This window comes from Blautia sp. HA9023 (genome assembly GCF_056504095.1).
The window spans coordinates 718,700-776,370 of sequence record NZ_JBWLUR010000008.1 but is presented as its reverse complement, the minus strand read 5'-3'; the positions used below and the strand labels follow the sequence as shown (position 1 = coordinate 776,370).

Annotated in this window: 51 protein-coding genes and 1 other annotated feature (1 of these 52 cut by a window edge); of the genes, 9 read left to right on the top strand and 42 right to left on the bottom strand. The window is 45.1% G+C overall.

All coding sequences use genetic code 11. The features are described from left to right. The first annotated feature begins 3 nt into the window (after positions 1 to 3). A complete protein-coding gene (locus AC04Q6_RS13545) occupies positions 4 to 870 on the top strand; it encodes a shikimate dehydrogenase (protein WP_021977624.1) in 867 nt (288 codons plus the stop codon). 10 nt (positions 871 to 880) lie between these two features. On the opposite strand, the gene AC04Q6_RS13540 is transcribed toward AC04Q6_RS13545, so the two are convergent. Further along, on the bottom strand, positions 881 to 1,849 hold the full coding sequence (locus tag AC04Q6_RS13540) for an ArsR/SmtB family transcription factor (RefSeq protein ID WP_118071188.1): 969 nt from the start codon (positions 1,847 to 1,849) through the stop codon (positions 881 to 883). Between the two features lie 380 nt (positions 1,850 to 2,229). Between AC04Q6_RS13540 and AC04Q6_RS13535 the strand changes: the two genes are divergently transcribed. Further along, complete coding sequence (locus tag AC04Q6_RS13535) at positions 2,230 to 3,003, top strand: sugar-binding domain-containing protein (RefSeq protein ID WP_119247844.1); 774 nt, start codon at positions 2,230 to 2,232, stop codon at positions 3,001 to 3,003. A gap of 109 nt (positions 3,004 to 3,112) precedes the next feature. Here AC04Q6_RS13535 and thrS read toward each other — a convergent pair whose 3' ends face one another. The 8 genes from thrS to AC04Q6_RS13495 form a co-directional block, all read right to left on the bottom strand. After that, positions 3,113 to 5,074, bottom strand: a complete 1,962-nt coding sequence (thrS, locus tag AC04Q6_RS13530) for a threonine--tRNA ligase (RefSeq protein ID WP_118071189.1) — start codon at positions 5,072 to 5,074, stop codon at positions 3,113 to 3,115. A gap of 136 nt (positions 5,075 to 5,210) precedes the next feature. Then, positions 5,211 to 5,434, bottom strand: a binding site (T-box leader). Between the two features lie 68 nt (positions 5,435 to 5,502). Next, positions 5,503 to 5,985, bottom strand: coding sequence for a YdcF family protein (locus tag AC04Q6_RS13525; RefSeq protein ID WP_118071190.1), 483 nt, complete (start codon positions 5,983 to 5,985; stop codon positions 5,503 to 5,505). After that, on the bottom strand, positions 5,985 to 6,494 hold the full coding sequence (locus AC04Q6_RS13520; protein WP_021977629.1) for an SEC-C metal-binding domain-containing protein: 510 nt from the start codon (positions 6,492 to 6,494) through the stop codon (positions 5,985 to 5,987). Before AC04Q6_RS13520 ends, AC04Q6_RS13525 begins: the two co-directional genes overlap by 1 nt. A gap of 267 nt (positions 6,495 to 6,761) precedes the next feature. Next, positions 6,762 to 9,275 carry a glycoside hydrolase family 3 protein gene (locus tag AC04Q6_RS13515; protein ID WP_118071191.1) on the bottom strand — a complete coding sequence of 838 codons (2,514 nt, stop codon included), beginning with the start codon at positions 9,273 to 9,275 and terminating at the stop codon, positions 6,762 to 6,764. A 2-nt stretch (positions 9,276 to 9,277) separates the two neighbouring features. Next, on the bottom strand, positions 9,278 to 9,511 hold the full coding sequence (locus tag AC04Q6_RS13510) for an HPr family phosphocarrier protein (protein WP_021977631.1): 234 nt from the start codon (positions 9,509 to 9,511) through the stop codon (positions 9,278 to 9,280). A 170-nt stretch (positions 9,512 to 9,681) separates the two neighbouring features. Beyond that, complete coding sequence (locus AC04Q6_RS13505; protein ID WP_476389725.1) at positions 9,682 to 10,206, bottom strand: alpha-L-rhamnosidase-related protein; 525 nt, start codon at positions 10,204 to 10,206, stop codon at positions 9,682 to 9,684. Continuing rightward, positions 10,139 to 11,251, bottom strand: coding sequence for an alpha-L-rhamnosidase-related protein (locus AC04Q6_RS13500; protein WP_476389724.1), 1,113 nt, complete (start codon positions 11,249 to 11,251; stop codon positions 10,139 to 10,141). Before AC04Q6_RS13500 ends, AC04Q6_RS13505 begins: the two co-directional genes overlap by 68 nt. Next, positions 11,251 to 12,606, bottom strand: a complete 1,356-nt coding sequence (locus AC04Q6_RS13495) for an MFS transporter (RefSeq protein WP_021977633.1) — start codon at positions 12,604 to 12,606, stop codon at positions 11,251 to 11,253. The genes AC04Q6_RS13500 and AC04Q6_RS13495 overlap by 1 nt, the downstream gene beginning before the upstream one ends. A gap of 193 nt (positions 12,607 to 12,799) precedes the next feature. Here AC04Q6_RS13495 and AC04Q6_RS13490 point away from each other — a divergent pair, with 193 nt between their 5' ends. Then, positions 12,800 to 13,027: a helix-turn-helix domain-containing protein gene (locus AC04Q6_RS13490; protein ID WP_118071194.1), complete on the top strand. Its 228-nt coding sequence runs from the start codon at positions 12,800 to 12,802 to the stop codon at positions 13,025 to 13,027. A gap of 284 nt (positions 13,028 to 13,311) precedes the next feature. Here the strand turns inward: AC04Q6_RS13490 and AC04Q6_RS13485 are convergent, their stop codons facing one another. From AC04Q6_RS13485 to AC04Q6_RS13455, 7 genes are all read right to left on the bottom strand, one after another. Further along, positions 13,312 to 14,133 (bottom strand): HAD family hydrolase, encoded by an 822-nt coding sequence (locus AC04Q6_RS13485; RefSeq protein WP_119247843.1) that lies wholly within the window; start codon positions 14,131 to 14,133, stop codon positions 13,312 to 13,314. Between the two features lie 121 nt (positions 14,134 to 14,254). Further along, positions 14,255 to 15,529, bottom strand: coding sequence for an adenylosuccinate synthase (locus AC04Q6_RS13480; protein WP_022426147.1), 1,275 nt, complete (start codon positions 15,527 to 15,529; stop codon positions 14,255 to 14,257). 120 nt (positions 15,530 to 15,649) lie between these two features. After that, on the bottom strand, positions 15,650 to 17,083 hold the full coding sequence (gene purB / locus AC04Q6_RS13475; protein WP_015527100.1) for an adenylosuccinate lyase: 1,434 nt from the start codon (positions 17,081 to 17,083) through the stop codon (positions 15,650 to 15,652). A 122-nt stretch (positions 17,084 to 17,205) separates the two neighbouring features. Beyond that, positions 17,206 to 17,898 carry an amino acid ABC transporter ATP-binding protein gene (locus AC04Q6_RS13470; RefSeq protein ID WP_021977637.1) on the bottom strand — a complete coding sequence of 231 codons (693 nt, stop codon included), beginning with the start codon at positions 17,896 to 17,898 and terminating at the stop codon, positions 17,206 to 17,208. A gap of 21 nt (positions 17,899 to 17,919) precedes the next feature. Further along, on the bottom strand, positions 17,920 to 18,570 hold the full coding sequence (locus AC04Q6_RS13465; protein WP_021977638.1) for an amino acid ABC transporter permease: 651 nt from the start codon (positions 18,568 to 18,570) through the stop codon (positions 17,920 to 17,922). A 227-nt stretch (positions 18,571 to 18,797) separates the two neighbouring features. After that, on the bottom strand, positions 18,798 to 19,685 hold the full coding sequence (locus AC04Q6_RS13460; RefSeq protein WP_021977639.1) for an amino acid ABC transporter substrate-binding protein: 888 nt from the start codon (positions 19,683 to 19,685) through the stop codon (positions 18,798 to 18,800). 92 nt (positions 19,686 to 19,777) lie between these two features. After that, complete coding sequence (locus tag AC04Q6_RS13455; protein ID WP_021977640.1) at positions 19,778 to 20,500, bottom strand: LytR/AlgR family response regulator transcription factor; 723 nt, start codon at positions 20,498 to 20,500, stop codon at positions 19,778 to 19,780. Positions 20,501 to 20,669: 169 nt separating this feature from the next. On the opposite strand from AC04Q6_RS13455, the gene AC04Q6_RS13450 reads away from it, so the two are divergent. Next, positions 20,670 to 22,109 carry a helix-turn-helix transcriptional regulator gene (locus AC04Q6_RS13450; RefSeq protein WP_118170417.1) on the top strand — a complete coding sequence of 480 codons (1,440 nt, stop codon included), beginning with the start codon at positions 20,670 to 20,672 and terminating at the stop codon, positions 22,107 to 22,109. Here the strand turns inward: AC04Q6_RS13450 and AC04Q6_RS13445 are convergent. Genes AC04Q6_RS13445 through AC04Q6_RS13435 form a run of 3 tightly spaced genes read right to left on the bottom strand, consistent with a single transcriptional unit; the run spans position 22,106 to position 27,692 of the window. Further along, positions 22,106 to 22,885 carry a hypothetical protein gene (locus AC04Q6_RS13445; RefSeq protein WP_118170419.1) on the bottom strand — a complete coding sequence of 260 codons (780 nt, stop codon included), beginning with the start codon at positions 22,883 to 22,885 and terminating at the stop codon, positions 22,106 to 22,108. The two genes, AC04Q6_RS13450 and AC04Q6_RS13445, sit on opposite strands and share 4 nt — an antisense overlap. Beyond that, the gene (locus AC04Q6_RS13440) at positions 22,882 to 24,156 is read right to left on the bottom strand and encodes a DUF5716 family protein (protein WP_021977643.1); all 1,275 of its coding nucleotides are present in this window, start codon (positions 24,154 to 24,156) and stop codon (positions 22,882 to 22,884) included. Before AC04Q6_RS13440 ends, AC04Q6_RS13445 begins: the two co-directional genes overlap by 4 nt. Continuing rightward, positions 24,153 to 27,692, bottom strand: coding sequence for a DUF5717 family protein (locus AC04Q6_RS13435; protein WP_242996943.1), 3,540 nt, complete (start codon positions 27,690 to 27,692; stop codon positions 24,153 to 24,155). The genes AC04Q6_RS13440 and AC04Q6_RS13435 overlap by 4 nt, the downstream gene beginning before the upstream one ends. A 172-nt stretch (positions 27,693 to 27,864) precedes the next feature. Between AC04Q6_RS13435 and sigK the strand changes: the two genes are divergently transcribed. Further along, positions 27,865 to 28,494 (top strand): RNA polymerase sporulation sigma factor SigK, encoded by a 630-nt coding sequence (gene sigK / locus AC04Q6_RS13430; protein ID WP_118071199.1) that lies wholly within the window; start codon positions 27,865 to 27,867, stop codon positions 28,492 to 28,494. Positions 28,495 to 28,534: 40 nt separating this feature from the next. On the opposite strand, the gene AC04Q6_RS13425 is transcribed toward sigK, so the two are convergent. The 9 genes from AC04Q6_RS13425 to mtaB form a co-directional block, all read right to left on the bottom strand. Next, positions 28,535 to 29,758, bottom strand: coding sequence for a peptidase U32 family protein (locus tag AC04Q6_RS13425; protein ID WP_021977647.1), 1,224 nt, complete (start codon positions 29,756 to 29,758; stop codon positions 28,535 to 28,537). Next, a complete protein-coding gene (locus AC04Q6_RS13420; RefSeq protein WP_021977648.1) occupies positions 29,718 to 30,410 on the bottom strand; it encodes an O-methyltransferase in 693 nt (230 codons plus the stop codon). Before AC04Q6_RS13420 ends, AC04Q6_RS13425 begins: the two co-directional genes overlap by 41 nt. Further along, positions 30,407 to 30,811, bottom strand: a complete 405-nt coding sequence (locus tag AC04Q6_RS13415; RefSeq protein WP_021977649.1) for an endolytic transglycosylase MltG — start codon at positions 30,809 to 30,811, stop codon at positions 30,407 to 30,409. Before AC04Q6_RS13415 ends, AC04Q6_RS13420 begins: the two co-directional genes overlap by 4 nt. Positions 30,812 to 30,825: 14 nt before the next feature. Beyond that, positions 30,826 to 31,164 (bottom strand): YlbF/YmcA family competence regulator, encoded by a 339-nt coding sequence (locus tag AC04Q6_RS13410; protein ID WP_021977650.1) that lies wholly within the window; start codon positions 31,162 to 31,164, stop codon positions 30,826 to 30,828. A 4-nt stretch (positions 31,165 to 31,168) separates the two neighbouring features. Continuing rightward, positions 31,169 to 32,803 (bottom strand): ribonuclease J, encoded by a 1,635-nt coding sequence (locus AC04Q6_RS13405; protein WP_118062827.1) that lies wholly within the window; start codon positions 32,801 to 32,803, stop codon positions 31,169 to 31,171. Positions 32,804 to 33,084: 281 nt separating this feature from the next. After that, positions 33,085 to 33,354: a DUF1292 domain-containing protein gene (locus tag AC04Q6_RS13400; RefSeq protein WP_118071202.1), complete on the bottom strand. Its 270-nt coding sequence runs from the start codon at positions 33,352 to 33,354 to the stop codon at positions 33,085 to 33,087. A 48-nt stretch (positions 33,355 to 33,402) separates the two neighbouring features. Then, positions 33,403 to 33,855, bottom strand: coding sequence for a Holliday junction resolvase RuvX (ruvX, locus tag AC04Q6_RS13395; RefSeq protein ID WP_021977653.1), 453 nt, complete (start codon positions 33,853 to 33,855; stop codon positions 33,403 to 33,405). Between the two features lies 1 nt (position 33,856). Next, a complete protein-coding gene (locus AC04Q6_RS13390; RefSeq protein ID WP_015527087.1) occupies positions 33,857 to 34,129 on the bottom strand; it encodes an IreB family regulatory phosphoprotein in 273 nt (90 codons plus the stop codon). A gap of 116 nt (positions 34,130 to 34,245) precedes the next feature. After that, positions 34,246 to 35,574, bottom strand: coding sequence for a tRNA (N(6)-L-threonylcarbamoyladenosine(37)-C(2))-methylthiotransferase MtaB (mtaB, locus tag AC04Q6_RS13385; protein ID WP_118170430.1), 1,329 nt, complete (start codon positions 35,572 to 35,574; stop codon positions 34,246 to 34,248). Positions 35,575 to 35,707: 133 nt separating this feature from the next. Here mtaB and AC04Q6_RS13380 point away from each other — a divergent pair, with 133 nt between their 5' ends. Then, positions 35,708 to 35,944: an HPr family phosphocarrier protein gene (locus AC04Q6_RS13380; protein ID WP_015527084.1), complete on the top strand. Its 237-nt coding sequence runs from the start codon at positions 35,708 to 35,710 to the stop codon at positions 35,942 to 35,944. Positions 35,945 to 36,110: 166 nt separating this feature from the next. On the opposite strand, the gene thiI is transcribed toward AC04Q6_RS13380, so the two are convergent. The 13 genes from thiI to AC04Q6_RS13315 form a co-directional block, all read right to left on the bottom strand. Further along, on the bottom strand, positions 36,111 to 37,292 hold the full coding sequence (gene thiI, locus AC04Q6_RS13375; protein ID WP_118513087.1) for a tRNA uracil 4-sulfurtransferase ThiI: 1,182 nt from the start codon (positions 37,290 to 37,292) through the stop codon (positions 36,111 to 36,113). 24 nt (positions 37,293 to 37,316) lie between these two features. After that, the gene (locus tag AC04Q6_RS13370) at positions 37,317 to 38,471 is read right to left on the bottom strand and encodes a cysteine desulfurase family protein (RefSeq protein ID WP_119247842.1); all 1,155 of its coding nucleotides are present in this window, start codon (positions 38,469 to 38,471) and stop codon (positions 37,317 to 37,319) included. A gap of 3 nt (positions 38,472 to 38,474) precedes the next feature. Then, positions 38,475 to 39,218 carry a 16S rRNA (uracil(1498)-N(3))-methyltransferase gene (locus AC04Q6_RS13365; RefSeq protein WP_118062783.1) on the bottom strand — a complete coding sequence of 248 codons (744 nt, stop codon included), beginning with the start codon at positions 39,216 to 39,218 and terminating at the stop codon, positions 38,475 to 38,477. Positions 39,219 to 39,222: 4 nt separating this feature from the next. Next, on the bottom strand, positions 39,223 to 40,176 hold the full coding sequence (gene prmA / locus AC04Q6_RS13360; protein WP_118062782.1) for a 50S ribosomal protein L11 methyltransferase: 954 nt from the start codon (positions 40,174 to 40,176) through the stop codon (positions 39,223 to 39,225). Positions 40,177 to 40,335: 159 nt separating this feature from the next. Beyond that, complete coding sequence (gene dnaJ, locus AC04Q6_RS13355) at positions 40,336 to 41,535, bottom strand: molecular chaperone DnaJ (protein WP_021977659.1); 1,200 nt, start codon at positions 41,533 to 41,535, stop codon at positions 40,336 to 40,338. Positions 41,536 to 41,556: 21 nt separating this feature from the next. Beyond that, the gene (gene dnaK / locus AC04Q6_RS13350; RefSeq protein WP_015527076.1) at positions 41,557 to 43,449 is read right to left on the bottom strand and encodes a molecular chaperone DnaK; all 1,893 of its coding nucleotides are present in this window, start codon (positions 43,447 to 43,449) and stop codon (positions 41,557 to 41,559) included. Positions 43,450 to 43,502: 53 nt separating this feature from the next. Next, positions 43,503 to 44,138, bottom strand: coding sequence for a nucleotide exchange factor GrpE (grpE, locus tag AC04Q6_RS13345; protein WP_059085388.1), 636 nt, complete (start codon positions 44,136 to 44,138; stop codon positions 43,503 to 43,505). A gap of 18 nt (positions 44,139 to 44,156) precedes the next feature. Beyond that, a complete protein-coding gene (gene hrcA, locus AC04Q6_RS13340) occupies positions 44,157 to 45,200 on the bottom strand; it encodes a heat-inducible transcriptional repressor HrcA (RefSeq protein WP_015527075.1) in 1,044 nt (347 codons plus the stop codon). A 175-nt stretch (positions 45,201 to 45,375) separates the two neighbouring features. Then, positions 45,376 to 46,629: an ABC transporter substrate-binding protein gene (locus tag AC04Q6_RS13335; protein ID WP_243003860.1), complete on the bottom strand. Its 1,254-nt coding sequence runs from the start codon at positions 46,627 to 46,629 to the stop codon at positions 45,376 to 45,378. Positions 46,630 to 46,644: 15 nt separating this feature from the next. Further along, positions 46,645 to 47,754: a glycoside hydrolase family 172 protein gene (locus AC04Q6_RS13330; RefSeq protein WP_021976674.1), complete on the bottom strand. Its 1,110-nt coding sequence runs from the start codon at positions 47,752 to 47,754 to the stop codon at positions 46,645 to 46,647. 36 nt (positions 47,755 to 47,790) lie between these two features. Beyond that, entirely contained in the window at positions 47,791 to 48,645 is an 855-nt protein-coding gene (locus AC04Q6_RS13325) for a carbohydrate ABC transporter permease (protein ID WP_288787854.1), read from the bottom strand. Positions 48,646 to 48,657: 12 nt separating this feature from the next. Then, positions 48,658 to 49,536 (bottom strand): carbohydrate ABC transporter permease, encoded by an 879-nt coding sequence (locus tag AC04Q6_RS13320; protein WP_021976676.1) that lies wholly within the window; start codon positions 49,534 to 49,536, stop codon positions 48,658 to 48,660. A 78-nt stretch (positions 49,537 to 49,614) separates the two neighbouring features. Continuing rightward, the gene (locus AC04Q6_RS13315; protein WP_021976677.1) at positions 49,615 to 50,850 is read right to left on the bottom strand and encodes an ABC transporter substrate-binding protein; all 1,236 of its coding nucleotides are present in this window, start codon (positions 50,848 to 50,850) and stop codon (positions 49,615 to 49,617) included. Positions 50,851 to 51,095: 245 nt separating this feature from the next. On the opposite strand from AC04Q6_RS13315, the gene AC04Q6_RS13310 reads away from it, so the two are divergent. From AC04Q6_RS13310 to AC04Q6_RS13300, 3 genes are all read left to right on the top strand, one after another. Next, positions 51,096 to 52,922, top strand: a complete 1,827-nt coding sequence (locus AC04Q6_RS13310; RefSeq protein ID WP_476389723.1) for a histidine kinase — start codon at positions 51,096 to 51,098, stop codon at positions 52,920 to 52,922. Next, positions 52,897 to 54,492 (top strand): response regulator, encoded by a 1,596-nt coding sequence (locus AC04Q6_RS13305; RefSeq protein ID WP_242981952.1) that lies wholly within the window; start codon positions 52,897 to 52,899, stop codon positions 54,490 to 54,492. Before AC04Q6_RS13310 ends, AC04Q6_RS13305 begins: the two co-directional genes overlap by 26 nt. 117 nt (positions 54,493 to 54,609) lie before the next feature. Continuing rightward, positions 54,610 to 55,815: an Ig-like domain-containing protein gene (locus AC04Q6_RS13300; RefSeq protein ID WP_476389722.1), complete on the top strand. Its 1,206-nt coding sequence runs from the start codon at positions 54,610 to 54,612 to the stop codon at positions 55,813 to 55,815. 86 nt (positions 55,816 to 55,901) lie between these two features. Here AC04Q6_RS13300 and uvrB read toward each other — a convergent pair whose 3' ends face one another. Further along, positions 55,902 to 57,671, bottom strand: the 3' portion of a protein-coding gene (gene uvrB, locus AC04Q6_RS13295) for an excinuclease ABC subunit UvrB (RefSeq protein ID WP_021976681.1). Its footprint extends 219 nt past the window's final position; the window shows 1,770 of its 1,989 coding nt (coding positions 220-1,989); the start codon falls outside the window, past its right edge — the gene reads right to left on this strand; the stop codon is at positions 55,902 to 55,904.

Genomic DNA, 57,671 nt, shown 5'->3' with positions numbered 1-57,671 from the left:
ACAATGATCAATATTACCGGACATACCGGGCTTACCGGCCTTCTGGGAAGCCCAGTGGCACACAGCGTATCACCTTTAATGCACAATGAAGCATTTCGTTACCTCGGGCTTGATTATGTGTATCTCTGTTTTGATGTGACAGAGGAGACCCTTCCCCAGGCAGTGGAAGGACTGAAAGCCTGCGGGATCAAGGGCTTTAACCTGACCATGCCAAACAAGAATAAGATCGTGGAGCTCCTGGACGAACTTTCTCCTACCGCACAGCTGATTGGAGCGGTAAATACCGTCCGCAATGATAATGGAAAATTAAAGGGATTTAATACCGATGGTTATGGATTTACCCAGTCTGCCAGAGATGCAGGCTGTGATGTGAAGGGACGCACCATCACCGTTATGGGTGTGGGCGGTGCCGGAATGGCAATCTGCGGACAGTCCGCCCTGGAAGGTGCAAAAAAGATCCATGTTTTTGCACGTCCTACCAGCCGTTACTGGGAACGTGCCGCTGCCATGGCAGAAAAAATGTCTCATATGACAGAATGTCAGATGATCCTTCATGAGATGGATGATCACGCCGCTCTGAAAGACGCACTGGAAGAAAGCACTCTTCTGATCAACGCTACCTCTGTGGGAATGGTTCCGGATGTGACCGGCACAGTCATCCCGGACAAAACTCTGTTCCATCCGGAACTTACGGTAGCCGATGTTGTGTATGAACCAAGAGAAACAAGACTTCTTAGAGAAGCCCGGGAAGCCGGATGTCCAACCTTTAACGGAATGTACATGCTGCTTCACCAGGGCGTAAAAGCATTCCACATCTGGACCGGACTGGATATGCCGGTTGAGATTGTAAGAGAGAAATATTTTAAATAATCCATCCCTGTTAATACACGATCCGCATATTAATTCCCTGTGGGAAATCTCCGTATTTTTCTCCGAAGAGATTGATTCCACCCTGATTTATGGCATCCGGGCGCACTCCGATCCTCAGAGAAATATACGGTTTTCCTGACAGGCGCACGGTTTCCAGTATATTCTCATCGTTCACCTTAATCTCATTGATGTAACATCCATCTTTTCGCAGAGAAACTCCTGTCATAAATCCATACTGCGTCAGACCTATGGGCCATACATTTGGTGTCAGTCTTCCTCTTCTTGCTCCCAGATCTCCCGGACATGTATAAGTCCCAATCTCTGTTCCATTAACTGAAAAAGTAATATCCGACGGCCACTGGGCATTATATCCAGGTGCTTCCGAACAGAGTTCCATGGAAAAGTTCATCTCCTGGATGTTCCAGAGGGGATTTATTTTGTTGGGAAAACGATATTCTATATATCCCCGGCTGAACCAGATCAGCTGCGCCTGCTGCCTGTCCGTCGAATAAAAAGACCTTGGATCATCAAAAGTATCAATTACCCCGTTCATTCCCGCCAGGCCACAGGAAGGTTCCACCTGAAAATCTGTATAATTTCCAAGGGGCATCTGGTATACCAGCGTATTTTCCGCCGCGCTGATATCCGTATCATACGCTTCCAGATGAAACGAAATAAAATCGCACATGCAGACTCTCATGGAGCCATGAATTCCCGGCTGGCTTTCTGTAGATACCAGATGAGCATCCTCCAGACAGCTGATATGCAGCGCTGTTGAAGATAACGGGATTCCCAGTCTTCTGGAAATTTCCTGCAGCGACAGCGGATGCACCTTTATCAGATTCAAAATATCAATCCGCACCGCTGAAGACAGCGCCTTTCCGATTGCTGTGATCCATGGTTTGTGACTCTCTGTTGACAGGTTCAGTTCCAGTTCCTTTTCTGTTGTAATTCCCTGACTGATTCTTTCTTCCGCCATTCTTTTTCCTCCGTTTCAAGATTCATGTAATGAATATCTGCTTCTTTTCTTATTTATTTCATTATTTATGTAATAAATATCATTTTTTCAAAAATATATACAAATTGCATTATACATTCTTGTTACAATCGCAGATTTGCGTCATTTTGCATTAAAACCATTGATTTTTTCGAATTTTATGACTACAATTATGAGTATAAAAAAGAGAAAAAACTTTTTGAAGCTTCGTTTTTTCCTCTACTTCCAGTAATTATGTAATAAATTTATTAACCCTATTATATGGCAGCCAGCGTAACCTGACAACATTCTTTTTATATCCCGGGCAATACCCATTACGGATATTTCAATATTGATTTTACTCAAAGAAAGGATTTAACTCTATGAGAAATGAATATCCGCGCCCTGATTTCATCCGGGAGAAATGGATGCCTTTAAATGGTACCTGGAATTTTCAGGACGGAACCGACAAAACTCCCGTAAAAATCCAGGTTCCCTTCCCGCCCCAGAGCAGACTCAGCGGGTTTCAGAAAGAACTTACTTCTGACAGAATCACCTATCAGCGAAATTTTTTTATCCCGGCAGAGTGGATCGGTCAGAGAATTCTTCTTCACTTCGGAGCTGTTGACTACAAATGCAGCGTATTTATCAACGATCATTGTGTCGGCTTTCATGAAGGCGGTCAGTCCTCCTTCACCTTTGATATCACAGATTTTCTTTCCGGAGGTGAAGAAACACTCACCGTGGCAGTTACCGATTACCTGCATGATGAAACCGTTCCCAGAGGCAAACAGTTCTGGAAATCATCCGGCGAGTTTATCTGGTACACGCAGTCCAGCGGCATCTGGCAGTCCGTATGGCTGGAGCCGGTAAATGAAGCTCACCTGGAAAAACTGTGCGGTCTTTCCTCAGACTGTGACTTTGTCGCAATCCGCCCGGAAGCCGTCCTGATTTCTCCGGAAACGTTGAATGATGCCGTGCATTTCCAGGGAAAGATCACCGGTGTGATGCTGCGTGGAACTACCATTTCCTACACCATAGACTGCGATGGTATCGAATTACGGGCAGATACCCTGTTTGAAACCAACCGGCAGCGCAATATGGGCGAAATGCTTCAGCTCCAGATTTTGAAAGAAGATATTCTTCATCTTCATTAATAACTCCTGACTTTACGGAGGTATTCCCTGCAAAAAAACTCCCACCAACAGGCAGCTATAAACAGCTGTCTCTGTCAGCGGGAGTTTGGTTATGTTATTTTATATCTTCTTATTTCTTTTCTTCCTGAACTTCGATCTTACGGATAGTCTTGTTCTTGATCTCTTCTTTGATGAAGCTGATGAACTCGCCAAGATCTTTCATTCCTTCATCACCAAGGTAACGGCTTCTTACGGAAACCTTGCCCTCTTCTTCCTCTTTTGCACCAACGATAAGCATGTATGGTACTCTCTCAAGACGTGCCTCACGGATCTTGTATCCCATCTTCTCAGAACGTCCGTCTACGGAGCAGCGGATGCCTGCCTCTTTCATCTGGGCCTCTACCTTCTGCGCATAATCGTTGAACTTCTCGGAGATCGGGATCACACGAACCTGCTCCGGGCAGAGCCATGTCGGGAACATTCCTGCATACTTCTCAATGAGCCATGCAAGAGTTCTCTCATAGCATCCCATAGATGTACGGTGGATGATGTACGGACGCTGTTTGTCGCCGTTCTCATCAATATAGTACATATCAAACTGTTCTGCAAGAAGTGCATCCCACTGGATTGTGATCATGGTGTCTTCTTTTCCGTATACGTTCTTGGCATTGATATCAACCTTCGGTCCGTAGAAAGCAGCCTCTCCTACATCCTCTGTGAACGGAATGTTCAGCTCGTTCAGCATCTGGCGGATATGACCCTCTGTCTCCTCCCATACTTCCGGCTCACCGATATATTTCTCTTTGTTTGTCGGGTCCCATTTGGAAAGGTGATAGGTTACATCTTCCTCAACACCAAGTACCTGCAGGCAGTACTGTGCAAGTGCGATACAGTCTTTGAACTCTTTTACCATCTGGTCCGGTCTTACGATCAGATGTCCCTCGGAAATCGTAAACTGACGAACTCGTGTCAGGCCATGCATCTCACCGGAATCCTCGTTACGGAACAGTGTGGATGTCTCGCCCAGACGGATCGGCAGATCACGGTAGCTGTGCTGCTCTGCTTTGTATACATAGTACTGGAACGGGCATGTCATCGGACGAAGTGCGTAAACCTCTTTGTCCTTTTCCTCGTCCCCAAGTACGAACATGCCGTCTTTGTAATGATCCCAGTGTCCGGAGATCTTGTAGAGATCACTCTTTGCCATCAGAGGAGTTTTTGTTCTTACATAGCCACGTTTTGTCTCCTCATCCTCGATCCAGCGCTGAAGCTCCTGCATCATGATCACACCGTTTGGCATGATAAGCGGAAGTCCCTGTCCGATTACGTCTACTGTTGTGAAGATCTTCATCTCACGGCCAAGTTTGTTATGATCGCGTCTCTTAGCCTCTTCCATCTGCTCCAGATGCTCTTTCAGCTCATCCTTTGTTGCATATGCAGTTCCGTAGATACGTGTGAGCATTGCGTTTTTCTCGCTTCCTCTCCAGTATGCGCTGGAAGAAGAAAGAAGCTTGAATGCTTTGACTCCTTTTACGCTCATCAGGTGTGGTCCTGCACAGAGGTCTGTCCAGTCTCCCTGGGAATAGAAGGAAATCTCCTCTCCCTCCGGAAGATCCTCGATCAGCTCTACCTTATATGGCTCATTTTTCTCTTTGAAGTATGCGATGGCATCCTCACGGGATTTTGTGAAACGCTCAATCTTTGCGCCTTTTTTGATGATCTTCTTCATCTCTTTTTCGATGGCATCAAGATCCTCACGGGAAAATGGCTCGTGGTCGAAATCATAGTAGAATCCTGTATCAATGGATGGTCCGATGGCAACCTTTGCCTCCGGATACAGATTCTGTACAGCCTGTGCCATTACATGAGATGCTGTATGACGGAGAACTGCAAGGCCCTTCTCATCTCTTGCTGTAAGGATGTTAAGCTCACAGTCATCCTCAAGGACTGTACGAAGATCTACAACCTCTCCGTTTACTTCTCCTGCACATGCAGCACGTGCAAGGCCTTCGCTGATGTCATATGCGATATCGATCACTGATCTTGCTTCTGAGTATTCTTTTTTTGAGCCGTCTTTTAATGTAATAATCATGATTGTTTCTCCTTTCGTTTTCAACGAGTTTCTATGATACACAGTGCATTTTCCTGTACCGGAGATCTTTTCCCGGAAAATACTGTGGAGTAATTTTCTCCGGAATAAAAAAATCCCTTACAGTACATCACGCACTGTAAGGGACGAGTTTATTCATTCTCGCGGTTCCACCCTGCTTGCTCCATATAAACAGATACCTGTCAAATACAAAGCCTCTCAATTATGATGATAACGGAATCACCGGACCGGATTGGGGCCACTCGGAGGTAGTTTTCAACTGTTTCCCGATAAGATGTTTCCAGCACTTCACATCTCTCTCTGTAACATTTCACAGTTTACTCGTCTCGTCAACGTGTTTTTATTTCTTTTTCTGTGGTTCATTATAAGCGCAGCATTTTTATTTGTCAACGCATGTTTAAAAAAAATTTTCACAGATTTCCCATCATTTTATCCTTGATGATTGCCAGAATTTCTCTTGGAATGTAGACCAGAAGACGCCAGCTTCGATATCTGGAAGGTACCATAACAACTTCCCGGAAGCCGCATTTCCTTGCAATAGCTGCTCCTCTCCATACATGAAAATTGTTGGTCACCACGCCTATGGAACAATCTGTGGTTCCGATCTTCCTGCGGCTGAATTCCAGATTCTCCTTCGTGCTGGTGGACTCTTCTTCCAGGATCAATCTGTTCCCCTCTATCCCATGTCCGATGAGATAACGGTACATGGCCTCTGCCTCGGAAATGTTTTCTCCGTCACCTTTTCCACCGGAGAGAACTGCCCTTGTGCCAGGATTCTCCTTAAGATAAAGAAGAGCCCTTCTGGCTCGTTCCAGAAGGGCAAGTGTCATCCGTGTTCCGTCCACGTGGGCACCTAACACGATAATGTAATCCAGATTCTTCTTTACACTCATTATCTTCCGCAGCAGTATTTGTATTTCTTGCCGCTTCCGCATGGGCACGGATCGTTTCTTCCGACTTTGTGTGGTTTCACAACTGTGCCGGATTTCTTCTGCTCCATGTAGAGAGCTTTCTTCTTCTCTTCTGTGAAAATCTTGTCCCACTGAGGAAGGTTGTAAAGCCAGTCAGCCTTGGCGTCTACCATGTTCTTATAGAGAGCTTCTTTATCAAATGCAAGGTTAACCTTGGTGTTCTCATCCATAGTCTCGATCGGGTTCGGAACCTTCAGGCTGTCGTTGATTCCGTCAAGGAAACCAACCATAGTCATAACATCCTGACCGTATTTCTCAGCAAGCTCTTTAACAGTTCCGGAAACAACCTCATCCGGGTTCTCCAGAAGCTGCTCGTAAATGTTCTTCTCAATGTTAAAATAAGTTGCCCAGAAGCGCTGAAGCTTATTCTTATCTGCATTCTGATTATAAGCAACGGAACGCCACTGCTCAAGAATTGTCATATCGCTCATTGTCTGATCCTCTTTTCCAAAATTTTAGATGAATAAAGCGGCCGTTTCATTCCGCTTCGCAATTTTTGTTTATTATATCATCTTTTGGTGAAGAAAGCAAATACATCTATCTCATATCCACAAAAATCCACATAAAAAAGATACTTTCTCACCTGCAGCCGTCACTGTACTGTGCAGAATATTTTTTTGGAAAATCACGAAAAAGGACAGCAACTTTTCCCATTCACTGTCCTTTTCCTATGTGTCTTATATCATATCCTGTTTATTTTACTGAAGGTACTGATTGGACTTCCAGATCACACTTACCAGACGTGCAATGCATGCGCGCAGGTCCTCGATCTTAAGTGTTCCCTCTTTCAGTCCTTTTCTGAGATTGTCATGATCTCCGAAACATCCCGGCATTACCAGGTCATTTCCCGCTCTCATGCAGCCGGATGCTGTACAGCTGTCTCCCTGTTCTGTAGTCGTCCAGTCTGTCATGATCGCTCCTTTAAATCCCCATTCGTTTCTGGCGGACTCTGTACAGAGATCATAATTGTTTGCCGCATGAATACCGTTGATCAGATTGTAACTGGTCATGATGGACATTGGCTGTGCTTCTTTTACCGCAATTTCAAATCCTTTGAGATAAACTTCGCGAAGTGCACGCTCAGACACAACACTGTCTGATCCCATACGATTGTCTTCCTGATTGTTGCAGGCAAAATGTTTGATGGTCGTTCCACATCCATAATTGGACTGAACACCTTCTGTCATAGCTGCCGCAATGGTTCCGGATACATACGGGTCTTCGGAATAGTATTCGAAGTTTCTTCCGCAGAGAGGATTTCTGTGGATATTCATTCCCGGTGCCAACCAGAGTGTTACTCCGAAATGTTCCATCTCTATTCCGATCATGGCTCCCACTTCACGGATCAGCTCCCGGTTCCAGGTCTGCGCAAGCAGTGTTCCTACCGGGATCGCAGTACAGTACTGATAATATCTTTCTCCCGGAAGTTCTCTGGAATCGTCATAGAACAATCCACCTTCCAGACTGAACTCAAATGGCATGGAAACAATGCTTCCGTCATTTACATGATAATACTTCATCAGGCGAAGTCCTGCCGGTCCGTCTGCCAGAACGATGCTTGCAAGACCTTTGTCTACTGCACAGCGATGGGTTTCACCTGCAGAACCTGGAACGGAAATTCCTGCTGCGCCAAGATTGCCACCCTGTGCTTTGCCCGGATCTCCTGCTGCCAGATCGATCAGATCTTCTTCTGACAAGGTATTTACAAAATCCATTGCTTCTTTTTCATAGAGGTCTGCATTCTTCTTATATTCCACAGTCTCGGTAGCAATGTCTGCTCCACGAATGTTAAGAACAGTCAGTTCCTCCTCTTTCGCCTGCTGCGCTGCTGCCGCCGCACGTTTTGCTGTTTTGGATGCTTCCTGAGAAATTTCTTCCAGTTCCTGTTTCAGCGGGAAAAGATTTCTGACCTGTCTTCGGATCACTTCCTGATCCAGTTTTATGCCTCCGCAGAGTTTTGCTGATGCAAGACTGTTTCCGACCCATATGCCATAAAAACCACTCTCAAGGATCCATGCAGCTCTCTTCTCATCATAAGAAGTCAGCCCATCCATCTTTACTTCCATGGTAACTTCCTGTGCTTCTCCCGGTTTCAGCTCGTTTGTCTTTGCATAGGCTGCAAGACGGTGTGCTTCTTTTTCGAGGATGCCGCCCGGCAGGGATGCGTAAACCTGTACGACTTCTTTACCGGAAACATTTCCCGTATTTCTGACCGTTGCCGTAACACGGATCTTTTCTGCTGATACCGCTTTCAGAGCACATCCGGTGATCTCAAAGTCTGTATAGGAAAGACCGTAACCGAATCCATAGCGCACCGGAACTTCAAAAGTATCAAAATAGCGGTATCCCACATAAATTCCCTCATCATAAAGCTCTGTTTCCACATTTCCGTTATTATGTGAAAACTTCTCGGAGCTGGGATAATCCTCATATTTATAAGCCCAGGTATCTGCCAGTTTACCGGATGGGTTCACCTTACCGGACAGGATATCCGCAAAGGCATTTCCGCCTTCCATTCCAGGCTGTACGATCACCAGAAGGGCTCTGATATTGCGGAACTCATCCATAAAGGAAAGATCCACCTGTGCACCTGCATTGATCACAACAACCACATTCTTATAATAAGCACAGATATCTGCCAGCATCTGATGCTCTTCTTCACTGAGATCATAATCGCCTTTGTCAGCAGTACGGTCTGATCCTTCTCCTGCGATCCGGCTCAGAACATAGATCGCGTTTTCTGTATCTTCTCCTTCGGCTGGTTTCTGGATCGGATCTCCTGCCGGCATCTTAAAGGGAGTGGTGCTGTATACCGTAAAGAAATCCATGGTATCTGCACCTTCTCCTGTTTTTGAAAGGATACTTCTCTTCCACTCCTGACGTGCATTTTCATAGATCTGGTCGTAGCTTTCGATCCACGCTTCTGTTGTCACCTGGAATCCGGCATTTTTCATTCCCTGAAAAACAGATACGCGTTCACGCTCATTGACATCTCCGGAGCCGGTTCCTCCCTTGATGGTCCTGCCTGCACCGGCACCATAAAGTGCCACTTTACTTCCTGCTTTCAGCGGAAGGATATGATCTTCATTTTTTAGTAAAACGATTCCCTCTGCCGCTGCACGGCGGGCCACTTTACGATGTTCCAATTCCCATGGCTGCACTTTGGGATCTGTAGTGCCGGAAAATTTTCTCTCTTTCAAAATACGTGTCATGATTATTCCTCTCTGATAAAATCTGCAAATGTTTCTTTTATTTTCTGTTCGTCATCTGTACCTGCATTCAGGACTAGCGGCTTGGAAAGATCAAGGCTGAAGATTCCCATGATCGATTTTGCATCTACATAATATTTACCGCTCTGCAGATCCATGTCGCAGTCAAATTTGCTGCAAAGTTTATTGAATTTATCTGCATCCTGCATGGATACGATGTTTACTGTTAATTTTACCATAATCAGACTCTCCTTTTCCAGTTAAATTCAAGCGGATATTTTGAGCAAGCGGATAAAAGCATCCGCATTCGCTACGTAGCTCTACACCAAATAACTGCTACGCAGTTTATCAGAAGGAGCTACGCTCCTCCTGATACAAGCAAGTCCCCCTCGCAGGGGACTTACTTGATTTAGTTAAAGTACTTCCTGAGAAGATACGTCGGGGTGCAGCTCCATGCATGGCAGTAGCTGTTGACAATGCTGCTTCCATAAGGAGATTCCGCCGGATTTTCCGGATTGTAAAGTTCCCAGAATGTATCTGCACCGTGGCTTAACATTCCGCCCCAGTAATATTTCATATATTCCATTGCCTGGTCTCTTTTTCCGCACATCAGAAGTGCTTCCACAAAATGATGGTTCATGTACGGAGAAACCATTCCTTTTTCCGGTTTTAACTCCACCAGACGGTCCAGGATTTCTGCTCCCTCTGCGCTGTCTACCGCGCCTGCCAGGATCAGCCATACCTGACTTGCATAATTGATCTGTTTTTCCTCTCCGCTTATGAAAAGGCCGCTCTCTTTATCAAAAAGATATTTTTTCGCAGCTGCTGTTTTCGCCGCAGCTTCTTTTTTCATCTCTTCGGCTTTTTCAGCGTCTCCGAGGATTTCTGCGATCTTCTGTACCTTCTTTGCACAGTATATATAAACACCCTGCATTGCGCTCTGCTTGTTCAGACCATTCCGTCCAGTCGATAAAGCCCCAGAAACCATCTCCTTTTTTCATAAGTTCCTTTTCATCAAACTGCTCTTTCGCAATTTCCATCTGACGATATGCACAGGCACTTAAATCTTTTAAAGTTTCCCTGTCACCGGACGCTTCGTAGTAGTCACAGAGGGTTGCTCCAAAGAACATGGAATAATCCAGAAGGAAGGTATCATCCACGATAAATTTCGGTTCTGTGAAAAGGCAGGCGCTGACCTGGCCATTATCCTTTGTCTGTCCAGCGAACAGATACAGACATCTTTTTACCAGATCCATGTTGTGGAAGGTCTCATAGTTCGCAAGTGCCTGGAGCCTTAAGTCGCCAAGCCACAGACGACGGTCTCTCTTTGGTCCGTCCTCGAATACGGACTGCATACAGTTTTGCAGGGTACGGAGGCTGACACGGTCCAGTTTTCGGATCATTTCATCCTCACTTTCCACCGGCTTTACATCTTCCATACTGACAGCGGAAACACTGACACAGGATACATCTTCCACTACCATCTGCCATTTCAGTGATGTATCTATCACCTCGATCTCCATATAGCGGAATGCATATCTTCTTGGAAGCTTCAGCTCTGCCGGAAGGACATCGACATGGATAAACTCTTCCTGGATCCATCCACGGCTGATCCACCCATCATAATCTGCGGAGTCCTCTGTCATCTCCTTGGCAATCTCACCGAATTTCAGTCTGAAAAATGCCGGTGCATCCTGAGGGCTTCCTACGGAGTTCAGTTTCAGGGTCACATATCCCACCTGATGATCTTCTAAATCCAGACAGATCTTATCTCCTTTTGCCAGGTGATAGCTGGAAAGATTTCCGATCTCATCTTTTTTATGAACTTCCGGATAAACATCTTCTGTTTTTACGATATCTACGATAGAAACCGGACGAACTACCGTTTCCCGTAACTTTGGTGTGCATGCTTCTGCTTTTTTTACAAAATCCTCATTGGTCACACGGACCATCTCAAGGTCACTGCTTACCTCTGGCATTATGCGTTTGCTCTCCTTTCATCCAGTTCTTTGACGATCTGCGGATAGATCTTATCCAGATCATAGAACATCATTGTGATAATTGTTGCGATATTTGTGATGATCGGCACCCAGATGTACATTGCTGTGATATAAGTCTGAGCCGTTGCTGTCTGTGTTGCAAGGTTTGCGTCAAATCCACCAAACTGAAGAAGTGCCGCACCGATACTGCTGGCGATAGCCATTCCCACTTTTCCAATGAAACCATTTACTGCGGAAAGAGTTCCGGCTGTATTTACACCGGATTTCCACTCACCATAATCAACAGGGTCCGGCTGCATTGCAAAATGCATACTTCCCTTCAGTCCGTATCCTGCTGCCGCGATCACCGCACCAGCCAGAAGAACCGGAACATTTGTGCCGCCAAAGAAGATGATCAGAAGACCACCCATATGTACAAAACTTCCTCCAACCATCAGATTTCGTTTTGATGTGAGTTTTACAAGGAACGGTGCACAAAGATTTGCTACGATTGGTACCAGTGTTGTGATGGTCGCAACGATCTGTACCAGTGTCGTGTTCTGTACAACATAAGTAAAGTAATAAATAACCGCACTTGCCTGGATCACAAATCCACCAAAGAACCAGACGATATTCAGTGCAAAAAGTTTCCACGGTTTGTTGTGGAGCAGACAGGAAATGTTTGCTTTAAGGCTGACTTTTTCCTGTTTGATGGTTACACGCTCTTTTGTGTTAAAGAAGCAGAAGAAGAATACAAGGCATCCGACTACACCGAAGATCATCATAACGATACGGAATCCAAGTGCCTCGTTGCCGTTTCCGAATTTGTCTACCAGTGTCAGGGCAAAAGCGCTGACTACAGTGGAACCGATGGATGAAAAGAAAGTTCTGCAGGATGCAAGGACGGTTCTCTCATGCGGGTCTTCGCTCAGTGCCGGGAGAATGGATGCCATCGGGATATTTACAACGGTGTATGCAGTGGAAAGCAGAATGTAAGTAATGTATGCGTAGATCAGCATACCTGTCTGTCCGATATCCGGTACAGAGAATGCAAGGACTGCAGCCACACCAAATGGAACCGCACCAAACAGAATCCATGGTCTTGATTTACCCCATTTTGTGTTTGTCTTGTCAATGAGGAATCCTACGATCAGGTCGGAAATTCCGTCAATTACTTTTGTTACCAGGAACATTACACTGACTGCACCGGCATTCAGATGCATGACATTTGTGTAAAAATACAGCAGATACAGGGAGATCATCTGCCAGATCAGGTTGCAGGCAAAATCGGAAGATCCATAACCGATTCTCTGACGCCACAGGCCGATCTTTACTTTCTTTTCAACTTCGTTCATCTCTTTTACCTCCAAATTTCTTTCTGGCATTACTGTACACTTTTTCCCTTTTTCTTCCAATTGTGATTTTTTTTGTAAAACACTGACGTTTTTTTCGATGATTATGATATACTTTCCTTATCTCTTATGAAAGATCCGCACGAAAAGGGGACTGTTATGAAACTTACCAGAGAAGAATTTCAGAAATACATTTATGCCTACAATGAAGATGAGATTTTTTACAAAACACTTTACCTTCAGGAGAAAGATCATCCGGGATATCAAGTTGAACCAGGCATGCCGTGCCCTCAGGGAAACTTCTCTCAGCAATCATGCCATCTGCGAACTTGTAGGTTACGAAAGTCCGGAACATTTTATGCGTACTTTTAAGAAAACTTATGGAATGACTCCCGGTGAATACCGGAAGAAGAACAAAGAATAACGTAATAATGTAGTCAAAAATACGGAACCTCCATCCGGGCAGATAAATGTATCTGCCTTTCGTTAAAGAGAAGTTCCGCAATAAAAAATTTCAGGATAAATTTTTCATGATAAGCAATATCCTGCTGTCATAAAAAAACGGAGAATTTTATATATTATCTGTATAACCGATTCCGTTCCGGGAGATACTTATCATATCCTCCCCTTTAGACGCAGAGGGCTTCGCGATGGTGCAGGTTCTCTGCGTTTCTCTTTTTACAGCAACTCATACTGCATCATCACAAATTACTTCACACCAAGTTCCTCAAGCTCTTTTGCCGCCTGTTTCAGGTTTTCGAACTGAATGGTACGGATCCCTGCTTTTCTAGCCCCTTCACAGTTGATGGCCCGGTCGTCCATAAATACCGACTTCTCCGGTTTCAGATCATAGCGTTTCAGAAGTGTCTCATAAATATCCACTTCCGGCTTGATCTGCTGTACGTCGCAGGAAAATACCACTCCGTCCATATATTTCAGGAACGGCATATCTTTTTTGGTTCTCTCCAGCATATAAGTTCCGTAATTAGAAAGAACATAGAGATGATATCCCTGGTTTTTGAGATATTTCACCCAGGTTTCCGCATAGTCATAAAGATGCATGCATTCCGGATCCCGTCGTACCACTTCACGGATATCCTTCTCATATTCCGGTGCACTTTCTACAAATTTATCTACATACCAGGACTCCTCGTGGAGTGCTCTGTCCTGTTCTTCCCAGATTGGGTTTCGAAATGTTGCATCCGCAATTTTTTCATATTTTTCTTCCGGAAAATTGTAGCTCTTCAGATACTCTTCCCAGTCATATCCCATCAACACATTTCCCACATCAAAAATAACATTCTCGATCATACGGTTTTCATCCTCCTTTGGTTTCTCAGGTCCCCAGATCCGGTACGCCATCCAGAAAACATAAGCCACGATCGGTACCAGTACTGCTGCCGCAAAAGCGCCCCGGAACAAAGCCTGTGAGTTCTCACTGCTGCCCCATGCAAACACCATGGGAATGCAGAACACGAGAAGCAAAATAACAACGCCTGCCAGTGCCGCAATTCTTTTAAAATTTTTCATTCGGAATCCTTTCACATGATATACCAGTTGTTATAGCCAATATTATCATCAGCCTCTTAACAAAAGGGCGCCGGAGAAATTTCCCCGGCGCTGCCTGTCGTAATCCTGTCACAGTAAATGATTATCTGTAAATGATGTCGTTTCTTCCTGGTCCGTTTGAGATCATGGTGATCGGGAATCCGATGTGTTTCTCTACGAACTCTACATATTTTCTGCAGTTCTCCGGAAGATCCTCGTATTTCTTGATTCCACGGATATCGCATTTCCATCCCGGAAGCTTCTCAATAACCGGTTTTGCTTTCTCAAGCTGCACAGTTGTCGGGAATTCTGTTGTTACCTCTCCGTCGATCTCATAGCCTGTGCAAACCGGGATCTCATCCAGATATCCCAGAACATCCAGTACTGTAAAAGCAACGTCTGTAGCTCCCTGGAGACGGCATCCGTATTTGGATGCAACACAGTCGAACCATCCCATACGTCTCGGACGGCCTGTAGTAGCACCGAACTCACCACCGTCACCGCCACGTTTTCTCAGCTCATCTGCTTCCTCGCCGAAGATCTCAGAAACGAATGCACCTGCTCCAACTGCACTGGAGTAAGCTTTGCATACGGTTACGACCTTCTTGATCTCATATGGAGGCAGGCCTGCACCGATGGCACCATAAGCAGCCAGTGTGGAAGAGGATGTAACCATCGGATAGATTCCGTGATCCGGGTCTTTCAGAGTTCCGAGCTGTCCCTCAAGAAGAACCTGTTTGCCCTCTTTCAGTGCATTCCAGAGATAGAGAGATACGTCACATACGTATGGCTCAACCATTTTCTTGTATTCCATCAGCTCGTTCATGATATCTTCCGGTTTCAGAAGCGGTTTGTGATAGAGATGCTCAAGTGTTACGTTTTTGGTCTCACAGATACGTACAACTTTCTCTTTCAGTGCTTCCTCATCAAAGAGCTCACTTACCTGGAAGCCGATCTTTGCATATTTGTCAGAATAGAACGGAGCGATTCCGGATTTTGTGGAACCGAAAGCCTTGCCTCCAAGACGCTCCTCTTCATACTGATCGAACAGAATGTGGTAAGACATTACCATCTGTGCTCTGTTGGAGATCAGGATCTTCGGTGCCGGTACTCCACGGCCTACTACTTCGTTGTACTCCTTGAAGAATACCGGAATGTTCAGTGCAACACCGTTTCCGATGACACTGGTCGTATGTCCGTAAAACACACCTGACGGAAGTGTATGAAGTGCGAATTTACCATAATCATTTACGATGGTGTGGCCCGCATTGGCTCCACCCTGAAATCTTACGATGATATCAGCTTTCTCAGCAAGCATATCTGTGATCTTGCCTTTACCTTCATCTCCCCAGTTTGCTCCTACTACTGCAGTTACCATAACACAGTTCCTCCTTGTGTCTTTCTCTATTATTCGGAACGACATGTTCTCTGCCTGTAATACACAGAGACACGTCATTCCTGTCTGTGTTCATTTCTTAATGTTTATAACATCTTGGAATTATACGTTGATCTCAACCTTAACGCCAAGCAAATCCTTATGTGCGTCCAGAACCGGCTGTACCACATTGGCAATAAACGCCTCTGTCTGCTCTTTTGCACGTCCTGTATATCTGGACGGATCCATGGATTTCTGAAGATCCTCAAGAGTCAGGTTAAATGCCGGATCCGCAGCGATCAGTTCAAGAAGGTTGTTATCCTTGCCTTCTACCTTCACGTTCTTGCCTGCTTCCATGGAAAGCTCACGGATACGCTCATGAAGCTCCTGACGGTCTCCACCTGCCTTAACTGCATCCATCATGATATTCTCAGTCGCCATGAACGGAAGCTCGGACATCAGTCTCTTCTCAATAACCTTCGGATAAACAACTAGTCCGTCTACAACATTGAGGCAGAGATCCAGGATTCCGTCAATTGCAAGGAATCCTTCCGGAACGCTGAGACGCTTGTTTGCAGAGTCATCCAGAGTTCTCTCAAACCACTGTGTCGCAGATGTGATAGCCGGATTCAGGGCATCGATCATCACATATCTGGACAGGGAAGCGATTCTCTCACTTCTCATCGGGTTTCTCTTATATGCCATGGCGGAAGATCCGATCTGGGATTTCTCAAATGGCTCCTCCACTTCTTTCAGATGCTGAAGAAGACGGATGTCGTTGGACATCTTATGTGCACTTGCAGCGATTCCCGCAAGGATATTCAGCACACGGGTGTCCACTTTTCTGGAATAAGTCTGTCCGGAAACCGGATAGCAGGACTTGAATCCCATCTTCTCGGCGATCATCGGATCGATCTTGTCGATAGTCTCCTGATCTCCGTCAAAGAGTTCCAGGAAGCTTGCCTGTGTACCGGTTGTTCCCTTGGAACCAAGAAGTTTCATAGTGCTTAATACATACTCAAGGTCCTCAAGATCCATCAGGAATTCCTGTGTCCAGAGAGTTGCCCTCTTACCTACGGTTGTGGGCTGTGCCGGCTGGAAATGAGTAAATGCCAGAGTTGGCTGATCTTTATACTGTGCTGCAAACTTGGAAAGCTCCGCGATCACGTTCACAAGTTTCTTGCGGACAAGTTTCAGTGCCTCTGTCATAACGATAATGTCGGTGTTATCTCCTACATAACAGGAGGTTGCTCCCAGATGGATGATGCCTTTTGCCTTCGGGCACTGTACACCAAACGCATACACGTGAGACATTACATCATGGCGAACCTGACGCTCACGCTCCTTAGCCACATCATAGTTGATATCATCCGCATGAGCTTTCATCTCATCAATCTGCTCCTGGGTGATGTTAAGGCCAAGCTCACGTTCCGTCTCAGCAAGTGCGATCCACAGCTTTCTCCATGTGCGGAATTTCATGTCCGGGGAAAAAATGTACTGCATCTCTTTGCTTGCGTACCGCTCTGACAGCGGGCTTACATATCTGTCTGTATTCATTATTATCCTCCTGATTACATACATCCGGGCCGGAATGGCGAATGATCCGTTATCTGCCCGGATCTGGTTAATTCACGCCTCTTGAAATTATATAACATTGCCTCTTCAAAAGCAACCGTTTGTTACTCCATACCCTGATGGAATTTTCCCAGAAATTCCTTCATTCTGCCATTATCGGAAGAAAATACCTCCTGTGGGGTTCCCTCCACCGCGATCACACCCTTGTCCATAAAGATGATGCGGTCGGAAATATCTCTTGCAAAATTCATCTCATGGGTGACGATCACCATGGTGATATGCTCCTGTGCCAGATCCTTGATAACCTTCAGGATCTCCCCGGTGAGCTCCGGATCCAGTGCAGATGTCGGTTCATCAAAAAACAGGATCTTCGGATTCATGCAGAGGGCACGGGCAATGGATACTCGTTGCTGCTGTCCTCCTGAAAGCTGGAAAGGATACGCATTTTCCTTATCTGCAAGACCCATTTTTTTAAGAAGACTTCTTGCCTGGGCATAGACTTCGTCTTTTTTTCTTTTCTGCACTTTTAAGGGTGCGTCTACGATATTTTTCATTACGGAAAAATGCGGGAACAGATTAAACTGCTGGAACACCAGTCCCACATCTCCGGTTTTGATGATCTCGCCGCTGTCCGGTGTCTCAAGACCTGTGGCACAGCGCAGGATGGTGGACTTGCCGGAACCGGAAGGACCGATGATACTTAACACTTCTCCCTCTTCCACATCAAGAGAGATATCTTTAAGGACTTCCAGTCCGTCAAAGCTTTTTTTGATATGTTTCATTTCAAATAATTTCATATTATATACTCTCCATTCCGGTTAACGGTAGTAATTCATGCTCTTTTCAACCTTCTGCATCACAACTGCCACGATCAGATTGAATACATAATAAAATACGGCAGCGATCACAAAGGGCATCATGGTCGTCTGTGCACTTGCGATCTGCTTGGCAATGGTAAACATCTCCGCTACTGCCACAACAAAGGCAAGGGAAGTATCCTTGACCAGTGTAATAACTTCATTGGTAATGGATGGCAGGATCCTCTTGATCACCTGTGGAAGGATGATGCGGAAAAACGTCTGCACTTTATTGTATCCGAGGATCTTTGCAGCCTCATACTGTCCAACCGGCATGGACTCAATGCCGCCACGGTAGATTTCTGCAAAATAGGCCGCATAGTTGATGGCAAATGCGATAAATACAGCGATCAGGCTGTATCCCATGGAAATACGGATTCCAAAGATAAAATATGGACCGAAATATACAACCATCAGCTGCAGCATCAGAGGAGTTCCTCTCATGATGGATATGTAAGCGGATACAATGGCACGGATCACTTTGTTTTTGGACATTCTGCCAAAACAGATCAGAAGTCCCAGCGGCAGAGAAAACAGCAAAGTTACAAAAAAGATCTCAATGGAGACCAGCATTCCTCCTGCCAGCTGCTGAAGCATTACACTAAAACTCATTTTTTTCCTCCTGGTTCGGAGTATCTGTCCCATTTATCGGACTGATACCTGTAATTCCTGTAAACAACAGGAAATGAGCGTGCCCGGCAGCTCTTCCAACGCCGAAGCACCCTCATTTCCTTTTTATGCAAAAGCTTCAAAAACTTCTGCTATGTTTCTTATTTCTCCTGCTGTTTGATAGTTTCTGAAAAATATCTTCACAGTTTTTGCTGTAATCTGAGACTGGATCACTTAGATTCAGAATCCGCTTCTTTCTCTGTGCTATCTGCACTTTCTTCTGTGTCAGCTTCTGTGGAATCGGAATCTGAGTCCTCCTTATCCTCGCTGATGCAGAGCATACTCTTATCCAGCTCATATTTATCTGCAAGCTTGTCAACTTCACCGGACTCGTCAAGTTTCTTGACTTCATCCCATACCAGATCTTTCAGTTCATCGTTACCCTTCTTAAATCCGATGCCATACTGCTCATTCTGGATCGGCTCGTCAAGGATCACATATTTATCCTTGCCTCTCTGGGAAAGCTGATAATTGGCAACACCAATATCAACAGCAACCGCATCTGCAGCACCGGAATCAATATTCATAAACGCGGTGTTGTAATCCGGATTCTCTGTAAGAGATGCAAAGCTGTCCTTCAGATCCTTGTTATCGTCGTTATTCAGTGCGTCCAGTGCAGCGGATGCAGCCTGTACAACTACGTTCTTACCCTTAAGGTCTGCAAGCTTCTCAATTCCGGAATCCTTGGCAACTACGATCACCTGCTCATTGTTGATATAAGGATCGCTCCATGTATAATCATCCTCACGGCCGTTAATGGTAAATCCGTTCCAGATACAGTCGATGGTTCCGGAATTCAGCTCCATATCCTTGGAATCCCAGTTGATCGGCTTCTTGACAAGCTCCCAGCCAAGATTATCACATACTTCCTGAGCCAGGTCAAGATCAAATCCCACATATTCTCCATTATCATCCTTATATCCGAATGGAGGGTACTCTGCGTCAAATCCGACGATCAGTGTCTTATCCTCAACACCAGCCTGTACACTTACTCCTGTTACCATCATTCCTATTGTCATCGCTGCCGCCATTACTACTGCAACTGTTCTCTTCTTCATGATCGTTCTCCTTTTTTTCGTTATTCCTTTATCACGTGGTCACTCTACTGCGTGAAAGCGTATGGTTATAGTAACATACCAAAAAGGAGCTGTCAAGAGCAAACCTTCTGCTCTGCCAGATAATCTTTGTATTTCTTTCTTGCGGTTTTTAAATAGGCCCTGGAAATAGGGATCTCAGTCTGTCCAATTACAAAACTGTTCTTTTTGAGTGTGTTCACTTTCTCCAGATTGATGCAAAAGCTCTGATGGCATCTCATAAAATTACTGTCGGAAAGCTGTCCCGCAAAATCTCCCAGACGCGCTCTGCAGCTGAGTTTCTTTCCGTCGGTAAGGTGGAAGGTTACATTATGGAGGCTGCTGGATATGTACGCCAGACTGTTATGCTGGAGTGTATAAACCTGAGTTCTGTAATGAAAATGCAGCGCCTTTCCGCCTTCTCTTTCACAGGTGGTCAGGATAGGTAACAGCACATGCTCCAGTTCTCCGCTTTCTACAGGTTTCGTCAGATAATTAAAAGCAAATACCTCAAAAGCTTCTTTATAAAATTTCTCATTTTCCGCTACCATGATGACCGGAATATAATTTCCCCGAAGCCGTATCGCACGGACTGTCTCCAGGCTCTTTCCATTTTCACCATCCAGCCCCATAAATACCACATTACAGATCTTATGCCCTTCCGTCAGTCCGTCAAGAAGGCTCTGCCTGCTACGGTATATCAGGATCTCTGCATCCGGAAGCAGCGTTGAAAGCTGTCTGTAAAGCTTCTGAGCATCTTTTCGTATTTCATCACATACCGCAATAGTTATCACTGCCATGGTTCTGGTTCCCTCCGCCCTGTTCTTTCTTGATATGATCTATTCTATTTTCAAAAAAACTGTCTCGCAATATGTGCCACCAATTGTGCTCGGATTTTTTACAAATAATTGCAATTCCTGATCTGTTTTTGTATAATAATGCCACAAGTATGAAAAAAGGAGAATTATTATGTCTGACTTCAGCAGCAAATGCCGTGAATATCTAAAAAATACAGGAGAAACGGTATACCAGTTATCTGCATCCTCAGGCCTTGACCGTACCTCTCTGCAGCGTATGATCACAGGCAAACGTCTGCCTGGAATGGATTTTGTCCGTCAGTTCTGCGATTCGATCCGGATTAATCCATCCCAGCGTCAGGAACTGATTGAATTATATAAAATCGAAAAAATTGGAAAAGAAATTTACTATAATCGGAAATACATCCAGGAACTTCTCCGTGTGATCAGCACCCAGCAGATGCTTTTCTCCTCTGGTTTTCACAGGCTTACTTCTCTTCCGTTTTACAGTGGAGACTTTTCACTTGATGTGGAAAAAAAAGTTTTAAACCTTTTTGAAGATATCCTGCTCTCCGGTTCCGACGAAAAGATCTGCACCAACATTCCTGCAAACTGTCGGCTTATTGTACAAGTTTCTGCACATCTCTATCCGGAATATCAAAAGCTTCCTCCTGTTATCCAGATTCTTCCGCTTCACCAGAATCCTACCGCATCACCGGACTATAATATGAACCTGGAAACTTTTTTGTGTACCATTCTTCCGATCCTGTGCGGCTTTCTCAATTATCAGCCCTACTATTATTACACCCAGGCCGGAAGAGAACTTTCCTGTTATGAATTGTTTCCGTTTTTCTTTATTACAGAAAAGAAACTCCTGCTTATTTCTTCTGATATGTCAACTTTCATATCTACAGAAAATCCGGAAGTTATACATTCCTATCAGCAGGAATTTCAGAAAATCCTGGAAAACTCCAGCCGTTTTTTCCAGCAGTCGGATTCTCCTTCACAGATCCTGGAGATTTTCGGTTCCATTATGAACACCAATATTACAACAAACTTTGCGCTGGAGTCTCATCCATGTCTTGCGTTGATGTCCTATGGACCCGACTTTGTACAGGCCCTCTTTGAAAACAGAGATATTGATCATTCCAACTCTGTTTATACACAACTGGTTTCTATTTTAAAACAGCCGCAGTTTGCCTTTACAGAAAACGACACTTCCTGTAACTATTTCACCCTGAATGGAATCCGGAAGTTTGCACAGACCGGTCTTCTGGACGGTCCATATTCCTATCATCAGACACCACTTCCAAAAGAAGAACGGAGAAAATCGATCCAGCACATTCTTGACACAGATATGGGCGGTGAAAAATGCAAAATCCTTAAGCATTCTGTCCTCCCTGAAACGGGGATCCATCTTGAAGTTCTGTCCGATTATTCTGTTTTTCTCTGTTTTCTTTCCAAAGAAGATACTTTTATGTGCGTTTATCTGAAAGAAACCAGTATCGGACAGGCTCTGGACGACTATCTCTCTTCTCTTTCCGAAGAAGAAGCTGTCTACACAAAAAAAGAAGCCCGGCAGATCCTGCTGGGACTTCTTGAACAGCTTTAAGAGCCTGTACTTCTGTGATATTCTCTTGTAAGATCCTCCAATATCCTGTCGGTCTCTCCGGGTGCAATCTTCTGCTCCGGGAGGCTGATAAACTGTTCCAGAGCTCTGGCAGTTTCTTTTTTTACGGAATCCTCTGCCTTCAGATCTTCCTGTATCTTTTCAAATTCTTCCGGTGTATGCACACTTCGGTAAGCCAGAAGATAAATCTTCAGTGCCTTTTCTGACTGGTTTACCTTCCATGCAGCAAAAAAACAGTCCAGTGCCTTATCCATCTGAAACAGATAACTGTAAGCACATCCCTGATTATGCAGAATCCGCTCTCTCATTTCTCTGGAGATTTCTCTGGAATCTTTTTCCAGAAGCTTCTGATAAACACGGATTGCGTTCACGTACATCCGGTTTTCCATGAGGGCATCCCCTTTTCTCTTTTCCCGTATCTCCTCGGATTCCTTATTTCTTCTTTCAATCCTTCCATTCAGGATACGAAGTTCTTCATAAGCCAGATAATTGATCTCTTTAAATATCGGATACAGAATTTCCTCCAGACCTGCCTCTTTTCCAATGAAAGGTCGAAGCTTCGCCGCAAGTTTTGGAAGTTTCAGTTCCTCATCCAGCCAGGTACACAGCTTATTACTGATAAGAGAACGATCCACAAGGTAAAGATTATTATAAAGATAATAGCAGAGTTCTTCTATGGAATAAATATTCGTGCTGATATTTTCAATGTAAAATGGTTTCTCTGCTTTCTTTACCTGGCATAAAATATATCCGCTCATACCTGTTTCCTTTCTTCTGTCTCATCCCAGCGTACCAGTTCTTTCCATGTCTTCCCGCTGGATGGATACATTTCCCCAAATCCAAGATCCTTTACTGTGATCTCACAGTCTTTCGATGATACGTATTTCAACGTAAGTGCAAGTCTGGTCGTCCGGTTTGGTCGTTTTGGCAAACCTTTAAGCGCCATTGCCACCCGCTTTCTCTCCGTTTCATCCGGAAGATTTACTACAAAGACCAGTTCTTCCGTATCATCCAGGATCAGTTCACACTCTGCATTGCATTCATACCAGTTGCTGCCGCCTTCGATCAGCGGATAATACGCAGGAGAACCCATCACCCGCATATCCATTCCCACATCCGCAGTAACCAGGGAATCGCTTAAATATCTGTACCCTTTTAATTTTTTGTCTTCAAGTCTGTCCTTACCGGCGATGCAGGCTCCTTTTGCAAAGAGATTGTTTCCGTAAAATACTTTGCGTCCCTGATGACACAGAAGCTTTACTGACTGCTGTGCCCACTGCTGGTCGAACCCTTCTCCTGTGATCTGCACACTGGAAAAAAGTTCTTTTCCAAGAGTTTTTGTTATAAAACGGCAAAACTCCACATCACGGATCTCATCCTCCGTTTCAAGCGTTGTACTCACCGGTTCTTCGAGATTGACAAGTATAGGTCTGGATGCAGCATTGATCGTCAGCTTACGAAACGCAATTTTATCTCCATCAAACGCATACCAGGCCACACTTCGGTTCCAGGTTTCTCTTTTCTGGCCCAATGCATAGTAATAAAAACTTTCCCCGTAATCCATAAGCATGTATTTCTCTGCCGGAAAACCGGCAATTCCACAGGCCTTCTGATAATTACGCACCTGTATGGCATCAAGCTCAGGAGAAGTGATACACATGCACTTTGTGTTTTTTACAATGTCCTGAATTCCAAGAAATTTCAGCATTCCTTTCAGGAAATGAGCAAGGAGCTCTGCCGGCTCCTTATCCTCTCCCGCCACCTGTATGCTTTCTTCCTTCTGGCAGATATCATAAATATTTCCGAGCATGATCCCGCCTTTTTCTCTGGAAAAATACTGTGCTTCCAGGCCCACACAGTAATCGTTCTGCTCTGTACGGTAACAGATACAGCCCGGAGCCTCATACTGGCTGGTTCCCACTTTCATGGAAAGAGAACGGGCCTCTTCTGCTTTTCTGTCATAATAGCAGATCTGTGTATATTCTTTTCCAATATCGATTCCTATCAGCAAATCTCGAATTTCATTCATCTTTCCGGTTCCTTCTCTATGACAAACATTTCATTGACGTACTGTTCCTGCCGGAGATACTGTGAAAGTTTCTCCTTCACTTCCGGATCTTTCTCCAGTTTTCTTGCACAGAGGATCTGATTGATCAGCTGATATTTACTGGAAGCTCTGTCATCCGTCAGATTCATGGTCAGCATTTTCTCTTCAGTCCTGTGCACACCGTTTTCATCTTCTGTCTGAAAATAATAGTGCAGAGTCTCACCGTAAAACAGAGTAAACGTCTTGGTAAAAATTCCCTCATAGACATTACGCAGCGGCTCGCTCTTATATTCCGGCATGGTTCCAAGTCCTGTATCCAACAAATAATACAAAGTAACAGAAGTCTCAGGCGAAGCATGATATTCTACAAAAGTCTTATCATCCAGCTGATACGGGCGCAGGATCCTCTGATCCAGATCATGGAAAAACTCAAATACCATATCATCTTTTACGCAGGAAGCCAGAATTTCTTCCTCCAGAGCAAGTTCTTCCTCATCGGATGCTTTTTCTTCGGAAAGTATTTTCAGAAGTTCCAGGTCACAGATTCTGTCTGTTGGCCATTCTTTCCGTTTGCAGATTTTGAGATATTCTCTGAGACACGGAGTCTCCGGCATCCCCTTTACAAACATTCCATAAGCCATCTGTGTCAGGTAAGCTCCGATTACCTGTTCCTTTCCGGAATGACTGATATAAGATTTCAGGATCTTTTCGCCTTCTTCCCGGTAATCTGCAGTGAACATCAGAAGCGAAAGTATCCTTTCCTCCAGGCTGTACGTATCCATCTCAAAACCGCAGGCACTTTTCCAGATATCCAGAAGTTCTTCCACAGGACCAAACCGGAATTTCATCAGATACTGAAGGATCACTTCATCATAAATTCCATTTCTGTATACATGGGAAGAAAGTGCGATCAGCTCTTCATCTTCCGTACAGTCACAGCGAATGATCATCCGGCTTGCCAGTTTCAGCAGCTCACATTCCTCTACTCCTTCAAAGCCAAATGCCTCCACAACACTCATTGCCTGTGGGAACAAGCCTCTCTGGATGAGGATTTCCAGCAGTATCTTCTTATCGACCATAGCATATTCCCGATAGTCCATCATTTCCAGGCAGGCATCCAGATCTTCTCCCTGTACATGATCCCTGTAATATTCCAGGATCCGTTTTCGAACAGCATCTCTGTATTCTCCTGTAAACGCAGATGAAAGGACCAGCTTCTGAAAAATCCCCAGATTTGTGCGGCAAATATCCTGTGTCTGGCAATAATAAAGCAGCACACCTGCTTCATCTGCGCCCTTTTCCAATACTGTCGGTACCATTTCCCTGTCGTCAAAAAGTGGTGTCATGTTATAATCCACTGTTGACGCATAGCGTCTCTGTTTTTCGTCCTGAAAGATCACTGCAGCATCTTCTGTATAGATCCTCGGATAGGCGATTCCATGCACACAGGGATAAATTTCTTCCTGTTTCATCTGTCTGTGACGAATGATCACGCTGCGTACCTTGGGATCATCTGTATACAGGCGGTACGTAAACATCCTTGAAGCAATAACCTGTGCTTCCTCCGTATTTGCCGGTTCGCGCATAAATTCCTGATAGACAGCAGCATAATTTTCATTCATTCTTCCTTCTCTCAGCTTGCGCATGGCAAAATCTCTCATGCTGTCCCGATAGCTTTCGTAAGTCTGCGGATCCTGCTCTTTCCGGGCGATGATGCAGGCATAAAGATACGCTCTCTTGGAATCTCCGAGATTATTGTTATTATAAGTAAAATACATAAGCAGCGGCTTCGGAAGTACTCTTCTGTAAGAAGTGTCCAGTGTCTCTACATAATATTCATAAAGACGTGTGATCCGGATTCCCTGGTCTACTGCCGCGGAAAACCAGCGGAAATATTCTGCTTTTCGTGGATTTCCCTTCATGATATATTTACAGATCGCTTCTACTGTGTCATCCGACGGAAAAGCCTCACACCCCAGTACCATAGCCCGGTACAGGCTTTCATTAAATGATTTCTCATAACCGGAAAGATAAGCAAGCCGCATCACAAGTTCCTCTGTAAGCATGTTCTCTTTTCCGGCAAAAAGAAATACCTGCGCCCAGAAACGATTCATCCGGTGAAGCAATGACATATCCCGGCAGATGCTGTTCCATGCTTCCAGATACAGAAACGGGCTGGTACATCCTCTTTCAAAAAGCTCTTCCATCAAAAAGATCTTTCTGGATGGGGAAAGAGTCTGATCCATCTCAAATACCAGTTTCAGAAGAATGTAACTGTCCTCTTTCTGCATCTGAAAATTCTGAATCTTACGAAGCGCCTGTTCCTCATCTCTGTACAGTCCTGTCAGGGTACACAGATACAGATAAAGCCCTGCCTGTTCCAGTTCATTATGACTAAAAGATTTATTCTGATAACGTACCAGAATGTCTTCTGCTTTCTGGTCTTCTCCTTCCAGATGGAAAATATACGCTTCCAGAAGCTGATATTCCGGATATTTCAGTCCGCTCTCTCCCATTTTATCCAGTTTTTCATGTGCTTCGGCTGCCCATGTCTGAAAGCCGGTTTTCCCGCATGCAAAAGTCAGATACTCCCTGAGCATGGATACGCGGTACTGTTTCTCCAAAAGGTCAAGATTGACAGAGCTCCCGTTTCCCCTGGACGCCAACACATGATACACCAGTTTCTGATAAGGAGTCCGTACAATGATCTCACCATACTGGTTACCTTTTCCCAGTTTTTCCTTATGGATCACATATTCCACTTCACAGGTACTTCCAATAAAATCTTCTTCCGTCACAACATGTTTCCCTGTTTCCAGGAAGTCCCCATTCACTTCAATATCTGCACGCAGATGGCCCCAGCCGCTTCTGTGAATATAAAAAGACTCCTGTATGGATTCACTGACCTCATAGAAATTCGCCTCTTCTCTGTTCAGATCCAGTGTCACCTTATCTTTGGCACCGGCTGTGATCAGAAATTCCTCCAGATGCTGGTATGTTACCGGCTGCTGAGACATTCCTTCATAAAGAGAACGGAGCTTCTCACTCTGTTCTTTCAGGATCAGGGAAAAATGGCGTTCCGTAAAAAGCCTGTATGCTTCATGGAAATCCTCCTTTGCGATCCGGATAAATTCTTCCATGGAAGTCACTTTTCTGCCTGAACTCTTCACTTCTTCTGTCTGCACTGTTACCTTAAAAGGCAGCCTGTATTCTCCGATGCTGGTAGTAAAACACAACCATCCCGCAAAACTTTCCCCGGGTTTCATTCCTTCTGCATCCACGCCATAAGGCATACGTACTGTCGTACCTGAAAAGCGGTCAAATCCAGGCACCAGTCTCCGATCAGAGGATGTTACAAATCCACTAATCCTGCGATTGTCATCTGTGCCAAAATAAAGTTCGTCTTTCGTCGTTTCTCCTGCTTTCAGAGTGACGGAAATCTCCTCCTGGGAAAACAGAAGTTCCGGCTGTTCATAAATAAATTTTCCGTTAAGAAGCTGTTCTATCCTCTTTTTCAAAATATATACTCCTCGTCAATGTACGTTGATTATTAACACTCATATCTTATGATTATACACCAGATCAGAAACTGGCGCAACAGGATGACACCCCTGTAAATATTCTGTTGGAAAAGCACGAAAAGCACGTCCATTTCATAAACTGTATGGAAATCCCCTTTGAGGTGAATCTTTGAAAACATTTTTGAAACCGCTGTCTGCTGCGGAAGAAAAATTTTATCTTCTGCAGTTCCAAAGGGGCGATCCGGAGGCAAAAAACATTCTCATCGAACGTAATCTCCGTCTTGTGGCCCATATCGCAAAAAAATACCAGGGTTGCGACGAAGATCCCGATGATCTGATATCCATCGGCACCATCGGCCTGATCAAAGCAATCTCTACTTTTGATCCCTGCCGTACTTCCAAGTTGTCCACCTATGCGGCACGCTGCATTGACAACGAACTTCTCATGATGCTCCGCGCCCGAAAAAAACGATCCAGGGAAGTTTCCCTTTATGAGCCTATCGGAACAGACCGGGAAGGTAATGAGATCAGCCTTCTTGATATCATTGAAAGTCCACCCGTAGATGTTGTGGAAGACTGTTTCCAGAAAGACAGTATTTCCCATCTTCTCAGTCATATCCCTCAGATCCTTACCCAAAAAGAATATGAAGTGATCTGCTGCCGCTACGGTCTGAACGGTCAGGATCCTCTGACACAGCGTGAAATTGCCAGAAATCTTTCCATCAGCCGTTCCTATGTATCCCGCATTGAAAAAAATGCGCTCCGTAAACTCCGAACACTTTTTCCCGAAAAACAGTAAGGGGAGAACGTTCTTTTCGTTCTCCCCTTAAATATCTGTTTTACTCACCTCTTCGAAGAATATCAAATACCTCCGGTGTCTCGTTCAGTTTCACATAAATTCTCTGTTGTGCATGTGGTGCACTTTCCATGGATTCTCCTTCTTCGTTATAAATGGCTTCCACTGTAACCGGGATATTTCTTCCATCCGGTTTCATGATCTCAATGGTTTCCCCCACAGAGAATTTATTTCTCTGTGTCAGTCTTGCCAGACCTCTCTCATCGATCTCTTCCGCAAATCCAAGATAAGTATATTCTCTTACATAGGTATTACTGTCATAGATCTGTGTGTTCTCATCCGGTTTTCCATAGAAAAATCCGGTCGTAAACTGACGGTAGGTACAGTTTGAGATCTGTTCCTGATACCATGGCATATTGGCATGATACTTTTCCGGACTTTCCATACAGTCATCAATGGCCTTACGGTAAGTTCTGGCTACCGTTGCCACATAAAGAGCTGTTTTCATGCGGCCTTCGATCTTCAGGCTGTCAATACCGCTGGTAAGGATATCTTCCATATGTTCTACCATGCAGAGATCCTTGGAATTGAAAATAAAAGTCCCTCTCTCATTTTCAAATACCGGCATATATTCTCCCGGGCGTTTCTCCTCCACAACGGAATATTTCCATCTGCACGGATGCGTACAGGCTCCCTGATTGGCGTCCCTGCCTGCCATAAAGTTACTCAGAAGGCATCTTCCGGAGTAGGAAATACACATAGCTCCATGGATAAACGTCTCAATCTCCATGTCATCCGGAATATGTGCCCGAATTTCCCGGATTTCCTCCAGAGAAAGTTCTCTTGCACTTACCACACGTTTTGCTCCCAGATTATACCAGAAACGGTATGTCTCATAATTGGTATTGTTCGCCTGTGTACTGATGTGGCGCTCAATCTCCGGACAGATTTCCTTTGCATACATAAAGATTCCCGGATCTGCGATAATCAGTGCGTCAGGACCGATTTCCTTCAGTTCCTGAAGATATTCTCTTACGCCTTCAAGATCCCGGTTATGGGCCAGGATATTTACTGTCACATAAACTTTTACACCATGGGCATGGGCAAAAGCAATGCCCTCGCGCATGTCCTCTTTTGAAAAATTCTTAGCCTTTGCACGAAGTCCAAAGGCTTCTCCGCCGATATAAACGGCATCTGCACCATATATGACGGCAACCTTTAAAACCTCAAGGCTGCTCGCCGGAACTAAAAGTTCTGGTCGTTTCATAAGCCTGTTCTCCTGTTTTTACACTTACAGCCGCCCCGTCTCCAAGTGGCAGTACCGATGTACGAAGCACCGGGCTGTGGGTCAGCTGCCAGAGGTATTCTCTCATTCTTTTATAAATTGTCCGGTTTCTCCGTTCCACAAGATAATGAGATTCGATAATGTCTCCCTCCTGCAGCACGTTGTCTGATACCAGTACACTTCCCTCTTTCATCAGACGCAGCACATCCGGAAGCCAGTGGATATACTGTCCCTTGGCCGCGTCCATGAAGATCATGTCAAATGTTCCGGTAAGGGTTTTCAGGATCTCACCGGCATCTCCCTCCAGAAGTGTGATCTGGGATTCCCTTCCTGCACGCCTGAAATTATCCTTTGCCACAGGAATCCTTTTTTCGTAATTTTCTATGGTAACGATCTTAAGATCTTTCGGGCCGTATTCACACATAAGAAGTGTGGAGAAGCCTACGGCAGTCCCCACCTCCAGAATTCGCTTCGGCTGTTTTACTGCCAGAAGCATCCTCATAAAACTCTGCATATCCCTTCGGATGATCGGCACCCGGTCCGCAAGTGCCCTTGATTCCAACTCCTGCAGAAACGGAGTATTCCCCATATCAAGAGAATTGATATAGGTCTTCATGCGTTCTTCTACGATCACTGGCTGTTCGATCCTTCCTCACTCTCTTCTCCGGACAGTACCGCTATGATCCTGGTCGGTGTATAAGCTGTACTGAGAAGGTATGTACCGGCCTTGATCTGACCGTGGTACGCGGACATTCTCTCCTGCACTACAAAAGCAGCTGCATCCTTGATAAGCCCTTTCTGCTCCAGAGTCTTACCTACCTTATATGCAGACGCACCTTCTTTTATGACTACAGTTACCTGCTGTCCTTCTCCCGGACTCATGGCCTGCTGATTAAATACATCATATCCAAACTGATATGCGGATTTTCCAACCCAGATCAGAAATACAAGGATACAGATATACAGAGCGATCTTAAATGCCCCTCCAGCCAGAAAAACCCCGGCTCTGCCTGCCTTGTCTCTTGTGTCTGCCATAGTCTTTCTTCCTCCTATAAGTCAGGAATCTGTATGTCTATCCCGGCTACCAGCGTTCTGCAGATTCTCTGCATCAGTCTGCACAGTGCAAGCTCGGCGTCAAGATAGGCATTTACTTTCAGGTTCTGTCTCAGACTTGCAGACTCCCGGTTGAGCTGTTCCGCTACCTGGAACAGCTCATCCTTATCAGCCTGGTTCTGAAGTCTGAAATTATCTCCCCGGAATCTCATCACCCTGGCCTTCAGCTCAGGTTCCTTATCAAGCTCCGCCGCCTGTTTCTGATATTCCTGGTATTCGTCGCTTCTGTGCACAGCATCGAGAAGTTTCTCAATGTCTATGCTGATCTCATCCATGTTCCTATGCCTCCATAATGATCGGCAGGATCATAGGACTTCTCTTGGTACGTTTCCACAGATATTCACCAAGTGCATCCTTGACTTCTGTTTTGATCTTGCCCCAGTCTGTGATATTGTTTTCCAGGCAGGAATCCAGTGCGGTTTCCACAACCTGTCTGGCATGTTCCATAAGATCCTCGGATTCTCTTACATATACAAAACCTCTGGAAACAATGTCAGGTCCTGCAAGAACCACATTGCTGTGACGCTCCAGGGTCATAACTACGATCATAATTCCGTCCTCCGACAGATGCTGACGATCACGGAGCACGATATTTCCAACATCACCCACGCCAAGTCCGTCTACGAAAATTGCTCCTGTGTGAACACTTCCTGTCACCTTGGCATCCTGTCCATCCAGTTCCAGTACATTTCCGGAAGAAAGGATGAAGATATTCTCTTTCGGAATTCCCAGATCTTCCACAATATGTTTCTGTGCAGTCAGATGACGGTACTCGCCATGGATTGGGATCGCATATTTCGGTTTCACAAGGGAATAGATCAGCTTGATTTCTTCCTGGCATGCATGTCCGGACACATGGACATCCTGGAAAATAACCTTGGCGCCCTTCATGGACAGCTCATTGATAACCTTGGAAACTGCTTTTTCATTTCCGGGGATCGGATTGGAACTGAAGATGATGGTATCGTTCGGTTTGATGGTGATCTTCTTGTGGATATTGGCTGCCATACGGGAAAGTGCCGCCATGGACTCACCCTGGCTTCCGGTTGTGATCAGAACTACCTTGTCATCCGGATAATTCTTCACCTGATCGATCTCGATCAGAGTATTCTCCGGAATCTGCAGATATCCAAGTTCTGATGCTACAGAAATAACATTGACCATACTGCGGCCTTCCACCGCAACCTTTCTTCCGAAACGGTATGCAGTGTTGATGATCTGCTGCACACGGTCCACATTGGACGCAAAAGTCGCAATGATGATCCTGGATGTACGGTACTCATTAAAAAGATTATCAAATACATGTCCCACCGTACGCTCAGACATGGTAAATCCCGGTCTCTCCGCATTGGTACTCTCACACATCAATGCAAGTACACCTTTCTTTCCGATCTCTGCAAAGCGCTGCAGATCGATGGCATCTCCGAATACCGGTGTGTAATCTACCTTGAAGTCTCCTGTGTGTACCACGATTCCTACCGGAGAGTAAATGGCAAGCGCGGATGCATCCTGGATACTGTGGTTGGTCTTGATAAATTCCACAGCAAAATCTCCGAGATTGATCACCTGTCCGTGTTTTACTTCTTTCAGTTTCGTAGAACGCACAAGATTGTGCTCTTTCAGTTTGTTGCGGATCAGTCCCAGTGTCAGCTTTGTAGCATAGATTGGAACATTGATCTCTTTCAGTACATAAGGAAGGGCTCCGATATGATCCTCATGTCCGTGGGTGATCACAAATCCCTTAACCTTGGAAATATTTTCCTTAAGATAGGTTACATCCGGGATGACCAGATCGATTCCCAGCATATCATCCTCAGGGAAAGAAAGTCCACAGTCTACCACTACAATACTGTCTTCATACTCAAAAGCGGTGATGTTCATTCCGATCTGTTCCAGACCGCCAAGTGGTATGATCTTAAGTTTTGAGGATGATCTGCGGCTGTTTTTCCGTCCGGATGGTCTGCCGCTGTTCTTAACCGGTCTCTGTGTGTTTCTGCTGCTGTTCTTTACAGCACCGCCTGCGGCTGTTTTCTTCACTGACGGGCGGAATGGTTTATCCTGGCGGTTTTTACCTCCACGATACTGTCTTGTCCTTGATCCGGCATTTTTCTGTCTTGGCACCTGTCTTCTGGCGCCGCCTGCGGAACTTACTGTTCTGCTCTCTGCGTTTCTGTTGTCCTCGTTGTTCTCGCTTTTCAAAAATCGCTCCTCCATTCAAAATTCACGTCATCCAGCATCTGCTGAAAAACCGCATACACGGCCTGAAGCTCACCCTCATCTTCAACCATCTCATAGCAGGCTTCCGTGCTTCCCGGAGCGGAAATGTCCTTCAGAATATATGCGTCTGCTTCCTCATCCTGTGAATCGGACACCAAAAGATAAGTCACACCCGCAATGTTGGTCTGCTCCTCTACGTAAAACTCAGCAGTTGTGCCGTCGTCTGACTGAAATATTATTTTTTCCATATTTAATTCTTCCTTATCCGTTCTTGTAAAAATATCTGTATTTCCGGGTTATGATTCCGATTCTTCCTGCTGCTCTTTCTTATGTGCGGCAGCATCCAGATATCCCTGCAAAATAAAGACTGCTGCTACCTGATCCAGATACTGCTTGCGGTCTTCCTTATGCACGCCGGTCTCTTCCAGGGTGCGGTCCGCCGCCATGGTAGTCAGTCTTTCGTCCCACATAATAACAGGCAGGCCTGTACGTCTCTCCAGCATTTCCTTGAATTCCAGAGATTTCTCGGCCCGCTCTCCTACGGTATTGTTCATGTTCTTCGGATATCCCAGAACGATCTCCGTAACCTGATACTCCGAAATGATCTCTTCAATACGTGCCAGTGTACGGCGAAGCTTGTTCTCCTGCTTGCGCCATACAGTCTCTACACCCTGGGCTGTCAGACCGAGAGGGTCGCTTACCGCAACTCCCACAGTCTTCGAGCCATAGTCCAGTCCCAGTACTCTCATATTACCGTTCCCAGGACTTGTTCTTGATATACTCGGTGAGAAGTTCCTCTACCAGCTCATCACGCTCCACTTTCATGATCATGCTTCTCGCACCCTTGTGGCTTGTGATATAAGTCGGGTCTCCGGACATAATATATCCTACGATCTGATTCACCGGATTGTATCCCTTCTCATCCATTGCATTGTACACCAGATCCAGGACTTCCTTTACCTGAAGCTCCTGATCCGGTTTTGTTCTGAAATACTGTGTATTTCCCAGATTATTTTCTGCCATTGTCTCTCACGTCCTTAAAATATATTCTTTTTTATTTTAATATATATTTACATAAATTACAATCTTAAATTTAACGCGGATTGCGAATACAAACTGTCAACATACGATTCAGCGCTTTATTTTACAACTTCACCGGTCATGATATGCTCTTCAAGGAACCTCTCTGCCTTTACTCTTATGATATCATTTACACCATAATTTTCAGATTTCGGTACCGCTGTTTTTATATATTCACGGCTGTGTCCCAGATACCAGGTCCGGCCATCGTTTGTATACTCTTCCTCGATCAGAACTTCCAGTTCTTTTCCGATCATGGACTTTTCATAATCACTTGCATGGCGGTGATGCATTTCGATCATCTTTTCGCTGCGTCGGGCTTTTTCAGCCTCTGTCAGCTGTCCGTCCATGGCAGCCGCCTTCGTTCCCTGCCTTCTGGAATATTTGAAGATATGGGTCTCATAAAAATGGATACCATCTACAAAATCATAAGACTTCTGGAATTCTTCTTCAGATTCCTGTGGAAAACCTACGATCACATCCGTAGTCAATGCCGGATTTCCATAGACTTCTCTTAAAAGCTCACACCGTTCTCTGTACTCCCCGCTTCTGTATCTGCGGTTCATCCTTTCCAGAGTCTCATCACAGCCGCTCTGCAGGGAAAGATGGAAATGTGGGCATACCTTTGGCAGCGCCGCGATCCCCTCGGCAAATTCTCTCGTAACGATTCCCGGTTCCAGAGATCCCAGGCGGATACGCTGGATTCCTTCGATCTCATGTACGGCACGGATAAGGGAAAGCAGTGTCTCTTTTTTCTCCTCCGGAAAATCTACGCCGTAGGAACTTAAATGAATTCCTGTAAGAACTACTTCCTTATACCCTTTTTCTGCAAGGGAATGGACTTCCTTCAGCACACTTTCAATGTTACGGCTTCTGACACGGCCTCTAGCATAAGGAATAATACAGTACGTACAGAACTGATTACATCCGTCCTGAACCTTGATGTATGCCCTTACATGTTCTGCTGTATGATCAATGGAAAGTTCCTCATACTCTTTTGTCTGATTGATCTTGATCACATGGGAACCATGGCCCGGTTTGTTTTCCGCATATTCGGCCAGTGCCTCCACAATATTGATCTTCTGGTTATTTCCCAGAACAAGATCAATGGCTTCGTCTTTTTCCAGTTTCTCGCCACCGGTCTGTACATAACAGCCCGTTGCCACCACGATCGCTTCCGGATTCATTTTTTTTGCTTTGTGGAGCATCTGTCTTGATTTTCTGTCTGCAATATTGGTTACTGTGCAGGTATTGATCACATAAATATCCGCTCCCGGCTCAAAAGGCACGATCTCATATCCCGCCTCCTCCAGAAGCTGCTGCATGGCCTCGATCTCATAGGCATTTACTTTGCAGCCAAGGTTGTGTAATGCAACTTTATTTCCCATTTTTCCTCACTTTTTTTACACTTTAACTAATTATTAAAACAATTTTTATCTCTTTTCACCTTGACTTTTTGGGTACTGACAGGTAAGATGAAAGCTGTAAAACAACAAAAATTTATCAAGGGAGGTTATTATAATGAAAACAGCTAAAATCTCACTGAATTCCATCGATAAGGTGAAAGCATTCGTAAACGAGATCAGCAAATTCGACTGCGATTTTGATTTAGTATCCGGAAGATATGTGATCGATGCAAAATCCATCATGGGTATCTTCAGCCTGGATCTTTCCAAGCCGATCGACCTCAACATCCATGCAGATGGCGCTGCTCTGGATAACGTAATGCAGATTATTTCCAAATATACAATCGACTAATCTATGATGTATATTTGAGAGGAACTGTATTGGATACAGTTCCTCTTTTTTCATGTTTTCAGAATTTTTCTGATCTCAATGATCTCCCTTTTTCTGATACCGTTTGATAATCCCAGGGAACCTCCAAAGCGGGGTTCCCTGATTGTTTTTTCTTACAGAAAAACAATCACTGAATTTCAATGATCTCTGTGGTATTCAGAGCAGTCTCCATCAGCTCATCGATCTTCTCAGAAAGTTTCTGCTCGGAACGGCGGATCACCTTAAGATTCGGCTTGGTTACCGGATGTTTTGCAACAAAGATGGTACAGCAGTCCTCAAACGGCTGAATGGATGTCTCAAAAGTATCGATCTTTCTGGAAATTCGAACAATCTCCTCTTTATCAAAACCGATCACCGGACGATATACCGGAAGTGTGCAGACCTCGTTTGTGGAAGCAAGACTCTGTAATGTCTGGCTTGCAACCTGACCGATACTCTCACCTGTGATCAATCCGAGACAGCGGTCTTTTTTTGCAAAATGCTCGGCAATACGCATCATGTATCTTCTCATAATGATGGTAAGCTCATCATGTGGGCACTGGTCGTAAATATAAAGCTGGATATCTGTAAAATTAACTACATGGAGACGGATCGGTCCGCTGTATTTGGCTACCAGGCGGGCAAGATCCACTACCTTCTGTTTTGCACGCTCGCTGGTGTAAGGCGGTGCATGGAAATATACCGCATCGATCTTAACGCCACGTTTTGCGATCATGTAACCGGCAACCGGGCTGTCGATTCCGCCAGAAAGAAGCAGCATGGCTTTTCCGTTTGTTCCGATAGGCATTCCGCCTGCGCCCGGAATGGTCTGGGAATATACATAGATCTTGTCACGGATCTCCACAGAAAGATCCAATTCCGGATGATGAACGTCTACACTTGCCTCCGGGAACGCATCCAGGATACGTCCGCCAAGCTCTGCGCTAACTTCCATGGAGCTGATCGGATAGGATTTCTTTGCACGGCGTGTCCAAACCTTGAAGCTTCCGTTAAAGTCCGGATGCCACTGTTTCATATAGCTTACTACGTCTTCGGCAAGTTTCTCAAAGCCCTGCTCTTCGTAGATCATAACCGGGCAGATACCTACGATACCGAATACGTGCTGCAGTGCGTCTACAGCCTCATCGTAATCATAATTCTCCGGGCAGAATACATAGACTCTTCCCTGCTCTTTTTTTACTTCAAAATCTCCCTCGATCTTGGAGAGCGCAATCTCCATCTGATGTACGAGAGCATCTTCAAAACGGTAGCGGTTTTTTCCCTTCAGGGCGATTTCCGCATATTTGATCAAAAATGCATGTACTAACATAAAAATTCCTTTCTTGTGTGTTCTCTATCGACGTGCATACCTGCGTAACATCGGGATGGTTTTTCCCAGGGCTTCCAGGCAGTAATCTACTTCTTCGAAAGTATTCTCCTCACAGAAACTGATGCGGACGGTACTCTCCACATCTGCTCTTGAAAGTCCCATAGCTGTCAGTGTTGCACTTGGTTTTCTCTTATGACTGGAGCATGCACTTCCTGCGGAAATATATACTCCGAATTCTTCCAGTGTATGGAGCAGGACTTCGCTTCGGACCCCGTGGAAAGTCACACTCATGATGTGCGGTGCCCCTTCTCTTAAAGGCATTCCGTTGATGGTGATGTCTCCAAGATTTGAAAGTCCCTCTGCCATCCGTTCTTTCAGGTCATAAAGGTGCTGTATTTTTTTATCAAAATCTGTATATACCATCTCTGCGGCAACGCCAAGGCCTGCAATTCCCGGTACATTGTCTGTTCCGGAACGCATGCCGTTCTGCTGTCCGCCTCCAAGGATCTGTGGCTGTACTCTTACTTTTTCGTTGATGTAGAGGAAGCCCACGCCTTTTGGTCCGTGGATCTTGTGACTGCTTACAGATAAAAGATCGATTCCCAGCTTTTTCGGATAGATACGGTACTTTCCGAAAGCCTGGATGGCATCTACATGGAAAAGCGCTTTCGGGCTTTTTTCGTGGACGAGCTTTCCTATCTCTTCTACCGGCATCACAGCTCCCACTTCGTTATTCACGTACATCACAGACACCAGGATCGTATCCGGGCGCAGAGCTGCTTCCAGCGCTTCCAGTTTCACAACTCCCTGATGATCCACAGGAAGGATGGTCACCTCATAACCCTGGTCTTTCAGATAGGCAAAAGGCTGAGCCACTGCCGCATGCTCCACTGCCGTTGTAATGATATGGTTTCCCATACGCTTGTTGGCTTCCACGCCGCCGATAATGGCAAGATTATCTGATTCTGTTCCACCGGAGGTAAAAAGAATCTCTTTTTCGTTAACTTTCAATAATTTTGCAAGGGTTTGGGCGCTTTTGCGGACGTAATTCTCCGCTTCCATTCCCTTTTTATGCATGGCAGAAGGATTTCCGAAATCTCCTGTCATGGTTTTGCAGACAATATCCTTTACTTCATCGAAGCATCTCGTTGTCGCGGAATTGTCAAAATATGCTTCCATAGTTTATTCATCCTCCAGTTGAAACATCAGAACAGAAAGTACTGCGAGTCCCGCAGTTTCTGTCCGTAAGATCCGGTGTCCCAGGGTGATCGGTTTCGCACCGGCTTCCATGGCATCTGCCACTTCCTGCTCTTCAAATCCACCCTCCGGGCCGATAAAAACACCGATGCTTTTTCCCGGTTCGATTGCCTGGATCAGTTCCTTTGTCTCTTTCATTCCTTTTGCAAGTTCGTAAGGGATCAGCAGAACATCCAGTTCTTTTGCGTAAGCAAGGGCTTCCTTAAATGTCATCACGGAATGGACTTCCGGAACAAGCATGCGCTTGGACTGTTTTGCCGCGCTTTCCGCGATCTGCTGCCAGCGGGATACCTTTTTTTCCGCTTTCCTGTTATCCAGTTTTACCACACATCGTCTGGTTGAAACCGGAACTACGGAGTATGCCCCAAGTTCCACTGCTTTCTGGATGATCAGTTCCATCTTATCCGCTTTCGGCAGGCCCTGAAAAAGATAAATGCGGTTTTTCAGCTCATAATCCGGCTCCTGGACATAGAGGATGTGGAGCAGCACTTCATCCTCCCCGGCATTTTCGATCACACAGTGATATTCTTTCTCCTTGTCGCTGATCCAGAGCTCCTCGCCTTTTTTCATGCGGAGCACGTTCACGATATGGTTCACATCACTTCCTGTGATGTGGATCTCATGTCTTTCCCCGTCGATCTGATGAGGTTCCACAAAAAATCGCTGCATGAGATCAGTCCTTTCTTGCTGTCACAGATACCCACTCGCCCTGATGAGTCACTTCTACCAGAGTCAATCCGGCGTCTTTTACAGCCTGTACTACAACGTCTTCTTTTACATCCAGGATACCGGATGTGATGTAGTACGCGCCTTTTTTCATCTGTGCAACGATCACCGGTGTCAGCGGTACCAGAACATCTGCCAGAATATTTGCAGTTACGATATCATATTTCTCATATCCTACCTGATCCTGAACGTCTTTGTCATCGATGATGTTTCCGATCATCATGTCAAAAGAGTTCTCCTCGATCTGGTTGGCTTCCTTATTCTCAGATACTGCCGGAACTGCACATGGATCAAGGTCTGTACCAACCACATGGCCTGCGCCAAGCTTCAGTGCAACGATCCCCAGGATTCCGCTTCCGGTTCCCACATCCAGAATCTCCATTCCCGGCTTCACAAATTTCTTCAGCTGACGGATCACAAGCTGTGTAGTCTCGTGCATTCCTGTACCAAAAGCTGTTCCCGGATCAATGTGAAGGATCATCTTGTCCTTATCCTCTGCCTTCACTTCTTCCCATGACGGTACAATCAGGATATCATCCACATAGAACTGATGGAAATACTGTTTCCAGTTGTTGATCCAGTCTTTATCCTCTGTCTGGGATTCTGTGATGGTAGCTTCTCCGATATCCACAAAGCTTCTTAAATCTTCCAGTGCTTCTTTTACATCTTTCAAAATGGCTTCTGTATCTGCATCCTCTTCCAGATAGAAATTCAGATATGCGATGCCGTCATCTGCCGGTCCTTCCGGCATGATATCCACGAACATCTGCGCTTTGTCCTCATCGGTCAGCGGCTGTTTATCCTGAATCTCCACACCTTCAATTCCCACCTCGGCAAGTGTGCAGATCACAATATCCTCTGCCTCTGTTTTTGTCTTAAGTGTAAAACGGTTCCATTTCATATTTCTATATCTCCTTATGCTGTATACACATTTACGGATTTCTTTTCCTGTCTGTTGCCTGTTTTCTGTTTCCCTGAAAACGGGCACTTCTTTTAATATACACGAATACAGAAAAAAAAGAAAGAGGCTTTTTATGCCTCTTTCCTGTTTTCATTTTATTTATTCCTCAAACATTTCCTTGACTTTCTCACGGAAACCTTTTTTCTTCTTTTCTGTTTTTTCAGATTTTTCGGAAGTCTCGGCTGTACTGTCTGCTGCCGGACGGTTGCCGCATGCAGCATCAAAAGCCTCCAGAGCTTTCTTTGCCTCCTCATTAAGGTTGGTCGGAGTCTGGACTACCAGTGTTACATAGTGATCACCACGAACGTTCTTGTTACGTAATGACGGAACACCTTTTCCTTTCAGGCGGATTCTTGTATCCGTCTGTGTTCCCGGCTTCACCTCATAGGAAACCTCACCGTCAACGGTATTGATCCGCATCTCACCGCCAAGTGCAGCCTGTGCAAATGTGATCGGAGCTGTTGAAAAGATATTCATATCCTGTCTCTGGAAAATCGGATGACGGGCTACATTTACCTCAACCAGCAGATCTCCTCTCGGTCCGCCGTTGGTTCCCGGCTCACCTTTTTCACGGATACGGATACACTGGCCATTGTCGATACCGGCCGGTACAGATACCTGGATCTTCTTTCTGGAAGAAGTATATCCGGTTCCACGGCAGGCACTGCATTTGTCCTTGATCACCTTACCGGTTCCGTTACAGTCCGGACAGGTCTGAACATTACGTACCATACCAAACATGGACTGCTGGGTGTAAACGATCTGGCCCTGGCCTTTACATTTCGGACATGTGACCGGTGATGTTCCCGGTTTCGCTCCGGTTCCGTGACATGTGGTACACTCATCTTTGAGAACAATCTCCAGCTCTTTCTCGCATCCGAAAACCGCTTCCTCAAAAGTAATGTTCACACGTGCACGAAGGTTGGCACCTTTCATCGGTCCATTGTTGGCCCGTCTGGTTCTGCCTCCGCCGCCGAACAGGTCTCCGAAGATATCTCCGAAGATGTCTCCCATATCCGCACCGTTGAAGTCGAATCCACCAAAGCCGCCGGCACCGCCTCCGCCGCCGTTTTCGAATGCTGCATGACCAAACTGATCATACTGTCTTCTCTTGTCGGCATCACTTAAAACGGAGTAAGCCTCTGTCGCCTCTTTGAACTTCGCCTCAGCCTCTTTATCACCCGGATTTACATCCGGGTGATATTTCTTGGCCAGCTTACGATATGCTTTTTTTAATGTTGCGTCGTCGGCGTTTTTATCCACACCTAAGACTTCATAATAATCTCTTTTATCAGCCATTGTAATTATTTCCTACTTGTCTTAGACTTCCTTGTAATCAGCATCTACAACATCATCGCCGTATCCTGCTTCATTTCCGCCCTGAGCACCAGCGTTTCCGCCCATGTTGCCCATATCCGGTCCAGGACCAGCCTGACCCTGAGCTCCCTGAGTCTGCTCATACATCTTGGAGAACAGTTTCTGAGCGCTCTCCATCATCTTCTCCTGTGCAGCCTTGATGTCTGCAACCTGAGAATCAGTAAGCTCCTGAGCATTTGCTGTCTGTGCAAGAAGATCTTTCAGTGCATTGAGGTCAGCCTCAACACTTGCTTTATCGTTTGCGTCAAGCTTGTCGCCAGCTTCTTTCAATGCATTCTCAACCTGGAATACCATGGAGTCTGCATTGTTTCTTGTGTCGATAGCTTCTTTACGTTTCTTATCCTGAGCCTCGAACTCAGCTGCTTCTTTGACAGCTTTGTCAATATCGGAATCAGACATATTGGAACCAGCTGTGATTGTGATGTGCTGCTCTTTGCCTGTTCCAAGGTCTTTAGCGGATACATTAACGATACCGTTGGCATCAATATCAAATGTTACCTCAATCTGCGGAACTCCACGACGTGCTGGCGGGATTCCATCCAGACGGAACTGGCCGAGGGATTTGTTGTCTTTTGCGAACTGACGCTCACCCTGTACAACGTTGATATCTACAGCTGTCTGGTTGTCTGCTGCTGTGGAGAAGATCTGGCTCTTCTTTGTAGGAATTGTAGTATTTCTCTCAATCAGACGAGTTGCGATACCACCCATTGTCTCGATGGACAGAGACAGCGGAGTAACATCCAGAAGAAGGATATCACCGGCACCTGCATCACCCGCAAGTTTACCACCCTGTACGGAAGCACCAAGTGCAACACACTCATCCGGATTCAGGTTCTTGCTCGGCTCTTTGCCTGTTAACTGTCTTACCTTATCCTGTACTGCCGGGATACGGGAAGAACCACCAACCAGAAGTACCTGGCCAAGCTCGGAAGCTGTGATACCTGCATCAGACAGTGCACGGCGAACCGGCTCAGCAGTCATCTCTACAAGATCATGTGTCAGCTCATCAAATTTAGCTCTTGTAAGGTTCATATCGAAATGCTTCGGTCCCTCAGCTGTAGCTGTGATAAACGGAAGGTTGATGTTTGTTGTTGTTGCGGAAGAAAGCTCTTTCTTAGCTTTCTCAGCTGCCTCTTTCAGTCTCTGAAGAGCCATCTTGTCGTTGCTTAAGTCTACGCCCTCTGTTCTCTTGAACTCGGAAAGCATGTAATCTGTAACTTTCTTATCAAAGTCATCTCCACCAAGACGGTTGTTACCAGCTGTGGAAAGAACCTCGATAACGCCATCACCAATCTCGATCACAGATACATCAAATGTACCACCACCAAGGTCGTATACCATGATCTTCTGCTCTTTCTCATTGTCAAGGCCATATGCAAGAGCTGCTGCTGTAGGCTCGTTGATGATACGTTTTACATCAAGACCTGCAATCTTACCTGCATCTTTGGTTGCCTGACGCTGAGCATCGTTGAAGTAAGCCGGAACTGTGATAACTGCCTCTGTTACTTTCTCACCAAGATATGCCTCTGCATCCTTTTTCAGTTTCTGAAGGATCATTGCGGAAATCTCCTGTGGAGAATATTTCTTGTCATCGATGGTTACACGGTAATCGGTACCCATCTCTCTTTTGATAGAGGAGATTGTTCTGTCTGCATTTGTAACTGCCTGACGTTTTGCAGGCTCACCTACCAGACGCTCTCCTGTTTTTGTAAATGCTACAACGGATGGTGTTGTTCTTGCGCCTTCTGTATTTGCGATAACTGTCGGCTGTCCACCTTCCATTACGGCTACACAGCTGTTTGTTGTACCTAAGTCAATACCAATAATCTTTCCCATGATTTTTTCCTCCTGTTTTAGTCTGTATCTGTTAAAATAAAGTTTGTTGTCAGTTAGTTCGCAACCTTTACCATACTGTGGCGTACTACGAAATCCTTGTAGGTGTAACCCTTCTGGAATTCTTCCACCACGATGTTCTCTCCAACCTCTTCATCCTCCACATGCATCACTGCATTGTGGAAATCCGGGTTGAATTCCTTTCCCACTGCTTCGATCGGCTTCACACCAAGCTCATCCAGTGTTGTGGTAAGCTGCTTGTAGATCATTTTCATTCCATCTGCAAAAGCATCACCTTCCTGTGCCTGTGCAAGACCTCTTTCGAAGTTATCCACAACCGGCAGGATCTTTTCAACGATCTCTTTTGCTCCGATAATGTACATGCTGGATTTTTCTTTTTCCGTTCTTTTACGGAAATTATCAAATTCAGCCATGGTACGCTTCAGGCGATCGGTAAGCTCCTCCACCTTCTGCTCAGATTTATCTTTTTTCTTCTTTCCGAAGAAGGAAGTTTTTGATTTTTCTTCTTTTTTATCCTCTGAGGCAGCTTCTTCGCCTGGAGTATTGTTTTCTTCCTCCGGCAGATCTTCTCCCTCCGGTGTCAGGTTTTCTTCTTCCTGATCTCCGTCAGTTACGGGGATTTCCTTCTCCGCTTCCTGCTCTTCGGATGTTTTCTTTGTTTCCTCCGACACTTTTTTTCTACCGCCTTTCTAAGTTTTCTTCTTTTTCAAAACGTCATCCAGATGATTCTTCAGTTCCTTCAGACTGTCCACTACATTCTCATAATCCATTCGTTTGGGACCGATGATCCCGATGGTTCCGTACATTCCGTCTCCCAGTTCATATCTGGCAGTTACAATGCTGCAGTCCTTCATGGTCTGGATCGGCATCTCATCACCGATGTAAACCTGGATTCCTGTATTCTCTCCATCTGACATCTGTTCTTTTACAAGATCGGCAAGTTCATGCTTCTCCTCAAATGCGGAGATCAGCTCCGTTGCCTTCTCTTTATCGGCAAGTTCCGGATACTTGAAGATGTTCGTTGCACCTGAAGTATAGATCTCCATATCTTCCTCTTCCACATGAATGGTGGCTGCCACTGCATCCAGAACCGTTGCCACCACACCGCTGTGGCTGCCTGCCTGTTCCTTCAGTCTGGCGATCATCCCAAGGTTGATATCCTGGATCGGGATCCCATTGAGATTGGTATTAAGAAGAAGATTCAGTTTCAGGATCGTCTGGTCGTCCATTTCCTCATCCAGATTGATGATCTGGTTCCGGACTGTGTTGTTGTCACTGACAACCACTGCCACAAGCTGAAGCTCGCTCATTCTCGACAGCTGGATGAACTTGATCTTGTTGCCGCTGTACTGCGGAACGGAAACCATGGTAGCATAGTTGGTATTGGAAGCAAGAACCTTCGCAACCTTCTTAAGCACCTTATCCATCTTATCTGTCTTCTCAATGATCAGATCTCGCAGCTCTGCAACCTCTGCTTCCTTCTCCTTCATCAGCTCATTGACGTAAAGTCTGTAGCCCTTATCAGAAGGAATTCTTCCTGCTGAGGTATGAGGCTGGACGATATAGCCCATATCTGTCAGGTCTGACATTTCATTTCGGATCGTTGCGGAACTTACATTGAGATCCGCATACTTGGAAATGGTCCTGGAGCCAACCGGTTCTCCGGTTTCCATATAGGTCTTGATGATTGCTTTCAAGATTTTTTGCTTGCGCTCATTCAACACCTCTTCCATGAAGCCATCTCCTTTCCTTTTTATTCTTCCTGACGGATGTTGATTCTTTTTTTATATCTGTTAGCACTCATTTTAGTGGAGTGCTAACATCTACAGTCTTTAAGATATCACCATGTAAAATATTTGTCAATATGTTTTGAAAAAAAGTTCTTATTTTTTCAAAACAAAAAAAGCATCAGTACGATGCTTTTTTGTAATACTGGTCTATGCAGTTCTGTGCCCCAGCAAAAAATTCCGCTTCTGTTTTCTGTCCCAGCACATATTTCTGAAATTCCGTCCCCATGGACGAAACAGCTTCTATGGAATCGGCACACAGTGGTCTTGCCTTCAGCTTATAATCTTTCAGATATTGCCGGATCATTTCAATGCCATCCAGATCAAAATTCTTATCCTCGATCACATCCAGTCTTGCCGGACACATTTTTGTCAGCTGTCCGTAATTTTTACTGGCCTCATATCCGGACACATACTGGAGGAACTTCAGAGCTGCTTCTTTATGATCAGAATTTTTATTCAGTACATACTGCCAGGTTGCGATATTGGTCACCTTCTCGTCAAATTCCGGAAATGGTGCCATATGGAGCTTATCTTTTCCATACACGCCTGCATTCTGAAAGGTACTCAACGCACCAGTATACATGAACATACATCCATACTGGCCGTTTATAAATTTTTCATTCAGCTGGTCATGCTGGTCGATCAGATTCTCCTCTGATATCATCCCTGTATCCAGCATTCGCTTCATATATTCTGCCGCTTCTCTTGTTTTCGGATCCGTCCAGTCTGTATAATCTCCTCCGAAAAAATCGACATACTCGCTGATACTATTATATATGTAAGAAATCTCCCATGCATCCCCGTATGCATATTTTCCCGTATTCTGAAGCTTTTTCTGAAGGATCTCAAGATCACTGAGACAGGAGAGTCTGTCCAGACCAGCCTGATCCAGCAATTCCTGGTTCACCCAGAATGCCATGATATCCATCCTGAACGGTACCGAAAAAATATGTCCGTCTGACATGCATATTTCTTTCAGGTATTCCTGTGGAAAATTCGCCGCTGTCTCCTCTGTCATAACCGTATCTTCCAGCGGAAGAAGAAATCCCTTATGCTTAAATTCGGATATCATCTCATCATTTACTGTGATCAGATCAACAGAATCATCTCCTGATGTCAGAAGAGTTGCTATTTTGGCCTGGCGATTGTCCGCATTAGACGGACATTTTTCGATATGGATCTCTATTCCAAGATCCTTTTCCGCCTGACTGATAAAAGAATCAAAGCCCTCTGTGTCTGCATCCATATGAAGGATCGTCAGTTCCTGTCTGTTCTCCGGCACAATATCAGATGCAGTCTCCTTCTTCTGGGCTCCACATCCTGTCACTGCCAGAGCCAGGGCAAATACCCCGCAAAATACCTGTTTTTTCAATCTCTACCACCCTTTTTATCTGGGCCATCTATCCTCTTTTGACATCAACGGCTGGAACGGTGCATGAGGAAGTGTCTGATACCAGTACGCTACACTTGCCACATCATCCTGTCGTTCAAACAGGCCACGGTATCCGACGCCTATCTGCTGGATCGTAACGCGAAGATCCTCTTCAAAGCAGATCGGATCCTGTAAGTGCCATCTGTAAAAGCCTCTCATTGGCGGGCAGTCATCATTATGATAAAAATTGTGGATCAGTTCGTCATGGGCAGAATAATACGGATATCCCAGATATGGTGTGTTATAATTCTGTTCCACGGTTTTTCCATCCACCTGTTTGGCAAAGCTCCAGGAACCCCCAAAGTAATCTTCCGTTCCTGTTCCGCAGATGGTCGGATACTCCTCATCTCCGTCAATATAAAATTTCATTTCTCCCTCGCCCCACCAGTAACGTTCCAGTGTGGTAAGTGCCATGTAGGTTCCTATATAATGGCCTTTTCCTTTTACTCCATCCAAAATTGTATAATCTTTTGTTTTTTCTGTCAACCGTTCCCGTCTCCACTGCGCATGGAAATAAGCAATATCGTCCGGAAGCTCATCATAGAGACAGTAATCTACCTGATAAAAGAAAGCCGGGATTTTATTTGCATGCTGGTTTTCCAGTGTGATCTTTGCTTTCTTCTTAAACGGCATCGGAAAATAGCAGTTAAAGCCCCTGTTTGGAACAACAGCCACCGGAACAGAATTTACAAAACATTCTCTTCCGAATCCGCAGCAGAAGAAATCACCCAGAGGACTTTCCACGGAAGGAGTTTCCTCGTCATCCCAGTACATACGGATCACAAGATCTCTCAGTACAAAGCAATCTGCCTCTGTAGTCTTGTTATCAACGGTGATCCAAATATGATTGATCTGTCCCGGTCCTTCCATTTCTGCCAGAGTTACCACAGCTCCCGGCTCAATATCCTTAAGACACGGGCTTCCTTTTCTGGACGGTCCGAGATGACTTGCAGCCATACCGCCTCTGCCTTTTTCTCCATGAGGATTTTCTGCGTTGATCGCACGGCTTTTTCCATGCTTTGCAAGTGCGATTCCTCCCAGTCCGCCTGTAAATGCCTGATACATATCTGTTTTCTCCTCTCTTTTGGAAATTAAAAATATTTACGCTTTTACTCCACCTGCCATGATACCATCCATGATCTGTTTCTCAAAAACAGCTACAAAGATAATGATCGGAAGAAGGATGATCCATCCCATGGCGCTGACAAGATCCCACGGAACTCCATACATGTTGTCACGTAACGGAAGCTGTACGATGGAAACAGAAAGTACCTGAATACCATTTGAATAAAACAACGGTGTGAAAAAGTTATTCAGACAGGTAATAAAGTTGATGATGCAAACCGTAGCAATCGCCGGCTTCATCAGCGGCAGAACGATCGTAAACAGTCTCTGTGAAAAAGATGCGCCGTCAATAGCAGCTGCCTCCTCCAGTGAGATCGGGATCTCACCGACAAAGTTTCTGAGGATCAGAACCGTAAACGGTATAACGGTACTGATATAAAGAAGGATAAGTCCCGGATATGTATCATACAGCTTTACCTTCTGCATAAACTCATACAGCGGGCGGGCTGTAACAACCTCAGGGATCAGCATGGTAGCCAGAACAAATGCAAATGCAACAGAAACTCCCTTTGAGTTAAATCTTGAAAAGCCATAAGCTGCCATTGCACACAGCACGGTGCTGATCACAAGAGTAAGACCGACGATCAGTACGGTGTTTCCAATCTTTGAAAGCAGTCCAACATTCTGTAGCAGAAATGTGTAGCTATCCAGTGTGGGATGATCCGGAAGATAATCAATCGGTGTTTTAAACAGTTCTCCTGCCGGTGTGATCGAAGAAATAAAGATCCAGTAGACCGGAAACAGGATCAGAAAAGCCACAATGGCAAACAGAACCCATCTTCCAACAGCTATCACTCCATGATAAACATTATATTTTCCTGTATTCTTCACGATAATTCCCCCCTAACTGTCAAACTTACTCATAACACGTATATTCAGCCAGCTGAAGATCGCCATTACAACAAACAGCAGCATAGCCAGCGCCGAAGCATATCCTACGTTTAGATTTGTAAATGCTTCTGTTGTGATCCTATATGCGATCAGCGCAGTATCCTCGCCAGGACCTCCGGATGTCATGGAATAAACCAGATCGAAGGTTGTCAGTCTCCAGAGTGTGAACGGAATACATAAAGTCAGGACATTTTTTGCTATCAGCGGAAGTGTGATCCGGAAAAAGCTCTGAATCCCGTTTGCACCGTCTACCTTTGCTGCCTCATAGATATCGCCGGAAATAAACTGAAGTCCGGAAAGTACAAGAATTGCAAAGAACGGAAGATCCTTCCACAGGTCCATTGCAATTACCGCTGCTCTTGCAGTACCTGTATTGATCAGCCAGCTGTTCTGGTATCCCGGTACAAACCAGCGGATAAAATCATTGATCAGACCATAATCATTGTTAAATGCCCATTTTGCAGCCATACCGGCTACTACTGCTGGCATAGCCCATGGGATCAGCACAATAGTCCTCAGAAAACGGCGGCCTTTGAATTTCATATTCAGGATCAGTGCCAGGATAACTCCGAGGATCACATGCAGGATCATGGAAACAACCACAAATATTGCCGTAAAGCTGATCGATGTAAGCACTTTAGGATCAGAAAATACCTTCAGGTAATTCTTGAAGCCTATAAATTCATTGATACCTGCAAGGATACTGATATTAAAGAAGCTGTTTTTCACAGTCATCAGAATGGGATATACTGTTGTAAAGCCTCTGATCAGTACAACCGGCAGGATCAAAAGCCATGGTATCCACTTCATAGTTTTTTTACTTATTGTCATGGAACTTTCCTCCCTGTTCATCAAGCAATGTAAAGCAGACTTTTACCTCTGCTTTACATTGCTGTTTTTTTATATCTTTTACTTATACATATCTACCACATCCTGAGCCTTCTTGCAGAACTCATCAACTGTGATCTCGTCTTTCATACAGGACTGGAAGATCGTTCCCATATCGGTGATAAATTCCATTGTCTGTGCCACCATCGGACGTCCCTGTACATTGCATTCATTTGCATATCTGCTGTACATTTCTTTTGCCGGGTCAGAATCCGGAACTACCTTCTCTGCAACATCCTTTCTTGCAGGATATCTGTCAAATGCTTTATAGGAAGCTTCCATTCCGCCTTCATCAGCCATATACTGAAGGAATTTCACAGCTGCATCTTTATTCTTGGATGCTTTGTTAAGAACATAGTTCCAAGAATCTGTAAAGATCGCACGCTCTCCCTTACCGCTGAAATCCGGTACCATTTCCATGTGGATCTTATCTGCGCCAAGCATATCTGCCTTTGCATAATCTGTTCCAAGGCCCCACATAAACCAGCATCCGTATTTTCCGTCATTGATCTTCGGATTCATCTGATCATATTTATCAGCAATCTGCTCAATGGAGGTTTCTTTATCAGCAACCAGATCATGGAGGAATTGAACCGCTTCCTTGTTTTCCTCTTTGGTCCAGTCAAAATAATCGCCGCCGAACATGTTTACAAACTGTGCAAGCTCGTTAAATGCATAAGTTTTCTCCCAGGAACCGCCGTAACCGAATCTTCCATCCTTGGAAACAGCCTTCATATACTTCATGAAGTCCTCTTTTGTATCAATGGACTTGATTCCGACCTCATCCATGATCTCCTGATTTACCCAGAATGCAAGATATCCTGCATAGCCTGGAACACCGACGATGTTTCCGTCCTTATCTGTGATCATATCCTTTACATATCCCTGAGCAAACTGATCAATGATATCATCTGTCATTACTGTATCATTCAGTCCTTCCAGCCATCCGGAATTTTTAAATGCCGCGCTCATCTCATCGTTGATCTCAATGACATCCACGGAAGTATCTCCTGTGGAAAGCATTGTGGTGATCTTCTGCTGACGGGTATCTGTATCTGTAGGTGCCGCAATTACATTAATGTTCAGGCCCGTGGCATCTTCCACATTTGCAAGCCAGTCCTCAAAATCCGGGTCTGTGGTGTTGACGCTGTATAAGGTAAGATCATATTTTTCCTTTGCGGAAACAGTAACCACGTTACCTGCCATACCCACAACCATCGCTGCTGCCAAAACTGCACTCATTACTTTTTTCTTCATATCTTTCTTCCTTTCTGGACATTTTCGTGTTTGTCCACACCTGTTTTTGATGGTTTAAGGATACCAGAGAGCCCCCTCATTCTAAATACAATATTTTATGATTTATTTATATTATTTTTCGTTCTCTTGTATTTTTGTTGTTAATTTTTTATAATCCTTTTATATAATCTATATTTGTAACGGCTTTTTTCACAGCTGGATTCGGTTTCATTAATTTGTTTTTGACATAAAGGAGAGTATGTACTATGAAATTCCACAAATGTATCCCACCCAGTTTTTCCTCATTTCGCTATAAGCTCCTGCTCGCATTTCTGATCGCAACTATGGTACCTCTGATTTCCCTGACCTTCATCAGCTATCACATTTCCTATAACATTGCCAGAGATCGTATCATCGATTCTGCCGTAATGACTGACAAGCAGCTGGTCTCTCAGCTGAACGACCGCCTCGGCCAGGTTGAAAATGTAGCAGATACCATACAGTTTCAAATGTACTCCCTAAATCATTCTTCCTCCAATAAGGTAGATGCACTGAAAAAATTCACCGCTGTGAAAAACAATATTTCGCTGTATAAATCCACATTCGATTTCTTCCATATATATGTTTTTCTGCAGCCCGCTCAGCTCGGTTCAAAAGAAGGCCTGTACTTCTTTTCCACAGATGAGCTTTCTGCATATGGTCTGGATAAAAATATTGTTTCCGGTTCAGGCTTTTCCTCTGTCTGGATACCGGTTTCCAATATGCCTCTGCCTAAAATACTGTCCACAAAAAAATCATCTGCCGATGTAATCCTCTGCGTCCGGGCACTGAAAAATCAGGCCACCGGTATTCTGGAATACGCCTACGGCATTGCTCTGGACACCTCAGAGCTTACCACTTATCTGCAGCCTGCTGCTCTGGATTCCCGCATATACAGCTACATTCTCACAGATCACGGAGAGATTGCAGCGAAAAATACATCCTCACTGAATTTATCCGAAATTTCCAAAGCACAGTTTCAGAAACTCAAAGAAAATGCAGATTCTTCTTTTCACAGCGGCGACAAATATTATAACTGCTGCACCTTAAGCAATGGCTGGCTCCATGTTACCGAAATCCCGGAAAGCTATATTCAGGGCAACACGCACATCCTGATCCGTGCCTTACTGATCACTGTCCTTATTTTTTTGCCCCTTACTGTTATCATCGTTATCCTGTTTTCCGAAAATCTTACCCGGAAGATCACTGCACTTTCCTATGCAATGGAAGCCTTTCAGCTGGGACATGACCCGGAACATCTATCTATCGTTACTGTTCCCCACCCGGATGATCCTTCCAGGTATGATGAGATTGACAGACTGGGCATCACCTTTGAAGATATGCAGCACACAATAGCCGGAAACCTGAAATCCATTGTAAATCTTTCCGTAAACGAAGAACGTCTGAAATACCAGCTGCTCCAGTCACAGATCAATCCGCATTTTCTTTACAATATCCTGGGATCGATCCGTACCTGCCAGTCCCTTGGAAAGCTTGACATTGCTGATCAGATGATCGCAGATTTGACTGCCTTTTACCGTCTTACCCTGCGTAAATCAAAGGAACTTATTCCTATTAAAGATGAATTGGAAATTGCCCGGCTTTATCTGGAAATGGAAAAGCTCTGTCATAAAGATAATCTGGACTGGGAGATCGAAGCAGAAGATGGAATCGAAAATTTCCTGATCTGCAAGTTTACACTTCAGCCATTTCTCGAAAATTCCATTCTGCACGGGATTTCTTCGGGCACACCAGCTGTTTTCATTTCGATCCATGTTCTTTATGGCGATGATACGGTTGTGATCTCCATTGAGGACAACGGTGCCGGCATGGACTCTGAAACCCTTGCACAGCTGCGCCATGCTATTGAGCATAATGTTATTGATTATGAGAAGCATTTTGGAATTTCCAACGTAAGTTCCCGTATTTCCAACCCATTATACGGAAACGGTTCCGTAAGGATCCGCAGCAACCCCGGAAACGGCACATACGTCACCATTGAATTCGAACAGATGGAGGAAGATATCGATGAAAAAAATAATGATCGTAGATGATAATTACTTATCTGCAGAAGGTATCGAAAAAAACATAGACTGGGAAACGCTGAATGCAGAGATCATCCATGTCTGCTACAATGGAACCTCTGCTATCGAAGCCATGAAAAAAGAACCGGCAGATCTGATCATTTCTGACATTGAAATGCCTGATCTTGACGGCATTTCCATGAGCCGTCAAGCTCTTGAGATCAATCCTATGGTGAAGATCATCCTGATCAGTGCATATGATAAATTTGAATATGCAAGACGCGCTCTGCTCCTCGGTGCTCTGGATTATATCGAAAAGCCTCTGGATTATGCCTATCTTATCCAGAAGGTAAAAAACGCTTTTGCACTGATGGAAAAGGAACAGAAAAATCTCCAGCTTCTGAAACAAAGCAGGCCTCTTCTTACGGAAAAATTTTTCCGCGAGATCACACACCTTCCGTCTTCTGAAGCAGCCTACCGGCTGAAGCCTTATCTTAAGTATCTGAACCTGGAGCTGAATTATGATTTTTATGCAGTTGTTATTCTGGAGCTTGAAAATGCTCCGGATCTAAAAGCTGTTTACGGGATTGAAAAGTTTCAGATGGAGCTTTTCAACCTTCAGGATCTGATAACTGAGGAAACCGCTTCTCTTGATTTTGTGTATCTTCTCCCGGATATGGATGGCTATCTGTGCATTCTGGGACACAGCGGCTGTCAGTCCAACAGCTTCCGCCAGCTTACCAGCGGACTTATTTCCTCAATCGCAGATGCCTGCCAGCCACTGGGACTTTCTCTCAACGCAGGTATTGGAACAATTGTCCAGGATTTCTGGAACCTGAACCATTCTTATAAAAGCGCCGTACATGCACTGGAATACAGATTCTTTTTCCCGCATCAGAATATCTTTGACGGAAGAGAGGCTCTGGGTTCCGATCTGTCTGTTGCAGATTTTTCAGATACAAAGGAGGATGAACTGATCCGGCTTCTCTGCAAAAAGGATACCGCTGCCATAGATCTCTGGTTTCAGAATTTTTCCGACTGGCTCACTCAGAAATTTCGCACAAAGAATTTCGCTTTCATACAGATTTATTCTCTTCTTGGCCGGATCCTGAAATTTTTCTATGAATTAAATCTGGATACGCATGACCTTGAAGCTAAAATTTTGTATGTTTACAACCACATAAATGAGTTTCATAATACGGAAGAGCTATGTCAATGGCTGAAGGATCTGTGCCATCTTTTATGCCGGAAGCTTGATTCCTCCATGAATGATTATCACCAGAAGCTCTGTGAACTGGTGATTTCCTATATCAACGAACACTACACTGACAATACGCTCTGCCTCAATGATATTGCTGCCTCTGCCAATGTAAGCCCTGCTTATTTAAGTGCTCTTTTCAAAAAAAATCAGGGAATCAGTCTCAGTGACTTTATCACATCTCAGCGAATTTCCGCAGCCGCCCGTTACCTGACTACGACTACTATGAGTCTGAAGGAGATCAGCCTGAAATGTGGTTATGCCAATCAATATTATTTCAGCACCAGCTTCAAAAAGAAAATGGGGATCACCCCTTCCGCCTATCGGGAACAGCATACATAACTTCTTCTCTTCTTTATAACAAAGTTACTGGCACAAATGCCAGTGCCCTTCTCCGGAATTTTACTTATAATCAATCAATAAAGAGAACCATCATATTTTTTCGAAGGAGGGATTGCTATGAAAAAATGGAAAAAAATCCTGATATCTCTGATAACAGTCTTTGTACTGGCCATTCTTCCGGCAGAATCGGCAATTCTGCCTGGCACAGTCTGTGTTACAGAGGCCGCTCCCAGGATCAGTTCTTCCAAGCTTACCATGATCAAGGGGCAGAGCAGAACACTGAAGATCACCGGTCTCAAAAAAGGGCAGAAGATCTCCTGGAAGAGCAGCAATTCCAAGATCGTCGCTGTAAACAAAGCTGGCAAGCTTCAGGCTAAGGCTAAAGGCTCTGCCACCATTACAGGAACCGTTTCCAAAAGGAAATACACCTGCAAAGTCACTGTACAAGCCCCGAAGCTGAACAAAACCGCAGTAACTCTGAAAGTCGGTCAGACATACCAGCTGAAGCTTAGCGGTACCAATCAGAAGATCACCTGGAAGAGCAGCAATTCCAAAATCGTCACTGTAAACAAAGCAGGCAGGCTTTCTGCAAGATCTGCAGGAAATGCTACAATTACTGCTCAGGTAAACGGAATCCGCTTTGTCTGCAAGGTTAAGATACAGAAAAAAGCTGCTCCAGCAAAGCCAGCTCCCACTGCTGCTCCGGCAAAACCAGCCCCTACTGCTGCTCCGGCAAAACCAACCCCTACCGCAGCTCCGAAGCCCGGCATAAAATTAAAAAACCACATTCTGAGCAAAGGCAAAAAGACCAGTGATGGAAGCGTGAAAATCGAGCTTAACACACACGATGAATCAAAAAAAATCGATATGGATTTAGGCGGTTTGGGTTCATCTTCTTCTATGCAGGTTTCCGTAGATGAATATCGAAGTATCACATACATTCCAAAAAACAACAGTTTTAAATTCTATTTCCGGTTTTCCAGCCATGATGATTTAAAAAGTGATATTACTTTGACTTTCCCGATGAATTCTACTGCGGCTTCCTTAAACTTTTATTTTTACATGAGCATACTTCCTGATGATGAATCCGGTACACTGATCGCCACTATGAGCAGCTCCGCTCCGCTTTCCGCCATCAGGAATGAATCCTCTAATTTATCCTTCCACTTCCAGAAGCTTACAGATCCTTATGAGGTCCTGACACAAAAAGATGCTTCCGAGCTTGCCAACGACACTCTGGATATGGCTGTTCCATATTGGGCTGATCTTCTCAAGGGCTCCGGCATCACCCTGCGCTCCCTGGGCTTTTCAACTACAAAATAAGCTTTTCCCAAAAACAGATCGAGCATACCCGACAACACCCCTGGCTGTAACAGCCAGGGGTGTTGTACTGTCAGCTGCTTCGCAGCCTATTCCGTTAATTCTTCCAAATTCTTTTTTAATTCGAGCATCTTGTCTCTCAGCTCAGCAGCCTGCTCGAAATTCAGGTCTGCTGCCGCAGCACGCATCTGCTTCTCTACTTGAGCGATCACCTTCGTCAGTTCTTTTCGGTTCATGGATTCCGGATCCTTTTTAAGCTTCACTTCTGTCTCTGCCACCTTCTTCGAAACAGCGATCAGATCACGGACCGCCTTCTTGATCGTGGTTGGAGTGATGCCATGCTCCCTGTTGTAAGCCTCCTGTATCGCTCTCCTTCTTTCTGTCTCCGAGATTGCTTTTTCCATGGATTCTGTCATATTATCTGCATACATGATCACATGGCCTTCGCTGTTCCGGGCAGCACGGCCGATAGTCTGTACCAGGGATGTTTCCGAACGAAGGAAGCCTTCCTTATCTGCATCCAGGATCGCTACCAGCGTGATCTCCGGAATATCCAGTCCTTCTCGCAGAAGATTGATCCCGACTAGCACATCAAACACATCCAGGCGCATATCGCGGATGATTTCCGCACGCTCCAGAGTGTCAATATCTGAATGAAGGTATCGGACACGGATTCCCAGATCCTTCATATAATCGGTAAGGTCCTCTGCCATACGTTTGGTCAGGGTCGTGATCAGGACTTTATTTTTCTTTTCAATTTCCTTATTTACCTCTGCTACAAGATCATCGATCTGTCCTTCGATCGGACGCACCTCCACCTTCGGATCAAGAAGCCCTGTAGGACGGATGATCTGCTCTGCGCGGAGAAGCTCATGGTCATATTCATATTCTCCCGGTGTCGCAGATACAAACATTACCTGGTCAAGCTTGTTCTCGAATTCATCAAAGCTCAATGGACGGTTATCCTTGGCAGACGGAAGTCGGAAGCCGTAATCCACCAGTGTCTGTTTACGGCTCTGATCACCGGCATACATACCGCCAACCTGGGGAACTGTCTTATGGGACTCATCTATAATAAGTAAAAAATCATCTCCGAAGTAATCCATCAGTGTATACGGCGGCTGCCCCGGTGCAAGCCCGGTCAGATGTCTGGAATAATTCTCGATTCCGGAACAGAATCCTGTTTCCTTCATCATTTCCACATCAAAGTTGGTTCTCTCGGCAATTCGCTGGGCCTCGATCAGCTTGTCCTCACTTTTGAAATATTCCACCTGATGTTTCATCTCTTCCAGGATGGCATCTGCCGCACGGCGGATCTGCTCCTGAGGCACAACATAATGGGACGCCGGAAAAATCGCCGCATGGCTTTCCACACTTTTGATCTCACCGGTAAGCACATCGATATCTGTGATCCGCTCGATCTCATCGCCAAAAAATTCCACACGCACTGCCCGGTCTGTAGAGTTAGCTGGAAAGATTTCCAGCACATCGCCACGCACCCGAAAAGTTCCTCTATGAAAATCCATCTCATTTCTTGTGTACTGGATATCGATCAGCTGTTTGATAACCTCATCACGGTCCTTCTCCATTCCAGGGCGAAGAGAGATCATCATATCAAAAAACTCCTGAGGTGCACCTAAGCCATAGATACAGGATACCGACGAAACCACGATCACATCCTTGCGCTCACATAAGGCTGCTGTAGCGGAGAGACGGAGCTTATCGATCTCATCGTTAGTGGATGCGTCCTTAGCGATGTAGGTATCTGTGGACGGGACATAAGCCTCCGGCTGATAGTAATCGTAGTAGGAGACAAAATATTCTACTGCGTTTTCCGGGAAGAATTCTTTCATCTCGCC

What these genes read in the sequence shown, in the direction of transcription:
- AC04Q6_RS13545 (WP_021977624.1), top strand. Translation starts at nt 4, where the DNA reads ATGATCAATATTACCGGACATACCGGGCTTACCGGCCTTCTGGGAAGC.
- AC04Q6_RS13540 (WP_118071188.1), bottom strand. Translation starts at nt 1,849, where the DNA reads ATGGCGGAAGAAAGAATCAGTCAGGGAATTACAACAGAAAAGGAACTG.
- AC04Q6_RS13535 (WP_119247844.1), top strand. Translation starts at nt 2,230, where the DNA reads ATGAGAAATGAATATCCGCGCCCTGATTTCATCCGGGAGAAATGGATG.
- thrS (WP_118071189.1), bottom strand. Translation starts at nt 5,074, where the DNA reads ATGATTATTACATTAAAAGACGGCTCAAAAAAAGAATACTCAGAAGCA.
- AC04Q6_RS13525 (WP_118071190.1), bottom strand. Translation starts at nt 5,985, where the DNA reads ATGAGTGTAAAGAAGAATCTGGATTACATTATCGTGTTAGGTGCCCAC.
- AC04Q6_RS13520 (WP_021977629.1), bottom strand. Translation starts at nt 6,494, where the DNA reads ATGAGCGATATGACAATTCTTGAGCAGTGGCGTTCCGTTGCTTATAAT.
- AC04Q6_RS13515 (WP_118071191.1), bottom strand. Translation starts at nt 9,275, where the DNA reads ATGACACGTATTTTGAAAGAGAGAAAATTTTCCGGCACTACAGATCCC.
- AC04Q6_RS13510 (WP_021977631.1), bottom strand. Translation starts at nt 9,511, where the DNA reads ATGGTAAAATTAACAGTAAACATCGTATCCATGCAGGATGCAGATAAA.
- AC04Q6_RS13505 (WP_476389725.1), bottom strand. Translation starts at nt 10,206, where the DNA reads ATGCAGGGTGTTTATATATACTGTGCAAAGAAGGTACAGAAGATCGCA.
- AC04Q6_RS13500 (WP_476389724.1), bottom strand. Translation starts at nt 11,251, where the DNA reads ATGCCAGAGGTAAGCAGTGACCTTGAGATGGTCCGTGTGACCAATGAG.
- AC04Q6_RS13495 (WP_021977633.1), bottom strand. Translation starts at nt 12,606, where the DNA reads ATGAACGAAGTTGAAAAGAAAGTAAAGATCGGCCTGTGGCGTCAGAGA.
- AC04Q6_RS13490 (WP_118071194.1), top strand. Translation starts at nt 12,800, where the DNA reads ATGCCTACAATGAAGATGAGATTTTTTACAAAACACTTTACCTTCAGG.
- AC04Q6_RS13485 (WP_119247843.1), bottom strand. Translation starts at nt 14,133, where the DNA reads ATGAAAAATTTTAAAAGAATTGCGGCACTGGCAGGCGTTGTTATTTTG.
- AC04Q6_RS13480 (WP_022426147.1), bottom strand. Translation starts at nt 15,529, where the DNA reads ATGGTAACTGCAGTAGTAGGAGCAAACTGGGGAGATGAAGGTAAAGGC.
- purB (WP_015527100.1), bottom strand. Translation starts at nt 17,083, where the DNA reads ATGAATACAGACAGATATGTAAGCCCGCTGTCAGAGCGGTACGCAAGC.
- AC04Q6_RS13470 (WP_021977637.1), bottom strand. Translation starts at nt 17,898, where the DNA reads ATGAAATTATTTGAAATGAAACATATCAAAAAAAGCTTTGACGGACTG.
- AC04Q6_RS13465 (WP_021977638.1), bottom strand. Translation starts at nt 18,570, where the DNA reads ATGAGTTTTAGTGTAATGCTTCAGCAGCTGGCAGGAGGAATGCTGGTC.
- AC04Q6_RS13460 (WP_021977639.1), bottom strand. Translation starts at nt 19,685, where the DNA reads ATGAAGAAGAGAACAGTTGCAGTAGTAATGGCGGCAGCGATGACAATA.
- AC04Q6_RS13455 (WP_021977640.1), bottom strand. Translation starts at nt 20,500, where the DNA reads ATGGCAGTGATAACTATTGCGGTATGTGATGAAATACGAAAAGATGCT.
- AC04Q6_RS13450 (WP_118170417.1), top strand. Translation starts at nt 20,670, where the DNA reads ATGTCTGACTTCAGCAGCAAATGCCGTGAATATCTAAAAAATACAGGA.
- AC04Q6_RS13445 (WP_118170419.1), bottom strand. Translation starts at nt 22,885, where the DNA reads ATGAGCGGATATATTTTATGCCAGGTAAAGAAAGCAGAGAAACCATTT.
- AC04Q6_RS13440 (WP_021977643.1), bottom strand. Translation starts at nt 24,156, where the DNA reads ATGAATGAAATTCGAGATTTGCTGATAGGAATCGATATTGGAAAAGAA.
- AC04Q6_RS13425 (WP_021977647.1), bottom strand. Translation starts at nt 29,758, where the DNA reads ATGAAACGACCAGAACTTTTAGTTCCGGCGAGCAGCCTTGAGGTTTTA.
- AC04Q6_RS13415 (WP_021977649.1), bottom strand. Translation starts at nt 30,811, where the DNA reads ATGGCAGACACAAGAGACAAGGCAGGCAGAGCCGGGGTTTTTCTGGCT.
- AC04Q6_RS13410 (WP_021977650.1), bottom strand. Translation starts at nt 31,164, where the DNA reads ATGGATGAGATCAGCATAGACATTGAGAAACTTCTCGATGCTGTGCAC.
- AC04Q6_RS13400 (WP_118071202.1), bottom strand. Translation starts at nt 33,354, where the DNA reads ATGGAAAAAATAATATTTCAGTCAGACGACGGCACAACTGCTGAGTTT.
- ruvX (WP_021977653.1), bottom strand. Translation starts at nt 33,855, where the DNA reads ATGAGAGTACTGGGACTGGACTATGGCTCGAAGACTGTGGGAGTTGCG.
- AC04Q6_RS13390 (WP_015527087.1), bottom strand. Translation starts at nt 34,129, where the DNA reads ATGGCAGAAAATAATCTGGGAAATACACAGTATTTCAGAACAAAACCG.
- mtaB (WP_118170430.1), bottom strand. Translation starts at nt 35,574, where the DNA reads ATGGGAAATAAAGTTGCATTACACAACCTTGGCTGCAAAGTAAATGCC.
- AC04Q6_RS13380 (WP_015527084.1), top strand. Translation starts at nt 35,708, where the DNA reads ATGAAAACAGCTAAAATCTCACTGAATTCCATCGATAAGGTGAAAGCA.
- thiI (WP_118513087.1), bottom strand. Translation starts at nt 37,292, where the DNA reads ATGTTAGTACATGCATTTTTGATCAAATATGCGGAAATCGCCCTGAAG.
- AC04Q6_RS13370 (WP_119247842.1), bottom strand. Translation starts at nt 38,471, where the DNA reads ATGGAAGCATATTTTGACAATTCCGCGACAACGAGATGCTTCGATGAA.
- AC04Q6_RS13365 (WP_118062783.1), bottom strand. Translation starts at nt 39,218, where the DNA reads ATGCAGCGATTTTTTGTGGAACCTCATCAGATCGACGGGGAAAGACAT.
- prmA (WP_118062782.1), bottom strand. Translation starts at nt 40,176, where the DNA reads ATGAAATGGAACCGTTTTACACTTAAGACAAAAACAGAGGCAGAGGAT.
- dnaJ (WP_021977659.1), bottom strand. Translation starts at nt 41,535, where the DNA reads ATGGCTGATAAAAGAGATTATTATGAAGTCTTAGGTGTGGATAAAAAC.
- dnaK (WP_015527076.1), bottom strand. Translation starts at nt 43,449, where the DNA reads ATGGGAAAGATTATTGGTATTGACTTAGGTACAACAAACAGCTGTGTA.
- hrcA (WP_015527075.1), bottom strand. Translation starts at nt 45,200, where the DNA reads ATGGAAGAGGTGTTGAATGAGCGCAAGCAAAAAATCTTGAAAGCAATC.
- AC04Q6_RS13330 (WP_021976674.1), bottom strand. Translation starts at nt 47,754, where the DNA reads ATGTATCAGGCATTTACAGGCGGACTGGGAGGAATCGCACTTGCAAAG.
- AC04Q6_RS13320 (WP_021976676.1), bottom strand. Translation starts at nt 49,536, where the DNA reads ATGACAATAAGTAAAAAAACTATGAAGTGGATACCATGGCTTTTGATC.
- AC04Q6_RS13315 (WP_021976677.1), bottom strand. Translation starts at nt 50,850, where the DNA reads ATGAAGAAAAAAGTAATGAGTGCAGTTTTGGCAGCAGCGATGGTTGTG.
- AC04Q6_RS13310 (WP_476389723.1), top strand. Translation starts at nt 51,096, where the DNA reads ATGAAATTCCACAAATGTATCCCACCCAGTTTTTCCTCATTTCGCTAT.
- AC04Q6_RS13305 (WP_242981952.1), top strand. Translation starts at nt 52,897, where the DNA reads ATGAAAAAAATAATGATCGTAGATGATAATTACTTATCTGCAGAAGGT.
- AC04Q6_RS13300 (WP_476389722.1), top strand. Translation starts at nt 54,610, where the DNA reads ATGAAAAAATGGAAAAAAATCCTGATATCTCTGATAACAGTCTTTGTA.